Source organism: Pseudomonas sp. NPDC086112 (genome assembly GCF_044746425.1).
GTDB lineage: Bacteria > Pseudomonadota > Gammaproteobacteria > Pseudomonadales > Pseudomonadaceae > Aquipseudomonas.
Map to the genome: position 1 here is coordinate 1 of NZ_JBIVCD010000048.1, position 40,534 is coordinate 40,534.

44 protein-coding genes and 1 pseudogene are annotated in these 40,534 nt (G+C 60.0%); 33 read left to right on the top strand and 12 right to left on the bottom strand.

All coding sequences use genetic code 11. The features are described from left to right. The 21 genes from fliM to ACIPLA_RS24900 all read left to right on the top strand — a co-directional run. Positions 1-695: flagellar motor switch protein FliM (gene fliM, locus ACIPLA_RS24800; protein ID WP_401176772.1), on the top strand; the 695-nt coding region annotated here is incomplete at its 5' end. 65 nt (positions 696-760) lie between these two features. Next, entirely contained in the window at positions 761-1,219 is a 459-nt protein-coding gene (fliN, locus tag ACIPLA_RS24805) for a flagellar motor switch protein FliN (RefSeq protein WP_008072631.1), read from the top strand. After that, a complete protein-coding gene (fliO, locus tag ACIPLA_RS24810) occupies positions 1,220-1,681 on the top strand; it encodes a flagellar biosynthetic protein FliO (RefSeq protein ID WP_401176774.1) in 462 nt (153 codons plus the stop codon). Next, on the top strand, positions 1,681-2,439 hold the full coding sequence (gene fliP, locus ACIPLA_RS24815; RefSeq protein WP_030130550.1) for a flagellar type III secretion system pore protein FliP: 759 nt from the start codon (positions 1,681-1,683) through the stop codon (positions 2,437-2,439). Before fliO ends, fliP begins: the two co-directional genes overlap by 1 nt. Then, positions 2,436-2,705, top strand: coding sequence for a flagellar biosynthesis protein FliQ (gene fliQ, locus ACIPLA_RS24820; protein WP_007948918.1), 270 nt, complete (start codon positions 2,436-2,438; stop codon positions 2,703-2,705). The genes fliP and fliQ overlap by 4 nt, the downstream gene beginning before the upstream one ends. A 3-nt stretch (positions 2,706-2,708) precedes the next feature. Continuing rightward, the gene (gene fliR, locus ACIPLA_RS24825) at positions 2,709-3,491 is read left to right on the top strand and encodes a flagellar biosynthetic protein FliR (RefSeq protein ID WP_192345717.1); all 783 of its coding nucleotides are present in this window, start codon (positions 2,709-2,711) and stop codon (positions 3,489-3,491) included. A gap of 3 nt (positions 3,492-3,494) precedes the next feature. Continuing rightward, on the top strand, positions 3,495-4,634 hold the full coding sequence (gene flhB, locus ACIPLA_RS24830; RefSeq protein ID WP_218394190.1) for a flagellar biosynthesis protein FlhB: 1,140 nt from the start codon (positions 3,495-3,497) through the stop codon (positions 4,632-4,634). Between the two features lie 252 nt (positions 4,635-4,886). Continuing rightward, positions 4,887-7,016, top strand: a complete 2,130-nt coding sequence (gene flhA / locus ACIPLA_RS24835) for a flagellar biosynthesis protein FlhA (RefSeq protein ID WP_008006718.1) — start codon at positions 4,887-4,889, stop codon at positions 7,014-7,016. 11 nt (positions 7,017-7,027) lie between these two features. Then, the gene (gene flhF / locus ACIPLA_RS24840; protein WP_123496053.1) at positions 7,028-8,356 is read left to right on the top strand and encodes a flagellar biosynthesis protein FlhF; all 1,329 of its coding nucleotides are present in this window, start codon (positions 7,028-7,030) and stop codon (positions 8,354-8,356) included. 116 nt (positions 8,357-8,472) lie between these two features. Beyond that, the gene (fleN, locus tag ACIPLA_RS24845) at positions 8,473-9,303 is read left to right on the top strand and encodes a flagellar synthesis regulator FleN (RefSeq protein WP_003222917.1); all 831 of its coding nucleotides are present in this window, start codon (positions 8,473-8,475) and stop codon (positions 9,301-9,303) included. Then, positions 9,300-10,040 (top strand): RNA polymerase sigma factor FliA, encoded by a 741-nt coding sequence (gene fliA, locus ACIPLA_RS24850; protein ID WP_007894214.1) that lies wholly within the window; start codon positions 9,300-9,302, stop codon positions 10,038-10,040. The genes fleN and fliA overlap by 4 nt, the downstream gene beginning before the upstream one ends. Before the next feature lie 168 nt (positions 10,041-10,208). Beyond that, positions 10,209-10,580 carry a chemotaxis response regulator CheY gene (locus ACIPLA_RS24855; RefSeq protein WP_008072643.1) on the top strand — a complete coding sequence of 124 codons (372 nt, stop codon included), beginning with the start codon at positions 10,209-10,211 and terminating at the stop codon, positions 10,578-10,580. Between the two features lie 30 nt (positions 10,581-10,610). Continuing rightward, on the top strand, positions 10,611-11,399 hold the full coding sequence (locus tag ACIPLA_RS24860) for a protein phosphatase CheZ (RefSeq protein WP_095051772.1): 789 nt from the start codon (positions 10,611-10,613) through the stop codon (positions 11,397-11,399). Between the two features lie 54 nt (positions 11,400-11,453). Then, a complete protein-coding gene (locus ACIPLA_RS24865) occupies positions 11,454-13,694 on the top strand; it encodes a chemotaxis protein CheA (RefSeq protein WP_401176782.1) in 2,241 nt (746 codons plus the stop codon). A 49-nt stretch (positions 13,695-13,743) separates the two neighbouring features. Beyond that, complete coding sequence (locus ACIPLA_RS24870; RefSeq protein ID WP_123496059.1) at positions 13,744-14,877, top strand: chemotaxis response regulator protein-glutamate methylesterase; 1,134 nt, start codon at positions 13,744-13,746, stop codon at positions 14,875-14,877. Further along, a complete protein-coding gene (locus ACIPLA_RS24875; RefSeq protein ID WP_008072647.1) occupies positions 14,877-15,617 on the top strand; it encodes a flagellar motor protein in 741 nt (246 codons plus the stop codon). The genes ACIPLA_RS24870 and ACIPLA_RS24875 overlap by 1 nt, the downstream gene beginning before the upstream one ends. 12 nt (positions 15,618-15,629) lie before the next feature. Then, on the top strand, positions 15,630-16,523 hold the full coding sequence (gene motD / locus ACIPLA_RS24880; protein ID WP_008072648.1) for a flagellar motor protein MotD: 894 nt from the start codon (positions 15,630-15,632) through the stop codon (positions 16,521-16,523). Between the two features lie 43 nt (positions 16,524-16,566). Further along, on the top strand, positions 16,567-17,355 hold the full coding sequence (locus tag ACIPLA_RS24885; protein ID WP_007894220.1) for a ParA family protein: 789 nt from the start codon (positions 16,567-16,569) through the stop codon (positions 17,353-17,355). Positions 17,356-17,472: 117 nt separating this feature from the next. Next, a complete protein-coding gene (locus tag ACIPLA_RS24890; RefSeq protein WP_218394193.1) occupies positions 17,473-18,348 on the top strand; it encodes a CheW domain-containing protein in 876 nt (291 codons plus the stop codon). Between the two features lie 88 nt (positions 18,349-18,436). After that, positions 18,437-18,922 (top strand): chemotaxis protein CheW, encoded by a 486-nt coding sequence (locus ACIPLA_RS24895; RefSeq protein ID WP_008072653.1) that lies wholly within the window; start codon positions 18,437-18,439, stop codon positions 18,920-18,922. Beyond that, a complete protein-coding gene (locus tag ACIPLA_RS24900; protein ID WP_192345726.1) occupies positions 18,923-19,315 on the top strand; it encodes a DUF2802 domain-containing protein in 393 nt (130 codons plus the stop codon). Between the two features lie 169 nt (positions 19,316-19,484). Here ACIPLA_RS24900 and ACIPLA_RS24905 read toward each other — a convergent pair whose 3' ends face one another. Continuing rightward, complete coding sequence (locus ACIPLA_RS24905) at positions 19,485-19,826, bottom strand: EscU/YscU/HrcU family type III secretion system export apparatus switch protein (RefSeq protein WP_401176790.1); 342 nt, start codon at positions 19,824-19,826, stop codon at positions 19,485-19,487. 151 nt (positions 19,827-19,977) lie between these two features. Here ACIPLA_RS24905 and ACIPLA_RS24910 point away from each other — a divergent pair, with 151 nt between their 5' ends. After that, positions 19,978-20,484 carry a hypothetical protein gene (locus tag ACIPLA_RS24910; protein WP_401176793.1) on the top strand — a complete coding sequence of 169 codons (507 nt, stop codon included), beginning with the start codon at positions 19,978-19,980 and terminating at the stop codon, positions 20,482-20,484. A 150-nt stretch (positions 20,485-20,634) separates the two neighbouring features. Here ACIPLA_RS24910 and ACIPLA_RS24915 read toward each other — a convergent pair whose 3' ends face one another. Beyond that, positions 20,635-20,964, bottom strand: a complete 330-nt coding sequence (locus ACIPLA_RS24915; protein ID WP_401176796.1) for an EscU/YscU/HrcU family type III secretion system export apparatus switch protein — start codon at positions 20,962-20,964, stop codon at positions 20,635-20,637. Continuing rightward, positions 20,961-22,535, bottom strand: coding sequence for a flagellar hook-length control protein FliK (locus ACIPLA_RS24920; RefSeq protein WP_401176798.1), 1,575 nt, complete (start codon positions 22,533-22,535; stop codon positions 20,961-20,963). The genes ACIPLA_RS24915 and ACIPLA_RS24920 overlap by 4 nt, the downstream gene beginning before the upstream one ends. Positions 22,536-22,731: 196 nt before the next feature. Between ACIPLA_RS24920 and ccmA the strand changes: the two genes are divergently transcribed. The 11 genes and pseudogenes from ccmA to ACIPLA_RS24975 all read left to right on the top strand — a co-directional run. Further along, positions 22,732-23,367, top strand: coding sequence for a cytochrome c biogenesis heme-transporting ATPase CcmA (gene ccmA, locus ACIPLA_RS24925; RefSeq protein WP_008072658.1), 636 nt, complete (start codon positions 22,732-22,734; stop codon positions 23,365-23,367). Continuing rightward, positions 23,364-24,032 carry a heme exporter protein CcmB gene (gene ccmB / locus ACIPLA_RS24930; protein WP_008072659.1) on the top strand — a complete coding sequence of 223 codons (669 nt, stop codon included), beginning with the start codon at positions 23,364-23,366 and terminating at the stop codon, positions 24,030-24,032. The genes ccmA and ccmB overlap by 4 nt, the downstream gene beginning before the upstream one ends. 94 nt (positions 24,033-24,126) lie before the next feature. Next, positions 24,127-24,882, top strand: a complete 756-nt coding sequence (locus ACIPLA_RS24935) for a heme ABC transporter permease (RefSeq protein ID WP_192345730.1) — start codon at positions 24,127-24,129, stop codon at positions 24,880-24,882. Beyond that, positions 24,879-25,055, top strand: coding sequence for a heme exporter protein CcmD (ccmD, locus tag ACIPLA_RS24940; RefSeq protein WP_007894243.1), 177 nt, complete (start codon positions 24,879-24,881; stop codon positions 25,053-25,055). Before ACIPLA_RS24935 ends, ccmD begins: the two co-directional genes overlap by 4 nt. Next, positions 25,052-25,507 carry a cytochrome c maturation protein CcmE gene (ccmE, locus tag ACIPLA_RS24945; RefSeq protein WP_192345731.1) on the top strand — a complete coding sequence of 152 codons (456 nt, stop codon included), beginning with the start codon at positions 25,052-25,054 and terminating at the stop codon, positions 25,505-25,507. Before ccmD ends, ccmE begins: the two co-directional genes overlap by 4 nt. 3 nt (positions 25,508-25,510) lie before the next feature. Then, positions 25,511-27,499 carry a heme lyase CcmF/NrfE family subunit gene (locus ACIPLA_RS24950; RefSeq protein ID WP_401176804.1) on the top strand — a complete coding sequence of 663 codons (1,989 nt, stop codon included), beginning with the start codon at positions 25,511-25,513 and terminating at the stop codon, positions 27,497-27,499. Then, complete coding sequence (locus tag ACIPLA_RS24955) at positions 27,496-28,032, top strand: DsbE family thiol:disulfide interchange protein (RefSeq protein ID WP_063342928.1); 537 nt, start codon at positions 27,496-27,498, stop codon at positions 28,030-28,032. Before ACIPLA_RS24950 ends, ACIPLA_RS24955 begins: the two co-directional genes overlap by 4 nt. Next, on the top strand, positions 28,029-28,502 hold the full coding sequence (locus ACIPLA_RS24960; RefSeq protein WP_007894247.1) for a cytochrome c-type biogenesis protein: 474 nt from the start codon (positions 28,029-28,031) through the stop codon (positions 28,500-28,502). Before ACIPLA_RS24955 ends, ACIPLA_RS24960 begins: the two co-directional genes overlap by 4 nt. Continuing rightward, entirely contained in the window at positions 28,495-29,697 is a 1,203-nt protein-coding gene (gene ccmI / locus ACIPLA_RS24965) for a c-type cytochrome biogenesis protein CcmI (RefSeq protein WP_401176808.1), read from the top strand. Before ACIPLA_RS24960 ends, ccmI begins: the two co-directional genes overlap by 8 nt. Before the next feature lie 14 nt (positions 29,698-29,711). Then, the gene (locus ACIPLA_RS24970; protein WP_123496081.1) at positions 29,712-30,116 is read left to right on the top strand and encodes a hypothetical protein; all 405 of its coding nucleotides are present in this window, start codon (positions 29,712-29,714) and stop codon (positions 30,114-30,116) included. Positions 30,117-30,205: 89 nt separating this feature from the next. After that, positions 30,206-30,394, top strand: a pseudogene (locus ACIPLA_RS24975) (type II toxin-antitoxin system HicB family antitoxin); the annotation flags it as partial. A 98-nt stretch (positions 30,395-30,492) separates the two neighbouring features. Here the strand turns inward: ACIPLA_RS24975 and ACIPLA_RS24980 are convergent. The 9 genes from ACIPLA_RS24980 to ACIPLA_RS25020 all read right to left on the bottom strand — a co-directional run. Next, positions 30,493-31,698 carry an MFS transporter gene (locus ACIPLA_RS24980; protein WP_401176811.1) on the bottom strand — a complete coding sequence of 402 codons (1,206 nt, stop codon included), beginning with the start codon at positions 31,696-31,698 and terminating at the stop codon, positions 30,493-30,495. A gap of 184 nt (positions 31,699-31,882) precedes the next feature. Then, positions 31,883-32,881, bottom strand: coding sequence for a sulfate ABC transporter substrate-binding protein (locus ACIPLA_RS24985; protein ID WP_192345739.1), 999 nt, complete (start codon positions 32,879-32,881; stop codon positions 31,883-31,885). 106 nt (positions 32,882-32,987) lie between these two features. After that, on the bottom strand, positions 32,988-33,812 hold the full coding sequence (locus ACIPLA_RS24990; protein ID WP_123496095.1) for an ion transporter: 825 nt from the start codon (positions 33,810-33,812) through the stop codon (positions 32,988-32,990). 21 nt (positions 33,813-33,833) lie between these two features. Beyond that, positions 33,834-34,748 carry an urea transporter gene (locus ACIPLA_RS24995; RefSeq protein WP_401176815.1) on the bottom strand — a complete coding sequence of 305 codons (915 nt, stop codon included), beginning with the start codon at positions 34,746-34,748 and terminating at the stop codon, positions 33,834-33,836. A gap of 127 nt (positions 34,749-34,875) precedes the next feature. Then, the gene (pyk, locus tag ACIPLA_RS25000) at positions 34,876-36,291 is read right to left on the bottom strand and encodes a pyruvate kinase (RefSeq protein WP_401176818.1); all 1,416 of its coding nucleotides are present in this window, start codon (positions 36,289-36,291) and stop codon (positions 34,876-34,878) included. Then, entirely contained in the window at positions 36,281-37,561 is a 1,281-nt protein-coding gene (locus ACIPLA_RS25005; RefSeq protein ID WP_401176820.1) for a glycerate kinase, read from the bottom strand. The genes pyk and ACIPLA_RS25005 overlap by 11 nt, the downstream gene beginning before the upstream one ends. A 150-nt stretch (positions 37,562-37,711) precedes the next feature. Beyond that, the gene (locus ACIPLA_RS25010; protein WP_030131742.1) at positions 37,712-38,602 is read right to left on the bottom strand and encodes a 2-hydroxy-3-oxopropionate reductase; all 891 of its coding nucleotides are present in this window, start codon (positions 38,600-38,602) and stop codon (positions 37,712-37,714) included. Between the two features lie 150 nt (positions 38,603-38,752). Continuing rightward, positions 38,753-39,535, bottom strand: coding sequence for a hydroxypyruvate isomerase (gene hyi / locus ACIPLA_RS25015; protein WP_218394204.1), 783 nt, complete (start codon positions 39,533-39,535; stop codon positions 38,753-38,755). Positions 39,536-39,673: 138 nt separating this feature from the next. After that, positions 39,674-40,534, bottom strand: an 861-nt coding sequence (locus ACIPLA_RS25020) for a thiamine pyrophosphate-dependent enzyme (RefSeq protein ID WP_401176824.1), incomplete at its 5' end; no start/stop codon positions are given.

Sequence of the window (40,534 nt, forward strand, 5' to 3'; positions counted from 1 at the left end):
ACGTGCACTCGGTGTTAGTGCCGACGAGCCTCAAGCTGGTCATGATACAACCGCTGCGCTGCACCGCACTGTTCATCCTCGTCGCAAAAATGGTTTTCAAGCTGGTGGACAACTTCTTCGGCGGCGATGGCCGTCACGCGAAGATCGAAGGGCGTGAATTCACCCCCACCGAACTGCGTGTGGTGCGCATGGTGCTGGAACAGGCCTTCGTCGATTTGAAGGAAGCCTGGCAGGCGATCATGGAAGTGAACTTCGAGTACATCAACTCGGAAGTGAACCCGGCCATGGCCAACATCGTCGGCCCGAGCGAAGCGGTCGTAGTGTCGACGTTCCACATTGAACTCGATGGTGGTGGCGGCGACCTGCACGTGACCATGCCGTACTCGATGATCGAGCCGGTGCGCGAGATGCTCGACGCCGGCTTCCAGTCGGACCTCGACGATCAGGATGAGCGCTGGATCAACGCCTTGCGCCAGGACGTGCTGGACGTTGATGTGCCTATCGGTGCCACCGTGGCCCGCCGTCAGCTGCGCCTTCGCGACATCCTGCACATGCAGCCCGGGGACATTATTCCGGTCGAGATGCCGGAAGAAATGATCATGCGCGCCAACGGCGTACCGGCCTTCAAGGTCAAGATGGGCTCGCACAAGGGCAACCTCGCGTTGCAAGTGATCGAGCCGATCGAGCGCCGCTGACCGGCGCTCCACCCCCCCTTTAATTGACTGCTCTTGATTGAGCAGGTGCCCGCCGAGGACAAATGATGAACGACGATATGAACGCCCAGGACGACCAGGCACTGGCTGATGAGTGGGCTGCGGCCCTGGAAGAAACCGGTGACGCCGGGCAGGACGATATCGATGCCTTGCTGGCCGCCGACGCAGCCGGTTCGCCGTCCAACCGTCTGCCGATGGAAGAGTTTGGCAGCGTGCCGAGGAACAACGATCCGGTGACGCTGGACGGTCCGAACCTGGACGTGATCCTCGATATTCCGGTGTCGATTTCCATGGAAGTCGGCAGCACCGATATCAACATCCGCAACCTGCTGCAACTCAACCAGGGTTCGGTGATCGAGCTTGACCGTCTGGCCGGCGAGCCGCTGGACGTGCTGGTCAACGGCACGCTCATCGCCCACGGTGAAGTGGTGGTGGTCAACGAAAAGTTCGGCATCCGCCTGACCGACGTGATCAGCCCAAGCGAACGCATCAAGAAGCTGCGCTGAGTGAAAAAGGTTCTGGGTTTTGTGCTGGGGTTAGCGCAGGCCTTGCCGTTCAGCGCGTTGGCGGCCGAGCCGGTAACGACAGCTGCGACAGCGGTTGCCACGCCGGCCGTCAGCAGCGGTGTGGCGGGGCAATTGACGCAATTGGTATTCGGCTTGGTGCTGGTGCTGGGGTTGATCTTCTTCCTCGCCTGGCTGCTGCGCCGGGTCCAGCAGGCCGGGCCGGCCGGCAAGGGGCAGGTGATCGAGCTGATCGGTTCGCGCGCGCTGGGTCCCCGGGACCGTTTGATGCTGGTGCAGGTCGGCAACGAACAGATTCTGCTCGGCCTGAGTCCCGGCAACATCACCGCGTTGCATGTGCTCAAGGAGCCGGTGCAAGTGTCGGACAATACCGAGAAAGCCACGCCGGAATTTGCCCAGCATCTGCTGAAAATGCTCGGCAAGGATCAGAAGGATAAGAAGTAATGGGTGCGTTACGCATCGTCTTGACGCTGGCCCTGATGCTGGCCGCGCCGCTGGCGTTCGCCGCCGATCCGTTGTCGATCCCGGCAATCACCTTGGGCACTAACGCCGAAGGCGCTCAGGAATACTCGGTCAGCCTGCAAATTCTGCTGATCATGACTGCGCTGAGTTTCATCCCGGCGTTCGTCATGCTGATGACCAGTTTCACCCGGATCATCATCGTGTTCTCGATCCTGCGGCAGGCCCTGGGCTTGCAGCAGACACCGTCGAACCAGATCCTCACCGGCATGGCGTTGTTCCTCACCATGTTCATCATGGCGCCGGTGTTCGATCGGGTGAATCAGGATGCCTTGCAGCCGTATCTGGCGGAGAAACTCACCGCTCAGGATGCCGTGACCAAGGCCCAGGTGCCGATCAAGGACTTCATGCTGGCCCAGACTCGCAGCAGCGATCTGGAACTGTTCATGCGCTTGTCCAAGCGCACTGACATTGCTTCGCCTGATCAGGCGCCACTGACGATTCTGGTGCCGGCGTTCGTGACCTCTGAGCTGAAAACCGCGTTCCAGATCGGCTTCATGATCTTCATCCCGTTCCTGATCATCGATCTTGTGGTGGCTAGCGTGTTGATGGCGATGGGTATGATGATGCTCTCGCCACTGATCATTTCCCTGCCGTTCAAAATCATGTTGTTTGTGCTGGTGGATGGCTGGGCGTTGATCATAGGTACCTTGGCCAGCAGCTTTGGCGGCGTTTCACCATGACGCCGGAAGTGGCCGTAGACATCTTTCGTGAAGCGCTGTGGCTGACCACCATGATGGTCGCCGTGCTGGTGATTCCCAGCTTGCTGGTGGGTTTGTTGGTGGCGATGTTCCAGGCCGCCACCCAGATCAACGAACAGACCCTGAGCTTCCTGCCGCGCCTGCTGGTGATGCTGGTGACGCTGATCGTTGCCGGTCCGTGGCTGGTGCAGACTTTCATGGAATACATCCTGCAGCTGTACGGCAGTATTCCTCAGGTCATCGGTTAAACCATGTCGCTGCTGCAGTTGACCGATACCCAGATCAGCACCTGGGTGGCAACGTTCATGTTGCCGTTGTTTCGCATCGGTTCGTTGCTGATGGTCATGCCGATTTTCGGCACGACGCTGGTGCCCACGCGCGTGCGTTTGTACTTCGCGCTGGCGATCACCGTGGTTATTGCGCCGGGGCTGCCGCCCATGCCCGCCGTCAATGCGCTGGACTTGAGTGCGCTGCTGCTGATTGCCGAACAGATCATCATCGGTGCGGTACTGGGATTCTCCTTGCAACTGTTCTTCCAGGCTTTCGTGGTTGCCGGGCAAATTGTCGCGATCCAGATGGGCATGGGTTTCGCCTCGATGGTCGACCCTACGAACGGTGTGTCGGTGGCGGTGATCGGGCAGTTTTTCACCATGCTGGTGACCCTGCTGTTCCTGTCAATGAACGGCCATCTGGTGGTGTTCGAAGTGCTCACCGAAAGCTTCACCACGCTGCCGGTCGGCGGCGGCTTGATGGTCCATCATTTCTGGGAATTGGCCGGCAAACTCGGCTGGGTACTCGGTGCGGCGCTGTTATTGGTGTTGCCGGCTATCACGGCGTTGCTGGTGGTCAACATTGCGTTTGGCGTGATGACCCGTGCGGCGCCGCAGCTGAATATCTTCTCGATCGGCTTCCCGCTGACGCTGGTGCTGGGGCTGTTCATTGTCTGGGTCGGCCTGGCGGACATTCTCAATCAGTATCAACCGCTGGCCGCCGAGGCTTTGCAGTTGTTACGCGAACTGGCACGGGCGCGCTGAGTCATGGCTGAGAGCGAAAGCGGTCAGGACAAAACAGAAGACCCCACGGAGAAACGTAAAAAGGACTCCCGTGAGAAGGGCGAAATTGCGCGCTCCAAGGAGCTCAATACCTTGGCGGTCATGCTCGCCGGCGCCGGTGCGCTGCTGATTTTCGGTGGTGCATTGGCGCAGGACATGATGGAGCTGATGCGGATGAACTTCACGCTGTCGCGGGAAGTGATTCTGGATCAGCGCAACATGGGTACCTTCTTGCTGCACTCGGGACAGATTGCCCTGTTGGCGATTCAGCCGGTGATGATCACTTTGCTGTTGGCTGCGTTGATCGGCCCGATCTCTCTCGGTGGCTGGCTGTTCGCGGCCGGCTCCATGGCGCCCAAGTTCAGTCGCATGAACCCCGGCGCGGGCCTGAAACGGATGTTCTCGGCCAAGGCTTTGGTTGAGCTGCTCAAGGCTCTGGCGAAGTTTTTCATCGTCTTGTTCGTGGCGTTGGCGGTCCTGTCGTCGGACATCGATGATCTGTTGCGCATCGCCCACGAGCCATTGGACATGGCGATCATTCACAGCTTGCAGGTGGTCGGCTGGAGTACCTTGTGGATGGCTTGCGGGCTGATCATCATCGCCGTGGTCGACGTGCCAGTGCAGCTCTGGGAAAGCCACAAGAAGCTGCAGATGACCAAGCAGGAAGTGCGCGACGAGCACAAGGATCAGGAAGGTAAACCAGAGGTCAAGCAGCGCATTCGCCAGTTGCAACGCGAGATGTCGCAGCGGCGGATGATGGCGGCCATTCCCGAGGCCGACGTGGTCATCACCAACCCGACTCACTATGCCGTAGCCCTCAAGTACGACCCGGACAAAGGCAATGCGCCGGTGCTGTTGGCCAAAGGTAGCGATTTCCTTGCCTTGAAAATCCGCGAAATCGCCGTGGCCAACAATGTGCTGCTGCTCCAATCGCCGGCGCTGGCGCGTTCGATCTACTACTCCACCGAGCTGGAGCAGGAAATCCCCGGCGGGCTGTATCTGGCGGTCGCCCAGGTACTGGCCTACGTCTACCAGATTCGCCAGTACCGCGCCGGCAAGGGTAAACGTCCGGATCCGCTCCAGGATGATTTGCCGATTCCGCCGGATCTGCGCCGCGATTCCTGATTGTGCGTTGGTAGTGCCGGCCTCTTCGCGGGCAAGCCTCGCTCCTACAGTCCGGTGTCGTTCGCATAAGTCGCTACTGACTCAAATCTGTAGGAGCGAGGCTTGCCCGCGAAGGCGTCGGTACAGACGATACAAATCCCCAAAACGGCCCTCTATCTCCCCGCTCGGCAAAAGTTGGAAGGCTTCTTGCAGTAGCCGCCCTGCGCCTGCTTCAGGCGTCAAAAGTTTGCTTTAAAGGAACGGGGAAAACCGGTGGATCGCTCTCAGTTAATCAACACTGCACGCACAAACGTTGCCGACCTCAGTCGAGGCAATCTGGGCGTGCCGCTGTTGCTGCTGGTCATGCTGGCCATGATGATGTTGCCGGTGCCGCCGTTCCTGCTGGACGTGTTTTTCACCTTCAACATTGCCTTGTCCATCGTCGTGTTGCTGGTCTGCGTGTACGCCTTGCGGCCGCTGGATTTTGCGGTGTTCCCGACCATTCTGCTGGTGGCGACGTTGTTGCGACTGGCGTTGAACGTGGCCTCGACACGGGTGGTAATGCTCCACGGTCAGGATGGCCATGCGGCCGCCGGTAAGGTGATCCAGGCCTTCGGTGAGGTGGTGATCGGCGGCAACTACGTGGTTGGTATCGTGGTCTTCGCGATTTTGATGATCATCAACTTTGTCGTAGTGACCAAGGGTGCCGGGCGGATTTCCGAGGTGAGCGCGCGTTTCACTCTCGACGCGATGCCGGGCAAACAAATGGCCATCGACGCCGACTTGAACGCCGGCCTGATCGACCAGAACCAGGCGAAACTGCGCCGGATGGAAGTGGCCCAGGAAGCCGAGTTCTACGGTTCCATGGACGGTGCCAGCAAGTTCGTGCGCGGTGACGCCATCGCCGGCCTGCTGATTCTGTTCATCAACCTGATCGGCGGCATGGCGGTCGGTATCTTCCAGCACGGCATGACCTTTGGCGATGCCGGTCGGGTGTATGCCTTGTTGACCATCGGTGACGGTTTGGTGGCGCAATTGCCATCACTGCTGTTGTCGACTGCCGCTGCGATCATGGTGACCCGGGCTTCCGGCTCGGAGGACATGGGCAAGCAGATCAATCGTCAGATGTTCGCCTCGCCGAAAGCCTTGGCCGTGGCCGCTGGCCTGATGGCGGTGATGGGCCTGGTGCCAGGCATGCCGCACTTCTCCTTTCTCAGCATGGCAGCCTTGGCGGCCGGCGGCGCTTACCTGTTCTGGAAGAAGCAGAACACGGTCAAGGTTCAGGCCCTGCAGGAGGTCAAGCGTCAGCAGGAACTGTTGCCATCGCCGGCCCGCGCCCAGGAAACCAAGGAGCTTGGCTGGGATGACGTGACCCCGATCGACATGATCGGCCTGGAAGTCGGCTACCGCCTGATCCCGCTGGTGGATCGCAACCAGGGTGGTCAGTTGCTGGCACGGATCAAGGGGGTGCGTAAAAAGCTGTCCCAGGACCTGGGCTTTCTGATGCCGACTGTGCATATCCGTGACAACCTCGATCTGGCGCCAAGCGCCTACCGCCTGACACTGATGGGCGTGATCCTGGCCGAGGCCGAGATTTACCCGGATCGCGAACTGGCGATCAACCCGGGGCAGGTCTACGGCACGCTCAACGGCATTACCGCCAAAGATCCGGCTTTTGGTCTGGAGGCGGTCTGGATCGAAATCAGCCAGCGTGCCCAGGCGCAATCCCTTGGCTACACCGTGGTCGATGCCAGTACAGTCGTGGCAACCCACTTGAACCAGATTTTGTACAAGCACTCCAGCGAGCTGATTGGCCACGAAGAAGTCCAGCAACTCATGCAATTGCTGGCCAAAAGCTCACCGAAACTGGCGGAAGAGCTGGTGCCGGGGGTGGTTTCGCTGTCGCAGCTGCTCAAGGTCTTGCAAGCGTTGCTGGCCGAACAGGTGCCGGTACGGGACATTCGCAGCATCGCCGAAGCCATCGCGAACAACGCCGCCAAGAGTCAAGATACTGCCGCTTTGGTGGCTGCGGTGCGCGTCGGTGTATCCCGTGCAATCGTGCAAAGCATTGTAGGCACTGAGTCGGAGCTGCCTGTGATCACCTTGGAGCCAAGGTTGGAACAAATATTGCTCAATAGTCTTCAGAAGGCAGGACAAGGCTCGGAAGAGGGCGTTCTGCTGGAGCCAAGCATGGCAGAGAAGCTGCAACGTTCGTTGATCGAAGCGGCGCAGCGTCAGGAAATGCAAGGTCAACCGGTGATTCTGCTGGTGGCCGGTCCGGTTCGCGCGATGCTCTCGCGATTCGGCCGACTGGCAGTCCCGGGTTTGCATGTGTTGGCTTACCAGGAAATCCCTGACAACAAGCAAGTGACCATCGTTGCGACAGTAGGGCCCAACGGCTGAGGTAGTGGTTTATGCAAGTTAAGCGTTTTTTCGCCGCCGATATGCGTCAGGCCATGAAACTGGTTCGTGATGAGCTGGGCGCTGATGCCGCCATCATTGGCAATCGCCGGATTGCCGGCGGTGTCGAGCTGACGGCTGCCCTGGATTACAAATTGTCGGCGCTGGCCCCGCGTGTTCCGAACATGGAGCTCGAGGACGAGCTGCGCAAGACTCAGTCGCGGATCGTGACCGCCCAGGCCGAATTGAGCCTGCGTAGCGACGGCGAGAGCGACAACAGCACCAATCGCCAATTGTTCGCCGGCCTGCCGCTGACCGCCGCCGAGCCACTGATCGAACCGACTTACGCTGAACCTCGTCGTGCTGCACCAGCCCCCGCGCCAGCCTCCGGTGGAGTTGACCCGCGAGCCTTCGATTCGATGCGTTTCGAGCTCAACAGCTTGCGTGAACTGATGGAAGTGCAACTCGGCTCGCTGGCCTGGAATCAGCTGCAAGGCAGCCGTCCGGCCCAGGCCAACCTCTGGCGTCGCCTGCAACGCATCGGTCTGTCCGGCCCGTTGTCGCGCGATCTGCTGGCACTGATTACCGATATTGATGAACCCCGTCAGGCCTGGCGCATGTTGCTCGCGCACCTGGCGCGGATGATCGCCACTCCGGAAGTCGAGCCGTTGGAAGAGGGTGGTGTGATTGCCATGGTTGGCCCGGCAGGCATGGGCAAGACCACCACGCTGGCCAAGCTCGCAGCGCGTTATGTGCTCAAGTACGGCGCGCAAAACATCGCGCTGGTGAGCATGGACAGCTATCGCATCGGCGCTCAGGAACAGCTCAAGACCCTGGGCCGCATCCTCAACGTGTCGGTCACCCACGTCGACCCGGGCCAATCGCTGGTGCAGGCGCTGGAGCCTTTGCTGCGCAAACGCGTAGTGCTGATCGATACCGCCGGCCTGCAAGCCAGCGATCCAGCACTGCGCATGCAGCTCGAAAGCCTGGCCGGACGGGGCATCAAATCAAAAAATTATCTGGTCTTGGCAACCACTAGCCAGAAACAGGTTCTAACCGCCGCTTATCACAGTTACAAACGTTGCGGCCTTGCCGGCTGCATCCTGACTAAACTGGATGAAACGGCAAGCTTGGGCGAGGTGTTGAGCCTGGCTATCAGTCATGAACTGCCGGTGGCTTACCTGACCGATGGCCCGCGGATTCCGGATGATTTGCATCTGCCGCGTCGTCATCAGTTGGTGAGTCGCGCCGTTAGCGTGCAAATGCAGGAAGAACCCAGCGAAGAAGCCATGGCTGACATGTTCGCTGATATTTACCACAGCCCGACCAAGCAGGTTGGCTGAGGTACTAATGAACAGTTTTTGTACCTACATCGATGGTCTGCCATGCATTGTTCAGTTGGTGAACGCGCAGCCAGTAATGTGGCCTCCGTCTAAGTAAGACAAGGTAAAGAAATAACATGGGCAGCATGCATCCCGTACAGGTGATCGCGGTGACCGGCGGCAAAGGTGGCGTCGGGAAGACTAACGTGTCAGTGAACTTGTCCCTGGCTCTAGCTGAGCTCGGCCGGCGCGTCATGCTGCTGGATGCCGATCTGGGACTGGCGAACGTCGACGTCCTGCTGGGACTGACACCCAAACGCACCTTGGCCGACGTGATCGAAGGCCGCTGTGAGCTGCGCGACGTACTGTTACAAGGGCCCGGCGGTATTCGCATCGTTCCGGCGGCGTCCGGCACCCAGAGCATGGTTCATTTGAGCCCGGCCCAGCATGCCGGCCTGATCCAGGCTTTCAGCGACATCGGCGACAACCTCGACGTATTGGTGATCGACACCGCTGCGGGTATTGGTGACTCGGTAGTCAGTTTCGTTCGCGCAGCCCAGGAAGTGCTGCTGGTGGTGTGCGATGAGCCGACCTCGATTACCGACGCCTACGCGCTGATCAAATTGCTGAATCGCGACTACGGCATGAACCGCTTCCGCGTCTTGGCCAACATGGCGCAGAGCCCGCAGGAAGGCCGCAATCTGTTCGCCAAGTTGACCAAGGTCACGGATCGTTTCCTCGACGTCGCCTTACAGTACGTTGGTGCCGTGCCTTACGACGAAAGCGTGCGCAAGGCCGTGCAGAAGCAGCGTGCTGTCTACGAAGCCTTCCCGCGTTCCAAATGCGCCCTGGCATTCAAGGCCATTGCGCAGAAGGTCGATACCTGGCCACTGCCGGCCAACCCGCGTGGGCACCTGGAGTTTTTCGTCGAGCGCCTCGTGCAACAGACCGCAGGACCCGTCCTATGACAGCCAGTGGCTACAACCTCTACAAGAAGTCGGCACGTGACGCGCAGTACGAGCTGATCGAGCGTTACGCGCCACTGGTCAAACGCATTGCCTACCACTTGCTGGCGCGTCTGCCGGCCAGTGTCCAGGTCGAAGACCTGATCCAGGCCGGGATGATCGGCCTGCTTGAAGTATCAACCAAATACGACGCCAGCAAAGGCGCGAGCTTCGAGACGTACGCGGGCATTCGAATCCGCGGCGCGATGCTCGATGAAGTGCGCAAGGGGGACTGGGCGCCACGTTCGGTTCACCGCAATACCCGCATGGTCAGCGACGCAATTCGCTCGATTGAAGCTAAAACCGGCCGTGACGCTAAAGATCACGAAGTTGCGGCCGAACTCCAATTGAGTCTCGACGATTATTACGGGATTTTGAACGACACCCTCGGTAGCCGGTTATTCAGTTTCGACGATCTGTTGCAGGACGGCGAACACGAAGGGCTGCACGAGGATGGCGCCAGTGCTCATCTCGAGCCGTCGCGCGATCTGGAAGATGAACGCTTCCAGGCGGCGCTGGCGGACGCGATTGCCAATTTGCCGGAGCGTGAGCGACTGGTGTTGGCGCTGTACTACGACGAAGAGTTGAATCTCAAGGAAATCGGTGAGGTCCTGGGGGTCAGCGAGTCGCGGGTCAGCCAGTTACACAGCCAGTGCGCGGCCCGTTTGCGGGGGCGTTTGGGGGAGTGGCGAGCGCGCTGACAGGCAGTGTGGGGACACTGCGAACGAGGTGGGTACGGCATTTTGCTGCATCGGCCACGGCCCGTTGTAATCCATACAACTGTTGAGTGTTACGCCGAATTGATTGAACGGCGCGTTCAGGTGCTGCGCGCGTTTTAAGACTGCTTGGAGGTCGAATTGGACAAGAATATGAAAATCCTCATCGTTGATGACTTCTCAACGATGCGGCGGATCATAAAAAACCTGTTGCGTGACCTTGGGTTCACCAACACGGTCGAGGCGGATGACGGTATTACCGCGATTCCGGTCCTCAACAGCGGGAGCATCGACTTTCTGGTAACGGACTGGAACATGCCCGGCATGACCGGTATTGATCTGCTGCGCCACGTGCGTGCCGATGAAAAACTCAAACACCTGCCGGTGTTGATGGTCACGGCCGAAGCCAAGCGCGAGCAAATCATCGAAGCCGCTCAGGCGGGCGTGAACGGCTATGTGGTCAAGCCATTCACGGCTCAAGCGTTGAAAGACAAGATTGAAAAGATCTTCGAACGCATCGGTTGATGTGCAAAGCCAGTCCGTCACGGGGGAGCTATGGAGCATAACGAATCTTCACAGGGCGATTTTGAGTCGACCCTGAAAAAACACGCGGTCGAACTGGTCGAAAGCCTTGAGAAAGGCAGGTTCGGCGACGCTGTGCAACTGATCCATGAGCTCAACCAGACCCGTGACCGCGGCCTGTATCAGGAAGTGGGCAAGCTCACCCGCGAGCTGCATAGCGCGATCGTCAATTTCCAGATTGACCCGCACATGCCGCAAGCCGAGGAAGTGTCTCAGATCACGGATGCCACCGAGCGCCTGGGTTATGTGGTCAAGCTGACCGAGGCCGCAGCCAACCGCACCATGGACCTGGTGGAAAACGCCACACCGCTGATCAACAGCCTGAGCGACGAAGCTCAGGCGCTGAGCACGGATTGGGGACGGTTCATGCGTCGCGAAGTCGGGGCCGAAGAGTTCCGCGAACTGGCTCGGCGGGTCGACGGTTTCCTGACCCGCAGCAGTGAAGACAACCGCATCGTGTCGAGCAACCTCAACGACATTCTGCTGGCCCAGGATTACCAGGACCTCACCGGTCAGGTGATCAAGCGCGTGACCCAGTTGGTCACCGAAGTTGAAAGCAACCTGCTCAAGCTCGTGCTCATGGCCAGTCAGGTCGACCGCTTTGCGGGTATCGAACATGACCGTGAAGCGATGCTGGCTGAAAAAGATCCGCAAAAACATCTCTCTCAGGGTGAAGGTCCGCAGATTCATGCCGATAAAAGAGAAGACGTTGTGTCCGGTCAGGACGATGTGGACGATTTGTTATCCAGCCTAGGATTCTAGAGTTTTAGCATTTTAGGTTTTTTAGGTTTTTAGACCTCAGGAGCACCCCCCTTAATGAGCTTCGGCGCCGATGAAGAGATCCTTCAGGATTTCCTGGTTGAGGCCGGCGAGATTCTAGAGCAACTGTCCGAACAACTGGTCGAGCTTGAAAGCCGACCGGATGATGCGGATTTGCTCAATGCAATTTTTCGCGGTTTTCACACTGTAAAAGGGGGCGCCGGCTTCCTCCAGCTCAACGAGTTGGTGGAGTGCTGTCACATCGCCGAGAACGTGTTCGACATCCTGCGCAAGGGTGAACGACGCGTCGACTCGGAACTGATGGACGTGGTTCTCGAGGCACTGGACGCGGTGAACGGCATGTTCAGCGAAGTCCGCGAACGCAGCCCGATCACGGCTGCCACGCCTGAGTTGCTTGCAGCGTTGGCCCGTTTGGCCGAGCCGCAAACCGCCGATGAGTCGGCACCGGTCGCCGAGGTGGTGGAAGAACCTGCCGCTGAAGAATCGGGCGACATCACGGATAACGAATTCGAACAACTGCTGGACTCGCTGAATGCCGTCAAGGCTCAAGCCGAGGCTCCAGCGGCTGCGCCAGTGCCGACCAGCGATGCCTCGGCCAGCGACGAAATCACCGATGCCGAGTTCGAGTCGTTGCTCGATCAATTGCACGGTAAAGGCCAGTTCGCCCCCGATGCAGTGGTCGCGGCGCCCGCCGCACCGGCGGCCCCGAAAGCGCCAGGCGACAGCTCCGATATTACCGACGACGAGTTCGAAGCACTGCTCGACCAGTTGCACGGCAAAGGCAACTTTGCGGTCGATGCATTGGAGTCGGCGATTGCTTCGGCTCCGGCCCCGGCTGCGCCAACCGCTAAAGCGGCCGGCGACGATCTGATCTCCGATCACGAGTTCGAATCACTGCTCGACGAATTGCATGGCAAAGGCAAGTTCACCGAGGTGGGCACTGGCGCAGTGGTTTCTGCTCCTGTCGCCAAGGCGCCAGCACCGGTTGCGAAACCTGTGGCCAAAGCGCCCGAGCCAAAAGCCGAAGCGCCGAAACCGGCCGCCGCTGCTGCACCGGCACCTGCTCGTGCCCCGGCCGCACCGCCACCGGAAAAACCGGCCAGCGAAGCCGAGACCACCGTGCGGGTCGATACCGCGCGTCTCGACGAGATCATGAACATGGTCGGCGAGCTGGTACTGGTGCGTAACCGCCTGGTCCGCCTGGGCCTCAACAGCGGCGACGAAGCCATGTCCAAGGCCGTGTCGAACCTCGACGTGGTCACGGCCGACCTGCAAACCGCGGTCATGAAGACCCGGATGCAGCCGATCAAGAAAGTCTTCGGGCGTTTCCCGCGCCTGGTTCGCGACCTGGCTCGCCAGCTCAAGAAAGAGATCAACCTGGAGCTGGTCGGCGAAGAAACCGACCTCGACAAGAACCTCGTCGAGGCCCTGGCCGACCCGCTGGTCCACTTGGTGCGCAACTCGGTCGACCACGGTATTGAAGAGCCGGCTGAGCGCGAAGCGATGGGCAAGCCTCGCAGCGGCAAGGTGATTCTGTCCGCGGAACAGGAAGGCGACCACATCCTGCTGTCCATCTCCGATGATGGCAAAGGCATGGACGCCGATGTTCTGCGCGGTATCGCCGTGAAGAAAGGCCTGATGGACAAGGATGCGGCGGACCGTCTCAGCGAGACCGATTGCTTCAACCTGATCTTCGCGCCGGGGTTCTCGACCAAGACCGAGATTTCCGACGTCTCCGGGCGTGGCGTGGGCATGGACGTGGTGAAAACCAAGATTGCCCAGCTCAACGGCACCATCAATATCTACTCGACCAAGGGCAAGGGCTCGAAGATCGTCATCAAGGTCCCGTTGACCCTGGCGATCATGCCGACGCTGATGGTCATGCTCGGCAACCAGGCGTTCGCGTTCCCGCTGGTGAACGTCAACGAGATCTTCCACCTCGACCTGTCGCGCACCAACGTGGTGGACGGCCAGGAAGTGGTGATCGTGCGGGACAAGGCGCTGCCGCTGTTCTACCTCAAGCGCTGGCTGGTCAGCTCCGCCGCTCATGAAGAGCAGCGCGAAGGCCATGTGGTGATCCTGTCGGTGGGCACTCAGCGGATCGGCTTCGTCGTCGATCAACTGGTGGGCCAGGAAGACGTGGTCATCAAGCCATTGGGCAAAATGCTCCAGGGAACCCCGGGCATGTCCGGCGCCACCATTACCGGTGACGGCCGCATTGCGCTGATTCTCGATGTTCCGAGCATGCTCAAGCGTTACGCCGCACGGCGTATTTGATTCTGCGGGAGCGGGGCGACTGAGCCTCGCCCCGTCTAACGGAGTGTTTATGGCAGTCAAAGTCCTGGTGGTGGACGATTCGGGGTTTTTCCGCCGCCGCGTCTCGGAAATTCTTTCAGCGGATTCCAATATCCAGGTCGTCGGTACGGCGACCAACGGCAAAGAGGCGATCGATCAGGCGCTGGCGCTCAAGCCGGACGTGATCACCATGGACTACGAGATGCCGATGATGGATGGCATCACCGCAGTGCGGCACATCATGCAGCGCTGCCCGACCCCGGTGTTGATGTTCTCCTCGCTGACTCACGAAGGCGCGCGGGTCACCCTCGATGCGCTGGACGCTGGCGCGGTGGATTTCCTGCCGAAGAATTTCGAAGACATCTCGCGTAACCCGGAGAAGGTCAAGCAACTGCTGTGCGAGAAGATTCTCAGCATCTCGCGCAGTAACCGTCGTGTCAGCGCCTACAGTGCCCCGGCTCCAGTGGCCGCACCAGCCCCGACGCCTGCGCCTTCGAGCGTCAGCAGCTACGGCAGCAGCAGTGCGCCTGCGCGTCCGGCCCCGGCACCGATTCCGGCTCGCAGCCATGCAGCGACGCCGTCGTCGCCAGCGCCGAAACGCAAAGCCTACAAACTGGTCGCCATCGGCACCTCCACCGGTGGCCCGGTTGCCCTGCAACGGGTACTGACGCAGTTGCCGGCCAACTTCCCGGCACCGATCGTGTTGATCCAGCACATGCCGGCAGCCTTCACCAAAGCCTTCGCCGAGCGTCTGGACAAGCTGTGCCGCATCAGCGTCAAGGAAGCCGAGGACGGCGACATCCTGCGTCCGGGCCTGGCGCTGCTGGCGCCGGGTGGCAAGCAGATGATGATCGACGGCCGCGGCGCGGTGAAAATCCTGCCGGGCGATGAACGTCTGAACTACAAGCCGTGCGTGGACATCACCTTCGGTTCCGCGGCCAAATCCTACGGCGACAAAGTTCTGGCGGTGGTACTCACCGGCATGGGCGCCGACGGTCGCGAAGGCGCGCGTCTGCTCAAGCAGGGCGGCAGTGCGATCTGGGCTCAGGATGAAGCCAGCTGCGTGATCTACGGCATGCCCATGGCGATCGTCAAAGCCGAGCTCGCGGACGCGGTGTACAGCCTGGACGATATCGGCCGTCACCTGGTCGAGGCGTGTCTCTGATGGATGTACTCAGCCTTATCGGGATCATCATGGCGTTTGTCGCCATCATCGGCGGCAACTACCTTGAAGGCGGTCACCTCGGCGCGTTGGCCAACGGCCCGGCAGCGTTGATCGTACTCGGTGGGACCGTTGGTGCAGCGCTGCTGCAATCGCCGATGAGCGCCTTCAAGCGCGCCATGCAGATTCTCGCCTGGATTCTGTTTCCACCGCGTGTGGACCTGGCTGGCGGCATCGATCGCGTCGTGAACTGGAGCCTGACTGCCCGCAAGGAAGGTTTGCTCGGTCTGGAAGGGGTGGCCGACGCCGAACCCGACAGCTACTCGCGCAAAGGCCTGCAACTGCTGGTGGACGGCGCCGAGCCGGAAGCGATTCGCAGCATTCTGGAAGTGGATTTCTACACCCAGGAAAGCCGCGACATCGAAGCCGCCAAAGTCTTTGAAAGCATGGGCGGCTACGCGCCGACCATCGGCATCATCGGTGCGGTGATGGGCCTGATCCACGTCATGGGCAACCTGGCCGATCCATCGCAGTTGGGCAGCGGCATTGCCGTCGCCTTCGTCGCCACCATCTATGGCGTGGCCAGTGCCAACCTGATATTGCTGCCGGTTGCCGCCAAGCTCAAGTCCATCGCGTTGCGGCAGTCGCGTTATCGCGAGATGTTGCTGGAAGGGATTCTGTCGATCGCCGAAGGTGAAAACCCTCGCTCTATTGAGTTGAAGCTTCAGGGCTTCATGGATTAAGGGAATAACCTCATGGCTCGTCGTCGGCAACCTGAAGAACACGTAAACCATGAACGCTGGCTCGTTTCATACGCCGACTTCATTACGTTGCTGTTTGCTTTCTTCGTGGTGATGTACTCGATTTCTTCGATCAACGAAGGTAAGTACAAGGTCATTTCCGAGGCGTTGATCGGGGTGTTTACCGACTCTGATCGCGCCCTCAAGCCGATCCCGATTGGTGACGAGCGACCGAAGACCGTGACCCCGGCCAAGCCGCTGGTCAAGGACAGCGAACAGATTGACGCTGGCATCGCCCAGGCTGCCAACGATCCGCTCAAAAGCATTGCCGATGACATCAGCGCGGCGTTTGGCGACTTGATCAGTTCCAACCAGATGACCGTGCGCGGCAATGAGTTGTGGGTCGAGATCGAGCTCAATTCCAGCCTGTTGTTCGGCAGTGGCGATGCGATGCCCAGCGACATCGCCTTCAACATTATCGATAAGGTCGCCGCGATCCTGAGGCCGTTCGATAACCCGATCCACGTCGAAGGCTTTACCGACGATCAGCCGATTCGCACCGCGCAATATCCGACCAACTGGGAGCTGTCCTCGGCCCGTTCGGCAAGCATCGTGCGCATGCTGGCGATGCAGGGTGTGAACCCCGGTCGTCTGGCGTCGGTGGGTTATGGCGAGTTCCAGCCGGTGGCCAATAACGCCACCGCCGAAGGTCGGGCGCGCAACCGTCGGGTGGTGTTGGTGGTTTCACGAAATCTCGATGTACGCCGCAGCCTCACGGGTACCGGAACGGCTCATGCACAACCGGATGCCGCGTTGAAGCGGGCTGGCACACAAACTGCACCGGCTCCGGTCAAGTCGCCGGGACGAGAGAGCGCCGTCAATTCTCCGTCACCCGCATTAATACGTTGAGCTATTTCTCGGTCAATCTTTTCGACCGGGAGGAACAATCCGAATGAGAGTCTGGGCAGTCGCCAATCAAAAGGGTGGTGTCGGTAAAACCACTTCCTCCATCGCTTTAGCCGGTTTGCTGGCTGAGGCGGGCAAGCGCGTGGTTGTGGTCGATCTCGACCCCCACGGCTCCATGACCAGCTACTTCGGTTACGACCCCGACAGCCTGGAACACAGCAGCTACGACTTGTTTCTGCATAAGGGCAGTGTGCCGCAAGGCTTGCCCGGTCAGTTGCTGATGCCCACCAGTGACGAACGCATTTCCCTGTTGCCATCGAGCACCGCGCTGGCAACCCTTGAGCGCCAGTCGCCGGGCCAGAGTGGTTTGGGCCTGGTGATCGCCAAGAGCCTGGCGCAGTTGTGGCAGGACTTCGATTACGCGGTGATCGACAGCCCGCCGTTGCTCGGTGTGCTGATGGTCAATGCCTTGGCGGCCAGCCAGCAGTTGGTGATTCCGGTACAGACCGAACACTTGGCGGTCAAAGGCCTGGAACGCATGGTCAACACCCTGGCGATGATCAACCGTTCGCGCAAACAGGCGCTGCCGTTCAGCATCGTGCCGACCCTGTTCGACCGCCGCACCCAGGCGTCCCTTGGCACCCTTCGCGTGCTGCGCGACAAGTACCCGGAAGAAATCTGGCAAGGCTACATTCCGATCGACACCCGCTTGCGTGACGCGAGCCGGGCAGGGCTGACGCCTTCGCAATTCGACGGCAAGAGCCGTGGCGTTCTCGCTTACCGTGCACTGCTCAAGCATCTGCTGGCGGCGCAACGTGTTCCGCAGGTGGCGTGAGATGAACTCAATCCCCGTAGGAGCGAGGCTTGCCCGCGAAGCAGACGCCGCAGTTACCACAGTTAAATCGCATTATCGTTCTTCGCGGGCAAGCCTCGCCCCTACAAAGGTGCGCGCATGAATCGGCCGGTGAAAGTCACCTCGCGTCCGCAACTGGCCCTCCAGTCCTATCTGGACGCATTGCTGCAGGACGCGACCGAAGAGTTGCCGCCAGAAGTGGAGGCGCTGCCCGAGGTTGTCGAGGTTATCGAGGTTGAGGTCGCGCTGGATGAGTTCCAGGCTGCCGTGCTTGAAGAACAGGCCCGTGATGCGCAGAAACCGGCCGTGGCTGCTGCACCCATCGTTGCGCCAGTGGTGAAAGCACCGGTGGCCGTGATCGAAGCGCCGGCACCGATTCTGGCGCCCGTGTCGACGATTGCACCCCTGCTGCAAGCGTTGGTGCCGCCGTTGGTTGAAGTTCATCTGCCACCCAGCAACACGCCGCCACCGGTGGAAACCGACGGTCGTCCGGCATGGGCTGCCGAGCCGTTCGAGTGCCTGTTGTTCGACGTCGCCGGGTTGACCCTGGCGGTGCCACTGGTGTGCCTGGGCTCGATTTACTCCTTGGCCGGGCACGAGCTGACGCCGTTGTTCGGCCAGCCGGAATGGTTCCTCGGGATCCTGCCGAGCCAGGCCGGCAACCTGAAAGTACTGGATACCGCGCGCTGGGTCATGCCGGACCGCTACCGCGATGATTTCCGCCAGGGCCTGCAATACGTTATTTCGGTTCAGGGCTACGAGTGGGGGCTGGCGGTGCATCAGGTCAGCCGCTCATTGCGCCTGGACCCAAACGAAATCAAATGGAGAAGTCACCGAGGTCAGCGGCCATGGCTCGCCGGCACGGTGATTGAGCACATGTGTGCGCTGCTGGACGTTTCTGCCCTGGCCGAGTTGATCGCCAGCGGCGGGGCAAAGCACATGAGCGGCAGCAAGCCACTTCACAAACCGACATAGCTGCCGACATAACAAGTATGCGACAGCATTGTTGAATGCTGCCTACAGAACACACACCGCCAGGAGCGGTTTTTCGAGGGGTCAGGGTATGAGTAGTCAAGCGACGAATGCAAAAGGTTCTGAAGATCCGATCCTGCAATGGGTAACCTTCAAACTGGACAACGAAACCTACGGCATCAACGTGATGCGCGTTCAGGAAGTCCTGCGCTACACCGAAATCGCCCCGGTCCCGGGTGCTCCGAGCTACGTGCTGGGCATCATCAACCTGCGCGGTAACGTGGTCACCGTGATCGACACCCGTCAGCGCTTCGGCCTGATGAATGCCGAGATCAGCGACAACACCCGTATCGTCATCATCGAAGCCGACAAGCAAGTGGTCGGGATCATGGTCGACAGCGTGGCTGAAGTGGTTTACCTGCGTCAGTCGGAAATCGAGACCGCGCCGAACGTCGGTAACGAAGAGTCCGCCAAGTTCATTCAAGGCGTGTGCAACAAGAACAACGAACTGCTGATCCTGGTCGAGCTGGACAAGATGATGAGCGAAGAAGAATGGTCGGAACTGGAGAGTATCTGATTGATTCTTGAGGTGGCTGTCATTGTCCTGTTCCTTTTATGGGCAGGCACGCTGGCGATGTTCCTGGCGTACATCCGCGCTCAGCGGCAGATCGCCGCGCAACAGGCCGAGGGCGATGCGCTGCGCGATCAGCGCATCAAGGACCTGGCCAAACGCGTCGACGACTACCAGAACGGCAACGTGCGCATGGGTGAAGACCTGCACGAACTGCGCGCCGTCGTCGGCCCGTTGCCGGACAAACTGGCGCAGCTGGAGCAGCGTGATCCGTCGAGCCTTTCATTCGCCCAGGCAGCGCGCCTGGTGGGGATGGGCGCGAGCGTCAGTGAGCTGACGCAGTCCTGCGGGTTGACCCAGGCTGAGGCGGAATTGATGAGTAAGTTGCACAGGAACTGAGAAGATCAAAAGATCGCAGCCTCGTTGCACTCGACAGCTCCTACAGGGCGTGCGCAATGGAAATCGTTCCCACGCTCTGCGTGGGAATGCCTCTTGGGACGCTCTGCGTTCCGCTGTTGTGTGACGCAGAGCGTCACGGGCTGCATTCCCACGCAGAGCATGGGAACGATCAGTAGTCATCCCCGCGATCAGTCACATCCTTCTCCACCATCACCGCATGCGGATCATGCCCCTGTGGAAACTTACCCTTCAAATTCCACGCAAACGCAATGATCTCCGCAATCGTGCGATACAACTCTTGCGGAATACTGTCCCCCAATTCCATCCGCGCCAACAGTTTCACCAGCTCGGCGTTTTCGTAGATCGGCACTTCGTAATCCCGGGCGATCCGCAGAATTTCTTCCGCCAGTTCCTCGTCACCTTTGGCCGTGAGGGTGGGGGCCTGGGTGCCGTCGTATTTGAGGGCGATGGCTACTGCCCTAGTGTTGTTCGAGGCGCGTTTGACAGGCATCGGATTACGCAGTCGTAATCTCCTGCCTACAGCTTTTCCGGATTTCACTGGCTTGCGATCGTAACCCGCGATCAATAGTTTGATTAATCAACATTCCACCGGCGCTGTTCAACGACGCTTGTTTCAGACCTATGCAGTGCCAAGGAGGCCTATGCTCGATATTTTGTGTGGTACACCGCTGTGGGTATATGTGGTCTTCAGTTTCCTGACCTATTACGGTGTCATTGCCTGCTTCAAGAATTACGTATCGAAAAGGTCTTTGCAGATCACACCTGTGATATTCATCGCCGTTTCCTTGGCCTCACTGAAACTCTCACAAGGCATTGCAATCCCGCTCGCAGCCTATGCGCTAGGGTTACTGGCGGGGTGGTTACTGGCATTGCGCTTTTATTCGTACAACAATGTGGAGCGCGAGGCTGAAGGTCTGTTGTTGGGTGGCACAAGCAAGGTGCTGATTGTGTATTGGGGGTTCTTTATCTGGCGCTATTACAGTGGCTATCAGGCTGCCATCCATCCGGATCTGGCCAATGAAGTATCAATGGTGGGATGGTCGGCACTGGGGGCTGGTCTTATCAATGGTTTGATTGTCGGTCGCAGTCTCAAGCTTTTGCGTTTTTTCAAGTCTGACAATGTGACGGCGACAGGGGTCGATGGATAAGTTGCGTAACAGCTGATTTGTGCGGTTGCGTTGAGATCGCTATTCGCGAGCAAGCCCGCTCCCACATTGGATCGATGGTGGGCATAGAACGTGTGCACGCCGCCAATTCACTGTGGGAGCGGGCTTGCTCGCGAAGGCGTCCTCGAATCCTCAGTAATCATCCCCTCGATCGGTGACATCCTTCTCGACCATCGGCGCATGCGGATCATGCCCCTCGGGAAACTTGCCCTTCAAATTCCACGCAAACGCAATGATCTCGGCAATCGTGCGGTACAACTCCTGCGGAATACTCTCCCCCAATTCCATCCGCGCCAGCAATCTCACCAGCTCGGCGTTTTCGTAGATCGGCACTTCGTAATCCCGGGCAATCTGCAGAATGGCTTCGGCCAATTCCTCGTCACCTTTGGCCGTGAGGGTGGGGGCGTGGGTGCCGTCGTATTTGAGGGCGATGGCCTGGCGCGGTGTGGTGGATTCGTTCATGCGGTTTCGTCGACCCAGCGTTGTTCGAGGCGGGTTTGAGGGCCTTGAGGCGGTGTGCCGAGGTGGCAATCCAGATCGCCGACGTTCAGGCCTGATGCCAGCAGGCGTTCGCGCAGCCCGGCCAGATTGCTTTCGATCAGGCTGGCGGTGTACGGCCGTTCGGCCCATAGCTGACTGGAGAGGCTGCCTTTGATCAGTTGGGCCTGAATCTGTAGCGGCCCCAGCGGTTCCATGTCGAACGCCAGATCGACTCGCCACAATTGTTGCTTGGGTTCGTGTTCGTCGCGGCGTTCATGCGGTTGTTCTTTCTCAGGTGCTTCTTCGCGCTGGAATTTGACCTGCAATGGCACGATGTCCTGCAGGTTGCGCATGGGGATTTCCAGTTGCCAGGTGCTGAGCAGGCGACCGTCGTCGGTGAGGCCGGTCTGTTCCAGGCTCGACAGTTGATGGCTTTGCAGGCGCGAGACAGCCGCTGCTGCCAGGCGCAGCAAATGTTCCAGATCGCTTTCACCGTCCTGACTTTGCAGCAGGCGCTCGGGGAGCGGGAAACTGGTCGGCAATGGTTTGGCGCTGACTTGTCCAAGCATTCCCAAGGCGCTGCGCACGAAGCTGGGCAGCGCTTGCGCCAGTGTATTGGCGGCGATGATCGCGTTGAGGTTGGTATTGGCCGGCAATCCCTGCGTCAGTTGTGCGATCAGCTTGAGCAGGTCGCCCTTCATGTCTGGCGTCAGCGTCGGGTTTTGCCCGGTCAGCAGTTTCGCTTCAAGGAACAGACCGCTGTTGGCCAACGCCTGGGCCAGGCCTTTTGGTGTACTCAATTGCTGAACGTCCGGCAGGCCGGCGAGCAATTTGTCTACGGCGGCGCGCAGGGCGCTGGAGGTCTGATCCGATGGAGGCAGGTTTTGCAGGACTTTGAGCAAGCCATCCAGAGAGCCCTGGCGACTTTGCTGGCTGACCAATTGCTGCGTCACCGCCAACTGTTCCTGACGGCTGCTCAACGGGACGAACTTCAGGGTCTGGGTGTCTTGCACCAAGGCGCTCAGCAAGGTACCGATGCGCAGTGGCGTCGGGCTGTCGATGCTCAGCGTGCTGCCACTCAGCGCGGTATTGAGCAGGCTCACCATCGAGCGAAACACCGTCGGCTGACCCGGCACCTGCGGCATGACCTGAGAGGTCAGTACTTTGCCTTGCAGCAAGGTGCCGACCGGCAGTTGCGTCATGTCGATGCGGGTGAGTGTCGCGACGCTGGAGGCGATGGCCTGTTGCACCATGACCGCCAGGTTGCCCGCCGATGGCTGGGTAATCGCCAGGCTGGTGCCTTGGGGCAACGGCTGAGCGCTGGTGGCCTGGACCGTGGTCTGGCGGCCGCTGTCGAGGGTGACCTTGAGCAACAACTGAAAGGTCTGATCCGTCTGCTTGAGCGACAGCACTTCAGCCTTGGCGGTTTGCCCAACGGAGATCAGGCCCTCCATCGGCGTCAGCAGCTTGAGTAGATCACCACTCACCACCAGCGGCCGCGAAGTCGCGGGCGTGGTCGGCGGCAGCGGGAGGATGTTCATTTCGCCTGTCATACGCGGTCACAACCTGAGGAAAATGCACTCTTTAGAGTAGGGCATGGCATGTATAATGCCGCCCGTCTTCGGGGAGTGGCGAAAACATTGCATTTGTTTGACCTGGCTCTCTAGAACAAGCCGCCAATGCATCTATGCTGCATCTCTTTAGCGGCCGCTCTGCCGCCGACTTGAACCGCAAAAGGCCCGTGATCTCTTGACCAGTCCTGTTCTGCAAACCGTTGCCCTTGCCTGTGAGCGAGACCTTCGGCTGCTCTTCGAAAATCTCGAATTGAGACTGGCCAGTGGCGAAATGGTACAGATCAGCGGCCCCAACGGCAGTGGCAAGACCAGCCTTTTACGTCTGCTTTGCGGCTTGATGCATCCGACTGCCGGGCAGGTGCTGCTCAACGGCTTGCCACTGAATGAACAGCGCAGCGAACTGGCGCGCAACCTGTTGTGGATCGGCCATGCCGCCGGCATCAAGGACCTGCTGACCCCCGAGGAAAACCTCAGTTGGCTCTGCGCCTTGCATCAACCGGCCTCCCATGAGGCGATCTGGCAGGCGCTGACGGCGGTGGGGCTGCGCGGTTTCGAGGATGTTCCTTGCCATACCCTGTCTGCCGGTCAGCAACGTCGCGTCGCGTTGGCACGGTTGTATCTGGACAGCCCGCCGCTTTGGATCCTCGATGAGCCGTTTACCGCGCTCGACAAACAAGGCGTGGCGCAACTCGAAGAACACCTGGCAGCGCACTGCGAGCGAGGTGGCATGGTGGTGCTGACCACTCACCACACGCTGACCCGAATGCCTGCCGGCTATCGTGACATTGATTTGGGGAACTGGGCCGTATGAGTGTTTTCGGCCTGTTGGTCGCCCGCGAGGCACGTTTGCTGTTCCGTCGTCCTGCCGAATTGGCGAATCCGCTGGTGTTCTTCGCCATCGTGGTCTCTTTGTTCCCGTTGGCGGTCGGCGCCGGGCCTCAATTGTTGCAAACCTTGTCCCCGGGGCTGGTCTGGGTGGCGGCGCTTTTATCGGTCTTGCTCTCGCTGGACGGGCTCTTTCGCAGTGATTTCGAAGACGGATCGCTTGAGCAGTGGGTCCTTTCGCCGCACCCCCTGCCTATTCTGGTTTTGGCCAAGGTGCTGGCACACTGGGCGTTTTCCGGCTTGGCGCTGGTTTTGCTCGCACCCTTGCTGGCGTTGATGCTTGGTTTGCCTGCCGCCTGTCTGCCGGTGTTGCTGCTTTCTTTATTGCTCGGTACACCGGTGCTGAGCCTGCTCGGTGCGGTGGGCGCGGCGTTGACGGTAGGATTGAAGCGCGGTGGCCTGTTATTGGCGCTGCTGATTCTGCCGCTGTACATCCCGGTGTTGATTCTCGGCAGTGGCGCCTTGCAGGCGGCATTGCAGGGTATGCCGGCGACCGGTTATCTCTTGTGGCTTGGTAGCCTGACCGCCCTGGCGATAACCCTGACACCTTTTGCAATAGCTGCTGGCCTGAAGATCAGCGTCGGCGAATAATAATGAGGCCCTGGTCAAAAGTTGATCACTTCTTTTGATGAAAGGCAGGACCCTTGGCTCTTCAAAGCGAAGAGCACCCGTGATGGAAACAGCAATGAACTGGACCTGGTTTCATAAGCTCGGCTCACCCAAATGGTTTTACGGCATCAGTGGCAAACTGCTGCCATGGCTGAGCGTCGCGGCGTTGCTGCTGATCAGCATCGGCGTGGTTTGGGGGCTGGCCTTTGCGCCGCCGGACTATCAGCAAGGCAACAGCTTTCGCATCATTTACATCCACGTTCCCGCCGCCATGCTGGCGCAGTCCATCTACGTGATGCTGGCCGTGTGCGGCATCGTCGGGCTGGTCTGGAAGATGAAACTGGCCGACGTCGCCCTGCAATGCGCCGCGCCGATCGGTGCGTGGATGACTGCCGTGGCGCTGGTCACCGGTGCGATCTGGGGCAAACCGACCTGGGGTTCGTGGTGGGTCTGGGATGCGCGACTTACGTCCATGCTTATTCTGCTGTTTCTGTACTTCGGTCTTATTGCGCTGGGCAACGCCATCAGCAATCGTGACAGTGCGGCCAAGGCCTGCGCGGTGCTGGCAATCGTCGGCGTGATCAACATCCCGATCATTAAATACTCGGTGGAGTGGTGGAACACCCTGCACCAGGGCGCGACCTTCACCCTCACCGAAAAACCGGCGATGCCCGCCGAGATGTGGCTGCCGCTGCTGCTGTCGGCGCTGGGTTTCTACTGTTTCTTCGGCGCGGTGCTGTTGCTGCGCATGCGCCTTGAAGTGCTCAAGCGCGAAGCCCGGGCGAGCTGGGTGAAAACCGAAGTGCAGAACAGTCTGGAGGCCGCTCGATGAGTTTCGCTTCATTCGGCGACTTTCTCGCCATGGGCCATCACGGCCTGTATGTCTGGTCAGCCTATGGCATAAGCCTGGCGGTGCTGGCCCTCAACGTGGCGGCGCCGATCCTGGCCCGCAAGCGGTATCTGCAACAAGAGGCGCGTCGTCTGCGCCGGGAGAACGGCAAGTGAATCCGCTGCGTAAAAAGCGTCTTATGATCATTCTCGCGATCCTGGTCGGTGTCGGCGCTGCCGTCGGCCTGGCCCTGAGCGCCCTTCAGCAGAACATCAATCTGTTTTACACCCCGACCCAGATCGCCAACGGCGAAGCCCCGCAAGACACGCGTATCCGCGCGGGCGGTATGGTGGAGAAAGGTTCGCTACAACGTTCCGGCGATTCCCTGGACGTGAAATTCATCGTCACCGACTTCAACAAATCCGTGACCATCAGCTACCGCGGCATCCTGCCGGACCTGTTCCGCGAAGGGCAGGGCATCGTCGCCCTCGGCAAGCTCAACGCTGACGGCGTGGTGGTGGCCGACGAAGTGCTGGCCAAGCACGACGAGAAGTACATGCCGCCGGAAGTGACCAAGGCGCTGAAAGACAGTGGTCAATCCGCCCCAACACCCGCGAAGGAGGGTTGATCGATGACTTCCGGCATCTTTATCCCCGAACTCGGCCACCTGGCCATGATCCTGGCGCTGTGTTTCGCGCTGGTTCAAGCCGTGGTGCCGTTGCTCGGTGCCTGGCGTGGCGACCGTCTATGGATGAGCCTGGCTCAGCCCGCCGCATGGGGGCAGTTCGCGTTTTTGCTGTTCGCTTTCGGTTGCCTGACTTACGCGTTCATGGCGGACGACTTCTCCGTCGCTTATGTAGCCAGCAACTCCAACAGCGCCTTGCCGTGGTACTACAAATTCAGCGCCGTCTGGGGCGCTCACGAAGGTTCGTTGCTGCTGTGGGCATTGATCCTCGGCGGCTGGACCTTCGCGGTGTCGGTGTTCTCCCGGCAATTGCCGCAAGTGATGCTGGCCCGGGTGCTGGCAGTAATGGGCATGATCAGCACCGGCTTTTTGCTGTTCCTGATCCTGACATCTAACCCTTTCGCCCGAATCCTGCCGCAGATGCCGACGGATGGGCGCGACCTCAATCCCTTGCTGCAAGACATCGGCCTGATCGTTCATCCGCCGATGCTGTACATGGGTTACGTCGGTTTCTCCGTGGCTTTCGCCTTCGCCATTGCCGCGCTGCTGGGTGGTCGTCTCGATGCGGCGTGGGCGCGCTGGTCCCGTCCGTGGACCATCGTCGCCTGGGCCTTCCTCGGTATCGGTATTACGTTGGGCTCCTGGTGGGCCTATTACGAACTCGGCTGGGGTGGCTGGTGGTTCTGGGACCCGGTGGAAAACGCGTCCTTCATGCCTTGGCTGGTGGGCACGGCGCTGATTCACTCGTTGGCGGTCACGGAAAAACGTGGCGTGTTCAAGAGCTGGACCGTGTTGCTGGCCATCGCCGCGTTCTCCTTGAGCCTGCTGGGGACTTTCCTGGTGCGGTCCGGCGTACTGACCTCGGTTCATGCCTTTGCGTCCGATCCTGAACGCGGTGTGTTCATCCTGATCTTCCTGCTGTTCGTGGTCGGTGGTTCGCTGACGCTGTTCGCCCTGCGCGCTCCGGTGGTCAAGAGCCACGTCGGCTTCAACCTCTGGTCCCGGGAAACCCTGCTGCTGGGCAATAACCTGGTGCTGGTGGTGGCCGCGTCGATGATCCTGCTCGGCACCTTGTATCCGCTGATTCTCGACGCGATGACCGGCGCCAAACTGTCGGTCGGCCCGCCGTATTTCAACGCGCTGTTCATTCCATTGATGGCGATACTGATGGTGGTGATGGCGGTCGGCATGCTGGTGCGCTGGAAAGACACGCCGGTCAAATGGCTGATGAGCATGTTGACCCCGGTGTTGCTCGGCAGCGCTGCACTGGCCGTGGTGGCGGGTGTCGCTTACGGCGATTTCAACTGGGCGGTGCTGGCGACGTTCATGCTGGCTGCCTGGGTGTTGCTGGCCGGTGTGCGGGATATCTTCGACAAAACGCGTCACAAGGGTTTGATCAAAGGTCTGCCGACCCTTACCCGCAGCTATTGGGGCATGCAGATCGCGCATTTGGGCATTGCCGTATGCGCGCTGGGTGTTGTGTTGTCGAGCCAGAACAGTGCCGAGCGCGATCTGCGCCTGGCGCCGGGTGAATCCATGAGCCTGGCCGGTTATCAGTTTGTGTTCGAAGGCGCCAAGCACTTCGAAGGGCCGAACTTCACCTCCGACAAGGGCACCGTGCGGGTGATCCGCGATGGCAAGGAAATCAGTGTGCTGCACCCGGAAAAACGCCTCTACACCGTGCAGAACTCGGTGATGACCGAAGCCGGGATCGACGCCGGTTTCACCCGTGACCTTTACGTTGCACTGGGCGAGCCGTTGGGCGAGGGCGCCTGGGCGGTTCGTGTGCATGTCAAACCGTTCGTGCGCTGGATCTGGTTCGGCGGTCTGCTTACAGGTTTCGGCGGTTTGCTGGCGGCGCTGGATCGCCGTTATCGGGTCAAGGTGAAAAGCCGCGTGCGTGAAGCGCTCGGCATGACGGGAGCCACTGCATGAGACGTTGGTTGATGCTGTTGCCACTGGCGATTTTTCTGGTGGTTGCTGTTTTTCTGTATCGGGGGCTGTACCTGAACCCGGCCGAGCTGCCTTCGGCGATGATCAACAAACCGTTCCCTGAGTTTTCGCTGCCATCGGTGCAGGGTGACAAAACCCTGACTAAAGCGGATCTTCTGGGTAAACCGGCATTGGTCAACGTCTGGGGCACCTGGTGCATTTCCTGCCGGGTCGAGCACCCGGTGCTGAACAAATTAGCTCAGCAAGGCGTGGTGATCTACGGCGTCAACTACAAGGACGTCAACACCGATGCCTTGAAGTGGCTGGCCGAGTTCCACAACCCGTATCAACTGGACATCCGGGACGATGCCGGCACCCTGGGCCTGAACCTCGGCGTATACGGCGCTCCGGAAACTTTCTTCATCGACGCCAAGGGCATCATCCGCGACAAATTCGTCGGCGTGATCGACGAACAAGTCTGGCGCGAAAAACTGGCCGCCAAGTATCAGGCGCTGGTCGACGAGGCCAAGCCATGAAGCGCTGGATTGCCGCCGCTGTTCTGGGCTTGAGCATGGCCGGTGTGGCCCACGCGGCCATCGACACCTACGAGTTCGCCAAAGAAGGCGATCGTGAGCGTTTTCGCGAGCTGACCAAAGAGCTGCGTTGCCCCAAGTGCCAGAATCAGGACATCGCCGATTCCAATGCCCCGATCGCTGCCGACCTGCGCAAAGAGATTTTTCGCATGCTCGGCGAGGGCAAGGACAACCAGCAGATCATCGATTTCATGGTCGACCGTTACGGTGATTTTGTCCGCTACAAACCTGCCCTCAACGCCAAAACCGCACTGCTCTGGTTCGGCCCCGCCGGCCTGCTGCTGGGCGGTTTTGTGATCATCGCCGTGATCGTCCGTCGTCGTCGCGTACAACGCACTGACAGCCCGGACACGCTTTCCGCCGAGGAGCGCGAGCGCCTCGACCACCTGTTGGATAAAACCAAGAATGATTGATTTCTGGCTCGCTGCAGGCCTGCTGCTCCTGGTTGCCCTGAGTTTTCTGTTGATCCCCGTTCTGCGCGGTCGCCGCGCTCAGCTGGAAGAGGACCGTACGGCGCTGAACGTTGCGCTTTATCAGGAGCGCGTGGCTGAGTTGCAGACTCAGCAGGAAGAGGGCGTGCTCAACGCCGAACAAATGGACACCGGCCGCGCCGAAGCTGCCCGTGAACTGCTCGCCGACACTGAAGGCGTCGAGGCGCCGCGAGTGTCGCGTCTGGGCAAACCGTTGCCATTGCTCGCGGCAATCCTGGTGCCGGTGCTGGGCCTTGGGTTGTACCTGCATTTCGGCGCCAGCGACAAGGTCGAGCTGACCCGCGAATTCGCTCAGGCACCGCAGTCGATGGAAGAGATGACTCGTCGTCTGGAGCGTGCGGTGGCCGCCCAACCGGACTCGGCCGAGGGCCTGTACTTCCTTGGCCGCACCTACATGGCTCAGGACCGTCCGGGCGATGCGGCGAAGATCTTCGAGCGCACAGTGACTCTGGCCGGGCGGCAGCCGGAACTGCTCGGGCAGTGGGCCCAGGCGCAATATTTCGCCGATGGCAAGAAGTGGTCGGACAAGGTCCAGGCCCTGACCGACGAAGCGCTGAAAGCTGATCCGAAAGAAGTCACCAGCCTCGGTCTGCTGGGCATTGCGGCCTTTGAAGGCGAGCGTTATCAGGACGCCATCGACTACTGGAACCGCCTGCTGGCGCAACTGCCGCCGGATGATAAATCCCGCGTCGCGCTGCAAGGCGGCATTACTCGGGCCGCCGAGAAGCTGGAAGCCAGCGGTGGCAAGGTTGCCCAAGCGCCTGCGGTTAAAGCTGCAGCGCTGCTCAAAGTGCAAGTCGAACTTTCGCCAGAGCTCAAAGCCAAAGTCCAACCGGGTGACAGCGTGTTCATATTCGCCCGCGCCATCTCCGGCCCGCCCGCACCGCTGGCCGCCAAGCGTCTGACCGTCGCCGACTTGCCGGCAACCGTCGAACTGGGTGATGCCGACGCCATGATGCCGCAGTTGAAACTGTCGAACTTCCCTGAAGTCCAACTGGTTGCGCGCATCTCCCGCGCTGGCCAACCGACTGCCGGCGAATGGATCGGTCGCAGCCAACCCTTGGCCACCAGCACCACCGCGCAACAAAAACTGATCATCGACAGCCCGGATAAATAACAGGAAGCACCACCATGACCGCCATCGCTCGTATCACTCTCCTCAGTATGGTTTTGGGGTTAAGCGCCTGTGCGGTCCAGCAGCCCGAGCCCACACGGCTGCCGCCAATCCCGCCTTCGGGGCCAAGCACCAAACCGCCTCCAACGACGACACCGAGCAAACCGAGCATCCCGGTCAAACCGTCCAAGCCGATTCCACGCACTTCCGCCAGCTTCGCCCCGCCACCGGGGGGCAACAGTCATTGGGATGCGAAACTCGGCGTTTACGTTCTCGATGATCAGACCAACACCTTCTACCGCCAGCGCACCTACTACCGCTGGAACAACGGCTGGAGTCGCTCGATCAGCCCCAACGGGCCATGGGAAGAGACGGACATCCATGGCGTGCCGGGTGGGTTAGGCAGAAAATTCGGGCAGTGAATGGAAACGGCGATCTGAGGATCGCCGTTTTGCTTTTTGGGGGCTGAAAAGATCGCAGGCTTCGCCAGCTCCTACAGGATCGCGTACGACTTGCCGACATGGGTTGGGGAATGCTGGAACTCGACATCTCGCCCTATCTGGGCAAGACCGAGAAGGTCAACGTGACGCTGCCTGGCTACGTGATCCAGCGCATTGACCGCTATGTGCGAGAGCACAATGTCAAAAGCCGCTCCTCCTTTCTCGCGGATGCGGCGATGGAGAAACTGGTTCGGCATTGAGGGGTATCAGTCGAATCGCCTTCGCGGGCAAGCCTCGCTCCTACAGGTCTTACACTAACCCTGTAGGAGCGAGGCTTGCCCGCGAAGCTTTTAGCGTCCTAAGCCGTTGCCAACGAACGCCTTTGCGAAACACTCAAAAACCGCAACAACGCCAACAATGGAAACGCACTACCCACAATCACGATCCACAACCAGCCGCCATGCTCATACACCGCGCTGGCCACCGAAGAACCAAACGCGCCGCCGATGAAGATGCTGGTCATGTACAGCGCATTCAGACGGCCGCGGCTTTTAGCGTCGAGGGTATAGACCGCTCGCTGGCCGAGGACCATGTTCATTTGCACGCAGAAATCCAGCACCACCCCCGTCACCGCGAGGCCGATAACGCTGTAGACCGGCTGGATGAAGGCGGGCAGGAAGCTCAGGCTGGCGAATAGCAGGGCCAGCAGCGAGGCTATGCGGGTATGGCCGGCATCGGCCAGTCGACCGGCGATGGGTGCGGCAATCGCGCCAATGGCGCCAACCAGGGCGAAGATCGCGATCTGGGTTTGCGACAAGCCATGATTACGCGACAGCTCCAGTGGTACTGCAGTCCAGAACAGGCTGAAGGTGGCGAACATACAGGCTTGGTAAAACGCGCGCTGACGCAATACCGGCTGCTGACGCAATAGCGTCCAGAGCGAACCCAACAACTGGCCATAAGAAGCGCTGTGATCTGGCTGGCGCTTGGGAATGGTCAGGGCCAGCACAATGCTGATGGCCGCCATCAATACCGCAGCGATGATGAACATCGCACGCCAGCCGAAGTGATCGGCTATTACGCTGGATACCGGTCGAGCCAGCAGAATCCCCAGCAGCAAACCACCCATGATGCCGCCGACCACGCGGCCGCGCGATTCTTCCGGCGCCAGATGGGCGGCCAGTGGAATCAGGATCTGTACCGACACTGAGCTGAACCCCACCAGCAACGAGATGAGCAGAAACACGTTCGGCTGATCGGTGAATGCCGCGCCCAACAGACTGGCAATCGCCACCACGGTGGTGATGATCATCAAGCGGCGGTTTTCCAGCAGATCACCCAAGGGCACCAGGAAGAACAGACCCAACGCATAACCAATCTGTGTCAGCGAAACGATCAGGCTGGCCATGGTGTCGGTCAGGCCGATGTCCGGCGCGATCAGGCCGATGATCGGCTGGGCGTAGTAGATGTTGGCTACGATGGCGCCGCAGCAGAAGGCGAAGAGCAACACCATGCCTCGGGTCATTGTCGCGGTACCGAGGGGCACCTGAGTCATTGGATTCATAACGGGGCTCGTTGAACAAGAAGGAATGCGCAGAGGCTAATCGGCTGGCTGGAGCGGCGGAAGGGGGAATAGGGTGATAGTAATCATGCCTCTGAAGAATGATTGAGAGAGGCCGTTCATTGGGTCTCCTGGCTCCCACAAAAAAGGCGACCTATGAAGGTCGCCTTTTCATTGGCCTCAGGAATTACTGACCGCTGTAAATCTGATCGAAAACCCCACCATCATTGAAGTGGGTCTTCTGCACAGTGCGCCAGTCACCAAAGGTCTTCTCCACCGAAAGGAAATCCACTTTTGGGAAGCGATCGGTGTACTTGGCCAGTACCGCCGGATCACGCGGACGCAGGTAGTTGGCCGCCGCAATCTCTTGACCTTCCGGCGACCACAGGTACTTCAAATATTCCTCGGCAGCAGCGCGAGTGCCTTTTTTCTCGACCACTTTGTCGACCACAGACACTGGCGGCTCTGCTTCGGCGGAAACGCTTGGGTAGATCACTTCGAACTGGTCGCGGCCAAACTCACGCGCAATCATTTCCGCTTCGTTTTCGAAGGTCACCAGCACGTCGCCGATCTGGTTGGTCATGAACGTGGTGGTGGCTGCACGGCCACCGGTATCCAGCACTGGCGCTTGCTTGAACAGTTTGCCGACGAAGGCTTTGGCCTTGTTCTCGTCGCCGCCGTTTTTCAGCACATAACCCCAGGCCGAAAGGTAGGTGTAGCGGCCGTTGCCCGAGGTTTTCGGGTTGGGGACGATCACTTGCACACCGTCCTTGAGCAGGTCGGGCCAGTCTTTCAATGCTTTCGGGTTGCCTTTGCGCACGATAAACACGGTGGCCGAGGTGAATGGCGCGCTGTTGTTCGGCAGGCGCGTAACCCAGTTGTCCGGGACCAGTTTGCCGTTGTCCGCCAGGGCGTTGATGTCGGTGGCCATGTTCATGGTGATGACATCAGCCGGCAGGCCATCGATCACTGAGCGCGCCTGCTTGCTGGAACCGCCGAAGGACATTTGCAGCGTGATGTTTTCGTTGTGCTCGGCTTGCCAGTGTTTCTGGAAGGCAGCGTTGTAGTCCTTGTAGAAATCTCGCATCACGTCGTAGGAAACGTTAAGCAGGGTCGGTGCAGCCTGAGCCACGCTGCCCAAGACCAGGCCAGCGGCCAGAAGTGAGGCGCCAAAGAGTTTTTTCACTGCGCATTCCTTGTTTTATCAAACATGTTCTATGGAAAGTGTTGGCAATTTGCCAGCGACTATAGCCGGGCTCGCATAGTCCTTTAAAGATTAAAAAGCACTTTGCTTATTCCAGTTTCTTGAACAGCGCGTTGCCGCAACGGGAGCAAAATGCTGCGCCGTGTTCGTGACTGTTTTTCTCGCAGGTCGGGCAATCGTGTTGCAATTGTTCGCCGCGCATCGCGTTGGCCAGTTCCGCGGTAAAGATCCCTGTGGGCACGGCGATGATCGAGTAACCGGTGATCATCACCAGCGACGAAACCACCTGACCCAATGGCGTCCTGGGCACGATATCGCCAAATCCCACGGTAGTCAGTGTGACGATGGCCCAATAGATGCCTTTGGGGATGCTGGTGAAGCCGTGTTCCGGGCCTTCGATCACGTACATCAGAGTGCCGAACACCGTCACCAGGGTGCTGACGCTGAGCAGAAACACCACGATCTTCTGCTTGCTGCCGCGCAGCGCCGTCATCAAGTAGTTGGCTTGCTTCAGATACGGGCTGAGCTTGAGCACGCGGAAAATCCGCAGCATCCGAATGATCCGGATAATCAGCAGGTACTGCGCATCGCTGTAATACAGCGCAAGAATGCCGGGCACGATCGCCAGCAAATCCACCAGCCCATAGAAGCTGAACGCGTAGCGCAGCGGCTTGGGCGAGCAGTACAGGCGCAGACCGTATTCGATGGCGAAAACGATGGTGAAGCCCCATTCGATGTACGCCAGTATGTCGGCGTAGTTCTGATGAACGCTGTCGATACTGTCCAGAATCACGATCACCAGGCTCGCCAGGATGATCAACAACAGAATGCTGTCGAAGCGCCGGCCGGCCGGAGTATCGGATTGGAAAATGATGACGTAAAGGTCTTCACGCCAGTTTTTATTGCTGTCCATGGAAAACGCCTGAACCAAGAATCAGCGAAGCCTAGGTCGATTCTCCCCGGTAGCGCAAGGCGCGCTGTCCATGGCGGCCTGACGCAGCACCCGAATGCCTGCGCGAATCAGCCAGCAGGCGAGGATGAAGGGTGCCGTCAGCGTTGCCAGCCCCAGTGCGACGAACCCCGGCGTGAGCAACACCGCCAGCAGGATTCCCAACAATGGCAGCCAAGGCTGGCGACGATTTTGGCTGAAGGCGAGGGCGGCAAGCACGGCGTTGTAGCCGCTCAAACCCAGCAGCGCGGTTGATGTTTCGTGATGCAGAAGGGCGAAACCGAGGCCGGCAGCGGAGCCGAGCAGCGCCCACAGGAAGGCACGATGGTCAGCGATCAGCAAACCCATGGCAATCAGAGCACCGGCCAGCGGATGACCGAGAAACAGCACCTGACCGAGCCCTTTCAATGACGCGGCAAGCAAGTTGAGTGTGGTCATTTCGATCAGCGGCGCGGGCTGCTGGGGGGCGGCAAACGACAGTAGCAACCAGCTCATCCCGACGAAGGGCGCGGTGTAGGCGGGAAGGCAATCATGATCGCGCGAATGCTTGAGCCATTGCTGGGTGAGCATCGCACTCAGGCCGCCAGCGGCAATGATTAGCGGCGGCAATAACGCTGACCACGGGAAATAAAGGCTCAGCAGCAGACCGAGCAGAATACCGTTGTAACTGAACAGGCCGGCCTGACGATCAGCCTTTGTGTAACCGCGACGTTGCGCGGTGAGCAACCCGGCGACCCCTCCCAGCAACGCACCGCCGAGCAGGGCCGGAGCGCTGAACAGAATCGCCAACAGACACAGCAGACCGCACAGCGGATGGCGCTGGAGAAAGATTTGACTGAAGCCATTGAGCAGGGCAGTGGCCCAGTCGGGGCATTGGGTGTTGAAGTGGTTGGCAGGCATTTTAGGTCTGTGTGTCAGAGGAGCCGAGTCGCCTGCTTCGCGAGCAAGCCCGCTCCCACATTAGTCTTGTGTCGAACTCAGATTAAATGTGGGAGCGGGCTTGCTCGCGAAGAGGCCGGTACAGGCGCTAAATCAACGTCTCAATGCGCAACGAATTGGTTGACCCCGGCTGCCCAAACGGCACTCCCGCCGTGATCAACAACGTATCGCCGCGTTGAGCCATCCCCTGTGCCTGGGCAATCTCCAACGCCGTCGAGCACACTTCATCCACCTGGCGCAGCCGATCATTGACCACCGAGTGCACGCCCCACGCTACCGTCAAACGCCGCGCGGTTTGCAAATTCGGCGTCAGGTTGAGGATCGGCACCGTTGGCCGTTCCCGCGCCGCGCGCAGACTCGAGGTACCGGACTCGCTGTAGTTCACCAACACCGCCACCGGCAGCACGTTGCTGATGCGGCGGATCGCGCAGCTGATCGCGTCGGACACCGTGGCCTCGGCTTTCGGTCGGCTCACGTCCAGTTGGGCCTGATAGTCCGGGCCGTTTTCCACCTGACGGATGATCTTGCTCATCATCTGCACAGCTTCCAGCGGATACTCGCCGGACGCGGTTTCCGCCGACAGCATCACCGCGTCCGCGCCTTCGGCCACCGCATTGGCGACGTCAGTGACTTCGGCGCGAGTCGGGGCCGGGGAGAAGCGCATCGACTCCAGCATCTGCGTCGCCACCACCACCGGTTTGCCGAGTTGGCGGCAAGTGCTGATGATGTTTTTCTGGATTTGCGGCACGCTTTCGGCCGGCACTTCCACGCCCAGATCACCGCGAGCGACCATGATCGCATCGCTCAATTCGGCGATTTCACGCAGTTGAGTCACGGCCGAGGGTTTCTCGATCTTGGCCATCAAGAAGGCCTTGTCGCCGATCAATGCGCGGGCTTCGCGGATGTCTTCCGGGCGTTGCACAAACGACAGCGCGACCCAATCCACCCCCAGCTCCAGACCAAAGCTCAAGTCGCGACGATCCTTGGTGGTCAACGGGCTCAGGTCGAGCACCGCTTGCGGCACGTTGACGCCTTTGCGATCCGACAGCTCGCCGCCATTGAGCACTGTGGTGTCGATGGCGTCGGCGTATTTGGTCACCACCCGCAGGCGCAGCTTGCCGTCGTCCAGCAGCAGGTCCATGCCAGGCGTAAGCGCGGCGATGATTTCCGGGTGAGGCAAGTTGACCCGGCGCTCATCGCCCGGCGTCGGGTCCAGGTCCAGACGCAAGGCCTGACCGCGATACAACTGCACTTTGCCACGGGCGAATTTGCCGACCCGCAGTTTCGGGCCTTGCAGGTCCATCAGTATCCCCAGCGGGTAATTCAGCTGGCGCTCGACTTCACGAATCCATTGATAGCGCAGGGCGTGGTCGGCGTGATCGCCGTGGCTGAAGTTCAGGCGAAAGATATTGACCCCGGCCTGCACCAGCTCACGGATGTCGTCGATCCCGTTGGTGGCCGGGCCAAGGGTGGCGAGGATTTTGACCTTCTTATCAGGCGTCATGTTTAGTGCTCTCGAGAATCAGGATGGCGCGGAAGTCGTTGACGTTGGTGCGGGTCGGCTCGGTGACGATCAGCGCATCCAGCGCCGCGAAATAGCCGTAGCCATTGTTGTTGTCCAGTTCATCGCAGGCAGCGAGGCCGAGGGCGGCAGCGCGGGCGTAACTGTCTGGGGTCATGATGGCGCCGGCGTTGTCTTCGGAGCCGTCGATGCCGTCGGTGTCACCCGCCAAGGCGTAGACGCCGGGCAGGCCTTTGAGGCTGTCGATCAGGCTCAGCAGGAATTCGGCGTTGCGCCCGCCACGGCCATTGCCGCGCACGGTGACGGTGGTTTCGCCGCCGGACAGAATCACGCACGGAGCTGCCAGCGGCTGGCCGTGCTGGACGATCTGCCGCGCAATGCCGGCGTGGACTTTCGCCACGTCCCGGGATTCACCTTCCAGGTCGCCGAGAATCAACGGACTGAAACCGGCCTGACGGGCTTTCACCGCTGCCGCTTCGAGCGATTGCTGTGGGCGTGCGATCAACTGGAAATGACTGCGGGCCAGGCTCGGATCGCCGGGTTTGACCGTTTCCGATTCCGCGCTTTGCAGCCAGTTACGCACCGAGGCCGGAACTTCGATGTCGTAACGCTTGAGGATCGCCAGCGCTTCGGCCGAGGTGCTCGGGTCGGCCACGGTGGGGCCGGACGCGATGACCGTGGCGAGATCGCCCGGTACATCGGAAATCGCATAGGTATAAACCGTGGCCGGCCAGCAGGCTTTGCCCAGACGACCGCCCTTGATCGCCGAGAGGTGCTTGCGCACGCAATTCATCTCGCCGATGGTCGCGCCGGATCTGAGCAGGGCTTTGTTGATCGACTGTTTGTCGGCGAGGGTGATGCCGGCGGCGGGTAGTGCCAACAATGCCGATCCACCGCCAGACAGCAGGAAGATCACGCGGTCGTCTTCGCTCAGGTCGCTGACCAGTTCCAGCACCCGTTTCGCAACAGCCAAACCAGCCGCATCCGGCACCGGGTGCGCGGCTTCGACCACTTCGATTTTTTCGCACGGGGCGCCGTGACCGTAACGGGTCACCACCAGGCCGGACACTTCACCCTGCCAGCAGCGCTCGACCACCTGAGCCATGGCCGCTGCGGCTTTACCGGCGCCGATGACGATCACCCGACCGCTACGATCTTTGGGTAAATGAGCTTCGAGGACGTGCTGCGGATGGGCTGCGTCGATGGCTGTGGCAAACAGCTCGCGCAGCAGTTGTTGCGGATCGACCGACATGGCGGGCTCCCGGAATTCTTGTTATTGGAGAAAGCTGCTTGCCCCTGTAGGAGCGAGGCTTGCCCGCGAACCGGCCACCTCGGTGTTTCTGCTGCACCGAGGCGATCCCTTCGCGGGCAAGCCTCGCTCCTACAGGGGCGGGTGATGGTGTTATTTATCGCGAATCGAGAAATTCGCCATGTGTTCCAGGCCTTTGATCAGCGCCGAGTGGTCCCAGTTGCTGCCGCCAATGGCCGCGCAGGTGCTGAACACTTGCTGGGTATTGGCGGTGTTCGGCAGGTTGATGCCCAGTTCGCGAGCGCCGGCCAGGGCCAGGTTCAGGTCCTTCTGGTGCAGGCTGATGCGGAAGCCTGGATCGAAAGTGCCTTTGATCATGCGCTCGCCATGGACTTCAAGGATCTTCGACGAGGCAAAACCGCCCATCAGCGCTTCACGCACCTTGGCTGGATCGGCACCGTTTTTCGAGGCGAACAGCAGGGCTTCGGCCACGGCCTGGATGTTCAGCGCGACGATGATCTGGTTCGCCACTTTCGCGGTTTGACCGTCGCCGTTGCCACCGACCAGGGTGATGTTTTTGCCCATGGCCTGGAACAGCGGCAGGGCGCGTTCGAAGGCATCGGCATCGCCGCCGACCATGATGCTCAGGGTCGCAGCCTTGGCGCCGACTTCGCCGCCGGAAACCGGGGCGTCGAGGTACTGCGCGCCTTTCTCGTTGATTTTAGCCGCGAAGGCTTTAGTGGCAGTCGGCGAGATCGAGCTCATGTCGATCACGACTTTGCCCTTGCTCACGCCTGCCGCAACGCCATCGGCGCGGAACAGCACGTCATCGACCTGCGGAGTATCCGGGACCATGACGATGATGAATTCGGCTTCCTGGGCCACTTCTTTCGGGTTCGCCAGGGCGACGGCGCCGGCGGCGATCAGGTCGGCAGGGGCTGGGTCGTGGTGTGCCGACAGGAACAGGCTGTGACCGGCTTTCTGCAGGTTCAACGCCATTGGGTGGCCCATGATGCCGGTGCCGATAAATCCGATTTTAGCCATGAGAAAATCCTCTTGTTTTTATTGCTCTGTTCGCAAAATTCGTGGGATGGCAGCGAGGACGCCTTCGCGGGCAAGCCTCGCTCCTACAGACAATTCTGGCCCCCCGTAGGAGCGAGGCTTGCCCGCGAAGAACGATGACGCGGTGTCAGATCAAATCGCGTTATGGGTTTTCAACCAGCCCAAGCCTGCCTCAGTGGTGGTCAGCGGCTTGTATTCGCAGCCAACCCAACCCTGATAACCGATGCGGTCCAGGTGTTCGAACAGGAAGCGGTAATTGATTTCACCGGTGCCCGGTTCGTTGCGCCCTGGGTTGTCGGCCAACTGGATGTGGTTGATCTCGTCCAGGTGCGCGGCCATGGTGCGGGCCAGGTCGCCCTCCATGACTTGCATGTGATAGATGTCGTATTGCAGGAACAGGTTGGCGCTGCCGACTTGTTCGCGAATCGATAGGGCTTGCGCCGTGTTGTTCAGGTAGAAGCCTGGGATGTCACGGGTGTTGATCGCTTCCATCACCAGTTTGATGCCCACCGCTTGCAGCTTGTCGGCCGCGTACTTGAGGTTGGCGACAAAGGTCTTTTCCACGGTGGCATCGTCGACGCCTTGTGGACGAATACCGGCCAGACAGTTGATCTGGGTGTTGCCCAGCACTTTGGCGTAAGCGATGGCCAGATCGACACCGGCGCGGAATTCTTCGACCCGATCCGGTAGGCACGCGATACCGCGCTCGCCCTTGGCCCAGTCACCGGCCGGCAGGTTGAACAGCACCTGGGTCAAGCCATTGGCATCGAGCCTGGCCTTGATTTCGGCGGAGCTGAAATCGTAGGGGAACAGGTATTCGACACCACTGAAGCCGGCCTTGGCGGCAGCGTCGAAACGGGCAAGAAAATCCTGCTCGGTGAACAGCATGGACAGGTTGGCTGCGAAACGCGGCATGGTGGTCTCCTGTAAATATGTGCAGATCCCCTGTGGGAGCCAGCCTGCTGGCGATAGCGGTGGGGCAGCCAACATCAATGTTGAATGTGCCGGCCTCATCGCGAGCAGGCTCGCTCCCACAGGGGTATCGATCAGCAGTTAGTCGAGCAGCGAAATCGCCGTTGGCGCATCGTTGCCGACCAGCGCCAGGTCTTCGAATTCGTTGACGGCGTTGATCTCGGTGCCCATGGAAATGTTGGTCACGCGCTCCAGAATGATTTCGACGATCACCGGCACCTTGAACTCCTCGATCAGTTCCTGAGCCTTGCGCAGGGCAGGCTGGATCTGAGCCGGTTCGAACACCCGCAACGCCTTGCAACCCAGGCCTTCGGCGACAGCGACGTGGTCGACACCGTAACCGTTGAGTTCCGGAGCGTTGAGGTTGTCGAAAGACAACTGCACGCAGTAGTCCATGTCGAAACCGCGCTGGGCCTGACGGATCAAACCCAGGTACGAGTTGTTCACGACAACGTGGATGTACGGCAGCTTGAACTGCGCGCCTACGGCCAGTTCTTCAATCATGAACTGGAAGTCATAATCCCCAGACAGCGCCACCACCTTGCGGGTCGGATCAGCCTTGACCACGCCGAGTGCGGCCGGAATGGTCCAGCCCAGCGGGCCGGCCTGGCCGCAGTTGATCCAGTGACGCGGTTTGTAGACGTGCAGGAACTGCGCGCCGGCAATCTGCGACAGACCGATGGTGCTGACGTAGCAGGTGTCCTTGCCGAACACCTGGTTCATTTCTTCGTAAACCCGCTGCGGCTTGACCGGCACGTTGTCGAAGTGAGTTTTGCGCTGCAGGCTGGCTTTGCGTTGCTGGCAGTCTTGTAGCCAGGCGCTGCGGTTTTTCAGCTTGCCGGCGGCTTGCCATTCGCGAGCGACTTCGATGAACACGGTCAACGCGGCAGCGGCGTCGGACACGATGCCCAGGTCCGGGGTGAACACGCGGCCGATCTGGGT

Excerpts from the sequence above, each read along its gene's own strand:
- ACIPLA_RS24875 (WP_008072647.1), top strand. The coding sequence starts at position 14,877 with ATGGATGTACTCAGCCTTATCGGGATCATCATGGCGTTTGTCGCCATC.
- ACIPLA_RS24885 (WP_007894220.1), top strand. The coding sequence starts at position 16,567 with ATGAGAGTCTGGGCAGTCGCCAATCAAAAGGGTGGTGTCGGTAAAACC.
- fliP (WP_030130550.1), top strand. The coding sequence starts at position 1,681 with ATGGGTGCGTTACGCATCGTCTTGACGCTGGCCCTGATGCTGGCCGCG.
- ACIPLA_RS24910 (WP_401176793.1), top strand. The coding sequence starts at position 19,978 with ATGCTCGATATTTTGTGTGGTACACCGCTGTGGGTATATGTGGTCTTC.
- flhF (WP_123496053.1), top strand. The coding sequence starts at position 7,028 with ATGCAAGTTAAGCGTTTTTTCGCCGCCGATATGCGTCAGGCCATGAAA.
- ACIPLA_RS24915 (WP_401176796.1), bottom strand. The coding sequence starts at position 20,964 with ATGAACGAATCCACCACACCGCGCCAGGCCATCGCCCTCAAATACGAC.
- ACIPLA_RS24870 (WP_123496059.1), top strand. The coding sequence starts at position 13,744 with ATGGCAGTCAAAGTCCTGGTGGTGGACGATTCGGGGTTTTTCCGCCGC.
- ccmD (WP_007894243.1), top strand. The coding sequence starts at position 24,879 with ATGAGTTTCGCTTCATTCGGCGACTTTCTCGCCATGGGCCATCACGGC.
- ACIPLA_RS25010 (WP_030131742.1), bottom strand. The coding sequence starts at position 38,602 with ATGGCTAAAATCGGATTTATCGGCACCGGCATCATGGGCCACCCAATG.
- fliR (WP_192345717.1), top strand. The coding sequence starts at position 2,709 with ATGTCGCTGCTGCAGTTGACCGATACCCAGATCAGCACCTGGGTGGCA.
- hyi (WP_218394204.1), bottom strand. The coding sequence starts at position 39,535 with ATGCCGCGTTTCGCAGCCAACCTGTCCATGCTGTTCACCGAGCAGGAT.
- ACIPLA_RS24855 (WP_008072643.1), top strand. The coding sequence starts at position 10,209 with ATGAAAATCCTCATCGTTGATGACTTCTCAACGATGCGGCGGATCATA.
- ACIPLA_RS24960 (WP_007894247.1), top strand. The coding sequence starts at position 28,029 with ATGAAGCGCTGGATTGCCGCCGCTGTTCTGGGCTTGAGCATGGCCGGT.
- ACIPLA_RS24950 (WP_401176804.1), top strand. The coding sequence starts at position 25,511 with ATGACTTCCGGCATCTTTATCCCCGAACTCGGCCACCTGGCCATGATC.
- ACIPLA_RS24970 (WP_123496081.1), top strand. The coding sequence starts at position 29,712 with ATGACCGCCATCGCTCGTATCACTCTCCTCAGTATGGTTTTGGGGTTA.
- ACIPLA_RS24995 (WP_401176815.1), bottom strand. The coding sequence starts at position 34,748 with ATGCCTGCCAACCACTTCAACACCCAATGCCCCGACTGGGCCACTGCC.
- ACIPLA_RS25005 (WP_401176820.1), bottom strand. The coding sequence starts at position 37,561 with ATGTCGGTCGATCCGCAACAACTGCTGCGCGAGCTGTTTGCCACAGCC.
- flhB (WP_218394190.1), top strand. The coding sequence starts at position 3,495 with ATGGCTGAGAGCGAAAGCGGTCAGGACAAAACAGAAGACCCCACGGAG.
- pyk (WP_401176818.1), bottom strand. The coding sequence starts at position 36,291 with ATGACGCCTGATAAGAAGGTCAAAATCCTCGCCACCCTTGGCCCGGCC.
- ccmB (WP_008072659.1), top strand. The coding sequence starts at position 23,364 with ATGAGTGTTTTCGGCCTGTTGGTCGCCCGCGAGGCACGTTTGCTGTTC.
- ACIPLA_RS24935 (WP_192345730.1), top strand. The coding sequence starts at position 24,127 with ATGAACTGGACCTGGTTTCATAAGCTCGGCTCACCCAAATGGTTTTAC.
- ACIPLA_RS24865 (WP_401176782.1), top strand. The coding sequence starts at position 11,454 with ATGAGCTTCGGCGCCGATGAAGAGATCCTTCAGGATTTCCTGGTTGAG.
- ACIPLA_RS24905 (WP_401176790.1), bottom strand. The coding sequence starts at position 19,826 with ATGCCTGTCAAACGCGCCTCGAACAACACTAGGGCAGTAGCCATCGCC.
- fleN (WP_003222917.1), top strand. The coding sequence starts at position 8,473 with ATGGGCAGCATGCATCCCGTACAGGTGATCGCGGTGACCGGCGGCAAA.
- ACIPLA_RS24980 (WP_401176811.1), bottom strand. The coding sequence starts at position 31,698 with ATGAATCCAATGACTCAGGTGCCCCTCGGTACCGCGACAATGACCCGA.
- ACIPLA_RS24955 (WP_063342928.1), top strand. The coding sequence starts at position 27,496 with ATGAGACGTTGGTTGATGCTGTTGCCACTGGCGATTTTTCTGGTGGTT.
- motD (WP_008072648.1), top strand. The coding sequence starts at position 15,630 with ATGGCTCGTCGTCGGCAACCTGAAGAACACGTAAACCATGAACGCTGG.
- ccmI (WP_401176808.1), top strand. The coding sequence starts at position 28,495 with ATGATTGATTTCTGGCTCGCTGCAGGCCTGCTGCTCCTGGTTGCCCTG.
- fliN (WP_008072631.1), top strand. The coding sequence starts at position 761 with ATGAACGACGATATGAACGCCCAGGACGACCAGGCACTGGCTGATGAG.
- ACIPLA_RS24890 (WP_218394193.1), top strand. The coding sequence starts at position 17,473 with ATGAATCGGCCGGTGAAAGTCACCTCGCGTCCGCAACTGGCCCTCCAG.
- fliA (WP_007894214.1), top strand. The coding sequence starts at position 9,300 with ATGACAGCCAGTGGCTACAACCTCTACAAGAAGTCGGCACGTGACGCG.
- ACIPLA_RS24920 (WP_401176798.1), bottom strand. The coding sequence starts at position 22,535 with ATGACAGGCGAAATGAACATCCTCCCGCTGCCGCCGACCACGCCCGCG.
- ACIPLA_RS24860 (WP_095051772.1), top strand. The coding sequence starts at position 10,611 with ATGGAGCATAACGAATCTTCACAGGGCGATTTTGAGTCGACCCTGAAA.
- fliQ (WP_007948918.1), top strand. The coding sequence starts at position 2,436 with ATGACGCCGGAAGTGGCCGTAGACATCTTTCGTGAAGCGCTGTGGCTG.
- ACIPLA_RS24895 (WP_008072653.1), top strand. The coding sequence starts at position 18,437 with ATGAGTAGTCAAGCGACGAATGCAAAAGGTTCTGAAGATCCGATCCTG.
- ACIPLA_RS24990 (WP_123496095.1), bottom strand. The coding sequence starts at position 33,812 with ATGGACAGCAATAAAAACTGGCGTGAAGACCTTTACGTCATCATTTTC.